Annotated in this window: 47 protein-coding genes (2 of these 47 running past the window's edge); 26 read left to right on the top strand and 21 right to left on the bottom strand. The window is 68.1% G+C overall.

Annotated elements, in window-relative coordinates:
- Positions 1 to 1,230, top strand: partial view of a THUMP domain-containing class I SAM-dependent RNA methyltransferase gene (locus ACSFBF_RS30370; protein WP_435473514.1) — the 3' portion only. Its footprint begins 18 nt before the window's first position; the window shows 1,230 of its 1,248 coding nt (coding positions 19–1,248); the start codon falls outside the window, past its left edge; it ends in the stop codon at positions 1,228 to 1,230.
- On the opposite strand, the gene ACSFBF_RS30365 is transcribed toward ACSFBF_RS30370, so the two are convergent.
- On the bottom strand, positions 1,216 to 1,686 hold the full coding sequence (locus ACSFBF_RS30365; protein WP_435473512.1) for a surface-adhesin E family protein: 471 nt from the start codon (positions 1,684 to 1,686) through the stop codon (positions 1,216 to 1,218). The genes ACSFBF_RS30370 and ACSFBF_RS30365 overlap by 15 nt on opposite strands.
- Positions 1,687 to 1,813: 127 nt before the next feature.
- On the opposite strand from ACSFBF_RS30365, the gene ACSFBF_RS30360 reads away from it, so the two are divergent.
- From ACSFBF_RS30360 to ACSFBF_RS30345, 4 genes are all read left to right on the top strand, one after another.
- A complete protein-coding gene (locus ACSFBF_RS30360) occupies positions 1,814 to 2,245 on the top strand; it encodes a putative toxin-antitoxin system toxin component, PIN family (RefSeq protein WP_435473510.1) in 432 nt (143 codons plus the stop codon).
- 237 nt (positions 2,246 to 2,482) lie between these two features.
- Entirely contained in the window at positions 2,483 to 2,905 is a 423-nt protein-coding gene (locus ACSFBF_RS30355; protein WP_435473508.1) for a T6SS effector amidase Tae4 family protein, read from the top strand.
- Positions 2,902 to 3,144 (top strand): hypothetical protein, encoded by a 243-nt coding sequence (locus ACSFBF_RS30350; RefSeq protein ID WP_435473506.1) that lies wholly within the window; start codon positions 2,902 to 2,904, stop codon positions 3,142 to 3,144. Before ACSFBF_RS30355 ends, ACSFBF_RS30350 begins: the two co-directional genes overlap by 4 nt.
- A 3-nt stretch (positions 3,145 to 3,147) precedes the next feature.
- The gene (locus tag ACSFBF_RS30345; protein ID WP_435473504.1) at positions 3,148 to 3,384 is read left to right on the top strand and encodes a hypothetical protein; all 237 of its coding nucleotides are present in this window, start codon (positions 3,148 to 3,150) and stop codon (positions 3,382 to 3,384) included.
- A gap of 18 nt (positions 3,385 to 3,402) precedes the next feature.
- Here the strand turns inward: ACSFBF_RS30345 and ACSFBF_RS30340 are convergent, their stop codons facing one another.
- Together ACSFBF_RS30340 and ACSFBF_RS30335 are read right to left on the bottom strand one after the other, a co-directional pair.
- A complete protein-coding gene (locus tag ACSFBF_RS30340; RefSeq protein ID WP_435473502.1) occupies positions 3,403 to 4,326 on the bottom strand; it encodes a BUD32 family EKC/KEOPS complex subunit in 924 nt (307 codons plus the stop codon).
- Entirely contained in the window at positions 4,323 to 6,020 is a 1,698-nt protein-coding gene (locus ACSFBF_RS30335) for an FMN-binding glutamate synthase family protein (RefSeq protein WP_435473500.1), read from the bottom strand. Before ACSFBF_RS30335 ends, ACSFBF_RS30340 begins: the two co-directional genes overlap by 4 nt.
- Before the next feature lie 55 nt (positions 6,021 to 6,075).
- Here ACSFBF_RS30335 and ACSFBF_RS30330 point away from each other — a divergent pair, with 55 nt between their 5' ends.
- Positions 6,076 to 6,870 (top strand): YecA/YgfB family protein, encoded by a 795-nt coding sequence (locus tag ACSFBF_RS30330; RefSeq protein ID WP_093054132.1) that lies wholly within the window; start codon positions 6,076 to 6,078, stop codon positions 6,868 to 6,870.
- A 46-nt stretch (positions 6,871 to 6,916) separates the two neighbouring features.
- Positions 6,917 to 8,104 carry an MFS transporter gene (locus tag ACSFBF_RS30325; protein ID WP_435473624.1) on the top strand — a complete coding sequence of 396 codons (1,188 nt, stop codon included), beginning with the start codon at positions 6,917 to 6,919 and terminating at the stop codon, positions 8,102 to 8,104.
- On the opposite strand, the gene ACSFBF_RS30320 is transcribed toward ACSFBF_RS30325, so the two are convergent.
- Genes ACSFBF_RS30320 through ACSFBF_RS30310 form a run of 3 tightly spaced genes read right to left on the bottom strand, consistent with a single transcriptional unit; the run spans position 8,094 to position 9,840 of the window.
- Entirely contained in the window at positions 8,094 to 8,414 is a 321-nt protein-coding gene (locus tag ACSFBF_RS30320; protein ID WP_435473498.1) for a GNAT family N-acetyltransferase, read from the bottom strand. The genes ACSFBF_RS30325 and ACSFBF_RS30320 overlap by 11 nt on opposite strands.
- Positions 8,411 to 8,908: a nuclear transport factor 2 family protein gene (locus ACSFBF_RS30315; protein ID WP_435473496.1), complete on the bottom strand. Its 498-nt coding sequence runs from the start codon at positions 8,906 to 8,908 to the stop codon at positions 8,411 to 8,413. The genes ACSFBF_RS30320 and ACSFBF_RS30315 overlap by 4 nt, the downstream gene beginning before the upstream one ends.
- A 35-nt stretch (positions 8,909 to 8,943) precedes the next feature.
- Positions 8,944 to 9,840, bottom strand: coding sequence for a LysR family transcriptional regulator (locus ACSFBF_RS30310; RefSeq protein ID WP_435473494.1), 897 nt, complete (start codon positions 9,838 to 9,840; stop codon positions 8,944 to 8,946).
- 78 nt (positions 9,841 to 9,918) lie between these two features.
- On the opposite strand from ACSFBF_RS30310, the gene ACSFBF_RS30305 reads away from it, so the two are divergent.
- Positions 9,919 to 11,103, top strand: a complete 1,185-nt coding sequence (locus ACSFBF_RS30305) for an Acg family FMN-binding oxidoreductase (protein ID WP_435473492.1) — start codon at positions 9,919 to 9,921, stop codon at positions 11,101 to 11,103.
- Between the two features lie 22 nt (positions 11,104 to 11,125).
- Here ACSFBF_RS30305 and ACSFBF_RS30300 read toward each other — a convergent pair whose 3' ends face one another.
- Positions 11,126 to 11,650 (bottom strand): CinA family protein, encoded by a 525-nt coding sequence (locus tag ACSFBF_RS30300; RefSeq protein WP_435473490.1) that lies wholly within the window; start codon positions 11,648 to 11,650, stop codon positions 11,126 to 11,128.
- 5 nt (positions 11,651 to 11,655) lie between these two features.
- Positions 11,656 to 12,183 (bottom strand): phosphatidylglycerophosphatase A family protein, encoded by a 528-nt coding sequence (locus tag ACSFBF_RS30295; protein WP_435473488.1) that lies wholly within the window; start codon positions 12,181 to 12,183, stop codon positions 11,656 to 11,658.
- 182 nt (positions 12,184 to 12,365) lie between these two features.
- Here ACSFBF_RS30295 and ACSFBF_RS30290 point away from each other — a divergent pair, with 182 nt between their 5' ends.
- Positions 12,366 to 13,814: an MFS transporter gene (locus tag ACSFBF_RS30290; protein ID WP_435473487.1), complete on the top strand. Its 1,449-nt coding sequence runs from the start codon at positions 12,366 to 12,368 to the stop codon at positions 13,812 to 13,814.
- A 19-nt stretch (positions 13,815 to 13,833) separates the two neighbouring features.
- On the opposite strand, the gene ACSFBF_RS30285 is transcribed toward ACSFBF_RS30290, so the two are convergent.
- Together ACSFBF_RS30285 and ACSFBF_RS30280 are read right to left on the bottom strand one after the other, a co-directional pair.
- Entirely contained in the window at positions 13,834 to 15,549 is a 1,716-nt protein-coding gene (locus ACSFBF_RS30285; protein ID WP_435473485.1) for an FAD-dependent oxidoreductase, read from the bottom strand.
- A 30-nt stretch (positions 15,550 to 15,579) separates the two neighbouring features.
- Positions 15,580 to 16,605, bottom strand: coding sequence for a Bug family tripartite tricarboxylate transporter substrate binding protein (locus ACSFBF_RS30280; protein ID WP_435473483.1), 1,026 nt, complete (start codon positions 16,603 to 16,605; stop codon positions 15,580 to 15,582).
- 97 nt (positions 16,606 to 16,702) lie between these two features.
- Between ACSFBF_RS30280 and ACSFBF_RS30275 the strand changes: the two genes are divergently transcribed.
- Both ACSFBF_RS30275 and ACSFBF_RS30270 read left to right on the top strand, forming a co-directional pair.
- A complete protein-coding gene (locus tag ACSFBF_RS30275; RefSeq protein WP_435473481.1) occupies positions 16,703 to 17,599 on the top strand; it encodes a LysR family transcriptional regulator in 897 nt (298 codons plus the stop codon).
- Between the two features lie 36 nt (positions 17,600 to 17,635).
- Complete coding sequence (locus tag ACSFBF_RS30270) at positions 17,636 to 18,346, top strand: DUF3053 domain-containing protein (protein WP_435473479.1); 711 nt, start codon at positions 17,636 to 17,638, stop codon at positions 18,344 to 18,346.
- A gap of 32 nt (positions 18,347 to 18,378) precedes the next feature.
- On the opposite strand, the gene thiL is transcribed toward ACSFBF_RS30270, so the two are convergent.
- Positions 18,379 to 19,335 carry a thiamine-phosphate kinase gene (gene thiL, locus ACSFBF_RS30265; protein ID WP_435473477.1) on the bottom strand — a complete coding sequence of 319 codons (957 nt, stop codon included), beginning with the start codon at positions 19,333 to 19,335 and terminating at the stop codon, positions 18,379 to 18,381.
- 99 nt (positions 19,336 to 19,434) lie between these two features.
- Here thiL and ACSFBF_RS30260 point away from each other — a divergent pair, with 99 nt between their 5' ends.
- The gene (locus tag ACSFBF_RS30260; RefSeq protein WP_258351542.1) at positions 19,435 to 19,878 is read left to right on the top strand and encodes a hypothetical protein; all 444 of its coding nucleotides are present in this window, start codon (positions 19,435 to 19,437) and stop codon (positions 19,876 to 19,878) included.
- 46 nt (positions 19,879 to 19,924) lie between these two features.
- Here ACSFBF_RS30260 and ACSFBF_RS30255 read toward each other — a convergent pair whose 3' ends face one another.
- Genes ACSFBF_RS30255 through ACSFBF_RS30235 form a run of 5 tightly spaced genes read right to left on the bottom strand, consistent with a single transcriptional unit; the run spans position 19,925 to position 26,250 of the window.
- Positions 19,925 to 21,139 carry a YbdK family carboxylate-amine ligase gene (locus ACSFBF_RS30255; protein WP_258351541.1) on the bottom strand — a complete coding sequence of 405 codons (1,215 nt, stop codon included), beginning with the start codon at positions 21,137 to 21,139 and terminating at the stop codon, positions 19,925 to 19,927.
- Entirely contained in the window at positions 21,136 to 22,407 is a 1,272-nt protein-coding gene (locus ACSFBF_RS30250; protein WP_435473474.1) for a cation:proton antiporter, read from the bottom strand. The genes ACSFBF_RS30255 and ACSFBF_RS30250 overlap by 4 nt, the downstream gene beginning before the upstream one ends.
- A complete protein-coding gene (locus ACSFBF_RS30245; RefSeq protein WP_435473472.1) occupies positions 22,404 to 24,389 on the bottom strand; it encodes a site-specific recombinase in 1,986 nt (661 codons plus the stop codon). The genes ACSFBF_RS30250 and ACSFBF_RS30245 overlap by 4 nt, the downstream gene beginning before the upstream one ends.
- A gap of 37 nt (positions 24,390 to 24,426) precedes the next feature.
- Entirely contained in the window at positions 24,427 to 24,822 is a 396-nt protein-coding gene (apaG, locus tag ACSFBF_RS30240) for a Co2+/Mg2+ efflux protein ApaG (protein ID WP_093054165.1), read from the bottom strand.
- A 48-nt stretch (positions 24,823 to 24,870) separates the two neighbouring features.
- Positions 24,871 to 26,250: an RDD family protein gene (locus ACSFBF_RS30235; protein ID WP_435473469.1), complete on the bottom strand. Its 1,380-nt coding sequence runs from the start codon at positions 26,248 to 26,250 to the stop codon at positions 24,871 to 24,873.
- Between the two features lie 109 nt (positions 26,251 to 26,359).
- Between ACSFBF_RS30235 and rpe the strand changes: the two genes are divergently transcribed.
- On the top strand, positions 26,360 to 27,055 hold the full coding sequence (gene rpe, locus ACSFBF_RS30230) for a ribulose-phosphate 3-epimerase (protein WP_435473467.1): 696 nt from the start codon (positions 26,360 to 26,362) through the stop codon (positions 27,053 to 27,055).
- Here rpe and ACSFBF_RS30225 read toward each other — a convergent pair.
- Positions 27,045 to 27,311, bottom strand: coding sequence for a hypothetical protein (locus ACSFBF_RS30225; protein ID WP_435473465.1), 267 nt, complete (start codon positions 27,309 to 27,311; stop codon positions 27,045 to 27,047). The two genes, rpe and ACSFBF_RS30225, sit on opposite strands and share 11 nt — an antisense overlap.
- 148 nt (positions 27,312 to 27,459) lie before the next feature.
- On the opposite strand from ACSFBF_RS30225, the gene ACSFBF_RS30220 reads away from it, so the two are divergent.
- The 6 genes from ACSFBF_RS30220 (at position 27,460) to ACSFBF_RS30195 (ending at position 35,941) form a co-directional block, all read left to right on the top strand.
- Positions 27,460 to 28,461 (top strand): succinylglutamate desuccinylase/aspartoacylase family protein, encoded by a 1,002-nt coding sequence (locus ACSFBF_RS30220; RefSeq protein WP_435473463.1) that lies wholly within the window; start codon positions 27,460 to 27,462, stop codon positions 28,459 to 28,461.
- 73 nt (positions 28,462 to 28,534) lie between these two features.
- On the top strand, positions 28,535 to 29,479 hold the full coding sequence (ku, locus tag ACSFBF_RS30215; protein WP_435473461.1) for a non-homologous end joining protein Ku: 945 nt from the start codon (positions 28,535 to 28,537) through the stop codon (positions 29,477 to 29,479).
- A gap of 15 nt (positions 29,480 to 29,494) precedes the next feature.
- Positions 29,495 to 31,951, top strand: coding sequence for a DNA ligase D (gene ligD / locus ACSFBF_RS30210; RefSeq protein WP_435473459.1), 2,457 nt, complete (start codon positions 29,495 to 29,497; stop codon positions 31,949 to 31,951).
- A gap of 84 nt (positions 31,952 to 32,035) precedes the next feature.
- Positions 32,036 to 33,388, top strand: coding sequence for a c-type cytochrome (locus ACSFBF_RS30205; RefSeq protein ID WP_435473457.1), 1,353 nt, complete (start codon positions 32,036 to 32,038; stop codon positions 33,386 to 33,388).
- Between the two features lie 28 nt (positions 33,389 to 33,416).
- Positions 33,417 to 34,157 carry a gluconate 2-dehydrogenase subunit 3 family protein gene (locus ACSFBF_RS30200; RefSeq protein WP_435473455.1) on the top strand — a complete coding sequence of 247 codons (741 nt, stop codon included), beginning with the start codon at positions 33,417 to 33,419 and terminating at the stop codon, positions 34,155 to 34,157.
- A 2-nt stretch (positions 34,158 to 34,159) separates the two neighbouring features.
- Positions 34,160 to 35,941, top strand: a complete 1,782-nt coding sequence (locus tag ACSFBF_RS30195; protein ID WP_435473453.1) for a GMC family oxidoreductase — start codon at positions 34,160 to 34,162, stop codon at positions 35,939 to 35,941.
- A 13-nt stretch (positions 35,942 to 35,954) separates the two neighbouring features.
- Here the strand turns inward: ACSFBF_RS30195 and ACSFBF_RS30190 are convergent, their stop codons facing one another.
- Positions 35,955 to 36,773, bottom strand: coding sequence for a transglutaminase-like domain-containing protein (locus ACSFBF_RS30190; protein WP_435473451.1), 819 nt, complete (start codon positions 36,771 to 36,773; stop codon positions 35,955 to 35,957).
- A 286-nt stretch (positions 36,774 to 37,059) separates the two neighbouring features.
- Here ACSFBF_RS30190 and ACSFBF_RS30185 point away from each other — a divergent pair, with 286 nt between their 5' ends.
- The 6 genes from ACSFBF_RS30185 to ACSFBF_RS30160 all read left to right on the top strand — a co-directional run bounded on the left by ACSFBF_RS30185 (position 37,060) and on the right by ACSFBF_RS30160 (position 52,138).
- On the top strand, positions 37,060 to 37,212 hold the full coding sequence (locus ACSFBF_RS30185) for a hypothetical protein (protein ID WP_435473449.1): 153 nt from the start codon (positions 37,060 to 37,062) through the stop codon (positions 37,210 to 37,212).
- Between the two features lie 35 nt (positions 37,213 to 37,247).
- Positions 37,248 to 39,434, top strand: coding sequence for a catalase HPII (gene katE, locus ACSFBF_RS30180; RefSeq protein WP_435473447.1), 2,187 nt, complete (start codon positions 37,248 to 37,250; stop codon positions 39,432 to 39,434).
- Positions 39,435 to 39,607: 173 nt separating this feature from the next.
- Positions 39,608 to 42,358, top strand: a complete 2,751-nt coding sequence (locus tag ACSFBF_RS30175) for an ExeM/NucH family extracellular endonuclease (protein ID WP_435473445.1) — start codon at positions 39,608 to 39,610, stop codon at positions 42,356 to 42,358.
- 163 nt (positions 42,359 to 42,521) lie between these two features.
- On the top strand, positions 42,522 to 44,666 hold the full coding sequence (locus ACSFBF_RS30170; protein ID WP_435473444.1) for a CHAT domain-containing protein: 2,145 nt from the start codon (positions 42,522 to 42,524) through the stop codon (positions 44,664 to 44,666).
- Positions 44,667 to 44,989: 323 nt separating this feature from the next.
- Positions 44,990 to 46,714, top strand: coding sequence for a ShlB/FhaC/HecB family hemolysin secretion/activation protein (locus ACSFBF_RS30165; protein WP_435473442.1), 1,725 nt, complete (start codon positions 44,990 to 44,992; stop codon positions 46,712 to 46,714).
- 18 nt (positions 46,715 to 46,732) lie between these two features.
- Positions 46,733 to 52,138 (top strand): two-partner secretion domain-containing protein, encoded by a 5,406-nt coding sequence (locus ACSFBF_RS30160; protein WP_435473440.1) that lies wholly within the window; start codon positions 46,733 to 46,735, stop codon positions 52,136 to 52,138.
- A 12-nt stretch (positions 52,139 to 52,150) separates the two neighbouring features.
- On the opposite strand, the gene ACSFBF_RS30155 is transcribed toward ACSFBF_RS30160, so the two are convergent.
- Entirely contained in the window at positions 52,151 to 52,786 is a 636-nt protein-coding gene (locus ACSFBF_RS30155; protein ID WP_435473438.1) for a cysteine hydrolase family protein, read from the bottom strand.
- Positions 52,787 to 52,888: 102 nt separating this feature from the next.
- On the opposite strand from ACSFBF_RS30155, the gene ACSFBF_RS30150 reads away from it, so the two are divergent.
- Positions 52,889 to 53,854 carry a GlxA family transcriptional regulator gene (locus tag ACSFBF_RS30150; protein WP_435473436.1) on the top strand — a complete coding sequence of 322 codons (966 nt, stop codon included), beginning with the start codon at positions 52,889 to 52,891 and terminating at the stop codon, positions 53,852 to 53,854.
- A 23-nt stretch (positions 53,855 to 53,877) separates the two neighbouring features.
- Here the strand turns inward: ACSFBF_RS30150 and ACSFBF_RS30145 are convergent, their stop codons facing one another.
- Both ACSFBF_RS30145 and ACSFBF_RS30140 read right to left on the bottom strand, forming a co-directional pair.
- Entirely contained in the window at positions 53,878 to 55,848 is a 1,971-nt protein-coding gene (locus tag ACSFBF_RS30145; protein WP_435473434.1) for a hybrid sensor histidine kinase/response regulator, read from the bottom strand.
- On the bottom strand, positions 55,845 to 56,226 hold the 3' portion of the coding sequence (locus tag ACSFBF_RS30140; RefSeq protein WP_435473432.1) for an ABC transporter substrate binding protein. Its footprint extends 689 nt past the window's final position; the window shows 382 of its 1,071 coding nt (coding positions 690–1,071); the start codon falls outside the window, past its right edge — the gene reads right to left on this strand; it ends in the stop codon at positions 55,845 to 55,847. The genes ACSFBF_RS30145 and ACSFBF_RS30140 overlap by 4 nt, the downstream gene beginning before the upstream one ends.

Raw genomic sequence — 56,226 nt, 5'->3', positions numbered from 1 at the left:
TTCCTGCCTTGCGCCGCCGGCGTCGAGGAATTCCTCGCCCAGGAGGTGCACGCCCTGACCGGCCGCGCCGGGCAAGACCTGCTCACGCTGCGCGGCGGCGTGCGCGTGCGCGCCGACTGGCGCGATGGCCTCAAGCTCAACCTGCACTGCCGGCTCGCGCAGCGCGTGCTGGTCGAACTGGCCCACGCGCCCTACCGCAACGAGAACGACCTGTACGCCATTGCCAACGGCGTGGCCTGGGAGATCTGGTTCACCCCGAAGCAGACCTTCAAGATCGAGACCACCGCCCAGCACAGCCCGCTGCAGAGCCTGAACTTCGCCACCCTGCGCATCAAGGACGCCATTGCCGACCGCTTCCGCGCCAAGGCCAACGGCGTGCGCCCGAGCATCGAGACCCAGTGGCCCGACTGCCGCGTGTTCGCCCACCTGACCACCGACACCTGCACGCTCTACATCGACACCTCGGGCGAACCGCTGTTCAAGCGCGGCTGGCGCCAGGACAAGGGCGACGCCCCGCTGAAGGAAACCCTGGCCGCCGCCATGCTGGCCGCCAGCGGCTGGTGGAACCCCGAAACCGGCGAAGTGTCGGCCCAGCCGCTGTACGACCCCTGCTGCGGCAGCGGCACCATCGCCATCGAGGCGGCGCAGATCGCACGCGGCATCGCGGCCGGATCGCTGCGGCGCTTCGGCTTCGAGAAGCTGCTGCCGTTCCAGGCGCACGTGTGGGCAGCCATCAGGCAGGAAGCCGAGACGGCCGTGCGCGAGGGCGGCGTGGCGATCTTCGGTTCGGACGTGTCGCACCGCATGGTCGACTTTGCCGAACGCAACGCCGAGCGCGCCGGTGTGGCGCAAGCCATCGAGTTCCGCGGCGGCGACGCGCTGCAGCGCATGCCGCCGGCCGAGGGCGGCGTGATCATGCTCAACCCGCCGTATGGCGAGCGCATCGAGGTGGGCGGCGTGGCCGGCACGGGGCGCTCCGGTGCGCGCGAATCGGCGCAGACCTCGGGGGGTGAAGCGGGTGGAGAGGGTGATGGCGGCGAATTCTTCCCGCAGCTCGCCACCCACTGGAAGAAGAACTACGCCGGCTGGACCGCCTGGGTGCTCACGCCCGATCTGAAGCTGCCCAAGCAGATGCGCCTGAAGGAATCGCGCCGCGTGCCGATGTGGAACGGCCCGATCGAATGCCGGCTGTTCCGCTTCGACATGGTCGCGGGCTCAGCGCGGAAGTAGCTCGCCTTCGGGCTTCGGCTGCTGCTGTTCCCTGGCTTCCTTGGGGCGGACGGCACAGGCCGCATTGATCGTTCGCGTGACGAGGTCGCGCGCGCCGGCCAGGGTCACGGTGCGCACGTCGTCCTCCTCGAAATGCCTCACCGCGACAGGCTCGCCGACGAAATCCGGATGGCCGAAGTAAGTGGCGCTCACGTAGCGCGCGCTGCGGGCTTCGCAGTCGACCTTGGCCCGGGCCTGGAAGGAGCGGAACTTGATGCCGTCGCGGCCCGTGCGGTCTTCCGGCAGGCTCATGCGGAGGCTCACCAGGCGGTTCGATCCGTCCACCTCGACGCTGGTCGGCTCGACCTGCACGTAGCTGCTGGTGGCGTCGCCGGGCGTGCCCGACAGCGTGAACCACTCAGCCCGGACACCCGCGGATGCAAGCAGGACAAGGCAGAGCAGCGGGAGACGTTTCATGAAAGAGGGCGGATGCTGTGATGGGGCAGGGCGCGCAAGCGCCGGGGGCATTGTCGTCGGCCGAACCGACTCGGGCCTGACGCCGGCCCCGCATGGTGCAACATCGGCGATATCCCCCGCACATTCCATGACGTTGACAGAACCCTCCGCCCCCGTCGTCATCGACACCAACATCGCGCTCGACCTGCTGGTCTTCGAAGATCCGGCCTGGGGCCCGCTGACTGCGCGGCTTGCCGCGGGCGAACTGCGCTGGCTGGCCACGGCCGCCATGCGCACCGAGCTCGAACGCGTTCTGGGCTACCCGCTGATCGCCCGGCGCATGGCGCAGCGGGAGCTGCAGGTGCCGATGGTGCTGGCAGATTTCGACGCGCGAGTGCAGATGGTGGAAGGCATTCCGCCGCGTGCGCCCTGCGTGTGCAGCGATCCCGATGACCAGGTGTTCATCGACCTGGCCGTGGCGCACCGGGCGTTGCTGCTTAGCAAGGATCGGGCTGTGTTGTCGATGAAGAAGCGGCTGGCGCTGAGGGGTGTGGCGGTGCAGGCGGTGTTCGGGGCCTAGCTGCATCAACGGTCTTGGTGCCAGGTATCAATTGACAACCTTTTAGTCATCGACCTTTTTCTGGGCAGCACTAGATTTCAGCAAGGCGAGGATGGTTGCGGCGAACGGGCATCGCGGCCCCTTGCTTTTCTAGCGGCCCCGATGCCACCCCTTCAGCCTTTGCTATGACTGGAAATCATGCAGCCATCTTTTGCGACCCTTTGGGCGAATCACCCGACGATCAAGGGAGACGACGCCTTGCTGGACAAGGACGTCTACACGGATCAATGCGCCATCAACGTTGGTGCAGCATTCATTCGATCCAGTCTGAGCCTCGACAGCTTCCCAGGCGTTTATTCCTGGCAGAAGGACAAGCCGAAGTACCCGATCAGGGCGCAGGAATTGGCAAACTGGCTGGATTCCGGCAAGTCCGGCCTGATGTTTCGCACCGAGAAATACACGGGAAAAGAGGGGTTCGAGAAAATCGCCAAACGCACCGGAATCGTGTTCATCCAGAACTACTGGGGTGAAGGACGACAAGGCGATCACATCGACCTCTGGAATGGCTCACGGCTGACGCCTCTGTCGTCCTGGTTCCGCATTCAACTGAACATGTCATGGGAAGGCTTCATGACCGATTACCGAAAAGGCTCCGCCATTTGGTTCTGGTACGTGCCATGAGATTTATCGCTCGCATCCTCTCCATCGTTGTCGGAGCGATTGCGCTCGGCTTTATTTTCTACAAGCTCATTGGGCCTGTGGGCCATTGGTATGAGCTCAATTTTGCAAAGAACGATGGTGACTTAGGCCAAGCGTACATGGTCGCACTCACCGTTCAACTCGTCGCATTGATAGCAGGCGGCTGGCTCGGCGACTGGGTATTTCGTAAATGGCGGCAGAAGCAGCTTGATCGTCAGTAGCTCATGTTGCGACTGCTCTGCATCTTGGCTGGAGTGCTGGCACTCAGTTTTCTGGTTACGAAGGGCGTGCTCGCGCCCATTGGGCAGTGGTACGAAATGAACAAAGCCCGGAACTTCGACGATTTGTCCGACGCCTTTGTGCTTGCTCTTGTTGCGCAGGCGATTTCTGCTGTCGTGGGCGGTTGGCTGGGCGATCGGGTATTTCGCAAATGGCGGCAGAAGCGTCTTGACCGCCAATAACCCCCGTAACGACGGCGGCTAGTTCTGCAGCAGCCCGCCGGAGGGCGCCAGATACCACCGCCCCAGCAGCCGCGCCACCGCTCGCACCCGCTGCGTATCCCGCCCCCACCGCCGGCTAGCCGGCAGCTTCTGCGCCCACTTCATGCGTCTTGCCGCGTTCGCGATGCGCTCGCGCACCTCTTCGTTCACGCCGGCCAGTGCCGCATGCCAGTGCTGCCCGGCAGCCTGCGGCGCTGCAGCTTCCAGCATCATGGCCGTTGAGTGCAGGTAGCTCAGCCAGTCGCGCGCCTGGCATTCCGCCAGTGTCATGACCTCGGCCGGGTCGTCCTCGAAATCGATGTAGCCGATCACGCCGTCGGGGCACTGCACGAGGTTGCGGTCGAAGGCCTGGCTCAGGTGCTGGCCGCGCACGTGCACTGCGGCAATGGCGATAAGGCCCTCGCGCCACACGGCGAGCAGTGCGGCGGGGCCTGCGGCGGCGGCCTGGTCGATCCGCTCCTGCAGCACGACCGTGGCGCGGCCGCTTTCGCCCAGGTCGGAGATCAGCAGGCCATCGGCCTGTTGTGCCAGCACCACCGGCACGCGCAGGCCGGCGGCGGCGAGCTGTTTCAGCCGCCGGGCCTCGGTCGCGATGGCCGCTTCGCCGCCCGGGTTGGGCACCGGCTTGATGATGTCCAGCCGCGCCATGCGCGCGACCGCCGCCATCACGCGGTAGCCCCACTTGCCATGCCGGGGGCCGGCCTTCTTGAGCCACACGCGCTCGCTGCCGAAGCGGTGGCTGACCACGTTTTTCTTCTGCTGGGGCAGGGTGGTGCGCAGGAACTCCGCGTAGTCGCTGGGCGCTGGCGGATTCGGGGAGAGCGCGTCTAAAGGCGCGGGCGCCGAAGCTGCGCCTTTGCGCGTTTGCAGGCGCGTATTGGCGCCTCGTCTCAATGGGTTCATGCGGCCAATGCAAAGCCCGCCACAAGCCCTTGTGGGCCCTGCGTCACGGGCTGAAAACTCTCTGCACTGGCCAGCGGCCAGTAGGTACGGAAAACGTTGTGCTGCTCGTCGAGCGGGCCGAGCAGGGCGCCCGGCTGTACCTGCATCACCAGGTTGCTCAACAGGCGCACTTCGGTGTCGGAAATGCGGCGCACGATGTGGTGCGCGGTGATCTGCTGCGGATGGTCGAGCCCTGCGGCCTGCACCAGCTCTTGCAGCGCATGCAGCGTGCTGCGGTGAAAGTTGCGCACGCGGTCGGCCTTGGTGGGCACCACCAGCGCCTGCTGGCGCAGCGGGTCTTGCGTGGTCACGCCCGTGGGGCAGTGGCCGGTGTGGCAGCTCTGCGCCTGGATGCAGCCCAGCGCCATCATGAAGCCGCGCGCGGCGTTGCACCAGTCGGCGCCCAGCGCCATCATGCGGGCCACGTCGAAGGCGGTGATCACCTTGGCGGCGCAGCCGATCTTGATGCGGTGGCGCAGGTTCACGCCCACCAGCGTGTTGTGCACCAGCAGCAGGCCTTCCTGCAGCGGCGCGCCCACGTGGTCGCTGAACTCGACCGGCGCCGCGCCCGTGCCGCCCTCGGCGCCGTCGACCACGATGAAGTCGGGCGTGATGCCGGTGGCCTGCATCGCCTTGACGATGCCAAACCATTCCCACGGATGGCCCAGGCAGAACTTGAAGCCGGTCGGCTTGCCGCCCGACAGCTCGCGCAGCCTCGCGACGAAATGCATCATCTCGGTCGGTGTGGAGAACGCGCTGTGCGATGAGGGCGAGATGCAGTCCACGCCCACCGGCACGCCGCGCGCCGCCGCGATCTCGGGCGTGACCTTGGGCGCTGGCAACACACCGCCGTGCCCGGGCTTGGCGCCCTGGCTCAGCTTGATCTCGATCATCTTGACCTGCGGGTCGCGTGCGTTGGCGGTGAAGCGTTCCTCGTTGAAGCTGCCGTCGTCGTTGCGGCAGCCGAAGTAGCCCGAGCCAATCTCCCAGATCAGGTCGCCGCCGTGCACCCGGTGGTGCTGCGAGATCGAGCCCTCGCCGGTGTCGTGCGCAAAGCCGCCCATCTTCGCGCCCTTGTTGAGCGCGAGGATGGCGTTGGCCGACAGCGCGCCGAAGCTCATGGCCGAGATGTTGAACACGCTGGCGCTGTAAGGCTGCGTGCAGACCTGCGCCGGGTTGGCGCCCACCGGCTGCGGCGTGCCGCCGATCACGATGCGGAAATCGTGGTTCTCGAGCTTCGTCGGCTGCATCGAATGGTTGATCCACTCGTAGCCCGCGATGGTCACGTTCAGCTGCGTGCCGAAGGGCCGGTTGTCGGGGTCGCCCTTGGCGCGCTGGTACACCAGCGAACGCTGGGCGCGCGAGAAGGGCGCGGCTTCGGAGTCGCTCTCGATGAAGTACTGCCGCATCTCCGGCCGGATGAACTCCAGCAGAAAGCGCAAATGGCCGATGACCGGGTAATTGCGCAGGATGGCGTGGCGGGCCTGCCGCAGGTCGTGCACGCCGGTACCTGTAAGTACCGCAAAAACGGCCACCCCGATCCAGGCCAGCCACAGGTGCGGCGACACCAGAACGAAGGCGAGGCAGGCCACCAGACCGACCACGCACAGGGCGAAGGCGCTATAGCGCGTCGGAAACGGAATAATCGTGGGCATAGAAATAGTCTCGACCGGAGCCTGCTGCATCATAGAGGGCTGCCCCGAACTTGCCATGACGACCATTCCCGACCCCATTTCGCCCCCAGAGGCCACCTCCGCAGCCCAGTCCCCCCTCGGCCCCGACGATTTCGACGCACTCGACCAGGCGCTCGACGCCATGCGCGAGCACGACGAGGAAATCCCCCAATGGGAGTTCTGCGAGGGCTTCATGGCCGCGCTGATCTGCACCCGCCGGCCCATCATGCCCTCCGAATACTGGCCCGTGCTGCTGGGCGACAGCTTCTCGTCCGCGCAGCACATGGAGTTCGTCTGGAACTGGAAGCGCCGCTGGGTCGAGATCGAGGAAGGCCTCGACGCCCCTGTCGAAACCCTCGACGACGAACGCAGCTGGCAGCCCGAGGTGCTCGACACCCGCGGCGCCATCGCCTCGCTGCCCGAGGAAGAGCGTGCCGAAGTGGCCGGCGAGGCTATTCCCTCCTTCGCGCAGGTCTGGGCGCTGGGCTTCATGTACGCGGTCGAGAACTGGCCCGAAGACTGGGCCACGCCGCGCGACAAAGATGCTGCGCGCATGCTCGACGACGCGCTCGACAACATCGTCGCCCTCACTGAGGACGACAACGCCAAGCCCACGCTGTCGATGTACAGCGACGACGCCCCGCCCAGCGTGAGCCAGCAGCGGCTCGACGACTTCGGCGCCGCCATCTGGGCCGTGTACGACCTGCGCCAGCTCTGGAAGAGCCTGGGCCCCAAGGCAGAGACCATCCGCAAGGAAGCCGCTCCCGGCCGCAACGATCCCTGCCCCTGCGGCAGCGGAAAAAAATACAAGAAGTGCCACGGTGCCACCTAGCACCGGCACTGGCAGCTCACCCCTGACGCCGCGTGCGGCCTGGGTGATGGTCCTGGCGCTGTGCGCCGGGGTCGCGCTGAGCCAGGCATTCCGCACGGTCGGCGCCATCATGGCGAGCCCGCTGCAGACCGACTTCCACCTTTCCGCCCAGGCCCTCGGGATTTTCTCGGGGGCTTTTCACTTTGCGTTCGGCGCCATGCAGCTGTTCATGGGCATCGGCATCGACCTGCACGGCGTGCGCCGCACGGTGCTGGTGGCTTTTCCTGTCGCCATCGCGGGCGCGCTGCTGTCGGCGGTGTCGTCCAGCTACCTTGTGCTGGTGGCGGGCCAGGCGTTGATCGGCGTCGGTTGCGCGCCAGCCTTCCTGGTGTGCACGGTGTTCATCGCGCGGCACTTTCCGGCGGCGCGTTTCGCCACCGTGTCGGGCATGGTGCTGGCCGTCGGCGGCCTCGGCATGCTGGCCACCGGCACGCCGCTGGCGTGGCTGGTGCAGGCCTATTCGTGGCGCGCGGGTTTCCTGGTGCTGGCCGTGGCGGCCGCGCTGGCGTGGCTTGCGATCTGGTACTGGGTGCACGAGCCCGCCTCGGCCGTGCCGCAGGTCAAAGAATCGATCCCCGAGGCGATCCGCCAGTTCGGCGCGCTGTTCGCCATGCCGCACACGCTGGGCATCATGGTGCTGGGGGCAGTCACGTACGCCGCCTTCATCTCGCTGCGCGGCCTGTGGCTCGGCCCGCTGATGATGGAGCGCCACGGCTACTCGCTGGTGCAGAGCGGCAACGTCGCGCTGGCGGTGTCGGTGATCTCGCTGTTCGGCGCTCCGCTCTTCGGCCGGCTCGACCGCGACGGCGCCGGGCGCCGCCGCTGGATCGTGATCTGCGCGCTCGGCTATGCGGGGCTCTTCGCGCTCATCGCGGTGCTGCACTCGGCCTGGCTCGACATCACCGGCATGGTGCTGATCGGCGTGCTCTCGGGCTTCATCGTCTGGCAGTACGCCGACGTGCGCGGCGCCTACCCCGCCACGCTCACCGGCCGCGCGATGGCCGTGTTCACGATGGCGATGTTCCTCGGCGTGGCGCTCATGCAGTGGGGCACGGGCGTGGCCGCTTCGGTGGCGTCGGCGCATGGCGGCGACCCGCTGACGGCCGTGCTGGCCACCATTGCCGTGCTGCTGGTGCTGGGCATCGCGGCCTTCGCGTGGTTGCCCGCGCCGAAGGCCGATTCCGTCAGATCTTGAAGGCGCGCTGGATGTCCGGCCGCACCAGGTCGGCGTACTCGCGATGCTTGCGGATGTAGCCCGCGATGAACTGGCACACCGGAATCACATGCAGCCCCTTGGCGCGCGCCTCGTCGAGCACATGCCTGGCGATGCCCGAGCCCACGCCCTTGCCCTCGTGTTCCGGCAGCACCTCGGTGTGCGTGAACATGATCGCGTCGGTCAGCAGGTTGTACTCGGCATAGGCTGCGAGCTTGCCGTCGAGCGCGGCCTCGTAGCGGTGCTGGGCTTCGTTGTTGGAGAAGGCGAGGGCGGTGTTGTTGTTGCTCATGGCTGGCGTGCAAGAAAAGTGGCGAGGTTGGCTGCGGCGGTGGCGCGCACCTTGTTGCGCAGCATGGGGGACCAGCCGAGCAGCAGGCCCGGCGTGCCGAGCGCCTGGCGCGACCAGGTCCAGAACGGGAAGCTGTCGCGGTGCGTCGCGATCAGCCCCTCGGGCGTGAAGGTGAAGCGCGCGTCGATGCTGTTGTCGACGAGGCGGCCGGTGGCGCTGAAGCGGTAGTGCGCGTCCCAGTGGGCGCTGCCGGTGCTGTTGTCGTCGGCCTTCACGTCGCGCCAGGTCAGGCGCCACACGTCGGCGCCCTTGGCTTGCGTGGCCGTGGCCAGCATGCGCCACATGCCGCCCACTTCGCGCCGCCCGCGCAGCGAAAAGGCCTCGTCGTCGAACACCGCGTCGCTTGCGTAGCAGGCCTCCATGGTGGCGGCGTCGAGCTTGGCGAAGGCGCTGTAGAAGCGCTCGATGGTCTGGGCGTTGGTGGCTGCGGTCATGAGGCCTTCGGGTTGGTTGGCGGGGGGCACGGGGGTCAGAGCACCTGGGGAATGGTGCGGGCGAGGAAATCATAGACCGAGCGGATGCGCCGGTCGGTGCGCACCTCGCGGTGCACCGCCAGCCACACGGGCAGCACCGGCAGCTTGATCGAAGGCAGCACGCGCACCACTTCGCCGTCGGTGTGGGCCAATGACTCGCTCACGAAGCCGATGCCCATGCCCTGGCGCAGCGCCTCCCAGTACACGCTGACGTCGTCGGTGCGAAAGCAGAAGTCCTCGCGCTTCAGGGGCGCGCCGAGCTGGGCGGAGCTGCGCAGGATGCTGTCGTCGCGGTCGTAGCCCAGCAGGTCGTGCCTGAGCAGGTCGGTAATCTGGCGCGGCGTGCCGCGGCGGCGCAGGTAGTCGCGCTGGGCGAAGGTGCCGAGCGCGAACCGGCCCACGCGCCGGGCGATCACCGAGCCGGTTTCGGGCGGGCTCATGCGCAGCGCGATGTCCGCCTCGCGCCGCAGCAGGTTGCTGACCTCGTTGGTGGCCACCAGCTCGACCTGTATCTCGGGCAGCTCGCGCCGCATCTGGGCCAGCAGCGCCGGCAGCAGGTGCCGCGCCATGGCCTGGCTCGCCGAGATGCGCACCGTGCCGGCCAGCGCGGTGTTGGCGCCCGACACGCTGCGCGACAGCGCGAGCGCGCCGCTTTCCATGGTGCGCGCCGCCTGCGCGAGCCGCGTGGCCATCTCGGTTGGGCGCAGGCCCCGGCCGGTGCGCTCGAACAGCACCACGCCCAACTGCGCTTCCAGCTCGGCGATGTGGCGGCCCAGTGTCGGCTGGCTCGTGCCCACGGCGCGCGCCGCTCCCAGCAGGCTGCCATGGTCGAGCGCGGCCAGAAACGCGCGCACCAGCCGCCAGTCGAAGCCCAGGTCCTTGTCGGGTCTCATCGGGTATTCAGTTCTGAATAGCAGTTATGAAAGCTTGACGCATTGTGAACTGCGGGCGCGCTTTCGATAATCCGCTCAATGGATGAGCGAAGAAACTTTGTCCGGCTGCTGGGAGGCGGCGTTGTCGTAGCGGCGGGTGCGGCCGCGCTGGCAGCCTGGTGGCTGAACTCCGACATGCCGGCGGCCGCACTGGAGATATGGAACGGCCCCGGCAACGAGCCCGACGTGCGCAAGCGCGCCGTCGCCTACGCCGTCACGGCGCCCACCGCGTACAACTGCCAGCCCTGGCTGGTCGACCTGCGCGAACCCGACGCCATCGTGGTCTATTGCGACCGCGAGCGCGTGCAGCCCGAGTCCGATCCCTTCGGCCGGCAGGTCGTCATTGGCCACGGCGCCTTCATCGAGCTGCTGGTGATGGCGCTCGCGCAGCAGGGCGTGCAGGCCAGCGTGCAGCTGTGGCCGCAGGGCGAGCTGATCGGCGAGCCGCGGCACTGGCCGCACATTCCGGTGGCCCGGCTGCGGTTGGCGGACGGCGGCGTGCCTGATCCTCTGTTCGCGCAGGTGCTGCGGCGGCGCACGCCCAAGCAGCGCTTCGACCTCACGCGGCCGGTGTCGGCCGACATGCTGCAGGGCTTGATCTCGATGGCGCCGGTGGGCGGCATGGTGAGCTCGGCCGGCACGGTCGAGATGGCGCGCGTGCTGCCCTTGCGCAGGCTCTGCGCGGCGGCCGCGCGCGTGGAACTCGCCACGCCCGGCACCGCCATGGAAAACCTGCAGCTGCTGCGCATCGGCCCGCAGGAGATCCTCGAACACCGCGACGGCTTCTCGGTCAACGATCCGGCGCTGCGCATCGCCGTTGCGCTGGGGCAGTTCAGCCGCAGCACGCCCGCGCCCGAAGACAGCCCTTCGTTCCGCCAGACCCTGCAGATGTTCGAGGACCAGGCCCAAACCGCGATGGGCTTCGTCTGGCTCAGTACGCGCGGCAACAGCCGCACCGAGCAGATCGCGGCGGGCCGCGCCCATGTGCGCCAGCAACTGCGCGCCACCGACCTGGGCCTGGGCATGCACCCGATGAGCCAGCCGCTCGAAGAGTTCGCGGAGATGGCGCCGTGCCGTGCGGTCGCGCACGACCTGTTGCTGGGCACCGCGAGGCCGGGCGACAGGCACGGCCCGACGGTGCAGATGATGTGCCGCCTCGGCTACCCGATGGCGCCGGTGCCCGCGGCGCCGCGCCGGCCGCTCGGCGACTTCATGACGGCCTGAAGAATCGGAGCCTGCTCGCTGCTCAGCGCGAGAGCAGCTCGACCAGCGTCTTCAGCGCGTGGTGCACCGTGGCCGCGCGCACCGTGGCGCGGTCGCCGTCGAAGCGGCGGCGCTCGGTGCGCACGTCGCCGTCGACCGACCAGCCGAACCACACCGTGCCCACCGGCTTGTCGGGCGTGCCGCCGGTCGGGCCCGCTACGCCGGTCACGGCCAGCGCCACGCGCGACGGCGGCGAATGCGCGATCGCGCCCGTGGCCATGGCGCGCGCCACCGGCTCGCTGACCGCGCCGTTCGCCGCGATCACCGTTGCATCCACGCCCAGCAGCTCGGTCTTGGCTTCGTTGGAGTACGTGATGAAGCCGCGCTCGAACCACACGCTCGACCCCGCCAGCTCGGTGCAGGCCGCGCCGATCAGCCCGCCCGTGCAGCTTTCTGCGGTGGCCAGCATCCAGCCCTTTTTCTGCAGCAGGCCGGCCAGGGCCACGACCAGTTCGGGTGTGTCCTGGTCCGCGAGCGCCGTTGCGGCCATCGGAGAAGAAGAATCCATCGGGTTCACCATGCGCGCCAGAGTGCAATGACCAGCAGCGTGCAGAACGCCGCCACCAGGTCGTCGAGGATGATGCCGAAGCCCGCGCGCCACCAGCGCACCTGCACCGCATCGCGCTGCTTGAACAGCGCGTCGGCCCAGGCCACCGGGCCGGGCTTGGCGGCATCGAAATAACGGAACAGCGCAAAGGCGATGACCTGCGCGAAGAGGCCGGCCGGCGTTACCAGCCACAGCACGATCCAGAAGGCGATCACCTCGTCCCACACCACGGCGCCGGGGTCGGCCACGTTCATGTTGCGCGCGGCCACGGTGCAGGCCCACCAGCCGATGGGCAGCGAGGCCGCGATGATCCAGCCGATGGTCGCGGGCGTGAACCAAAGCTGCATCACCGCGAAAGCCACCCAGGCCCACAGCGTGCCCACGGTGCCGGGCGCGAAGGGCGACAGGCCCGAGCCGAAGCCCAGCGCGATGAAGTGCGCGGGGTGCGACAGCAGAAAGCGCAGCGTGGCGCGGCGCATCGGGGGTTGGGGCATGGCGCCGGTGGTCGTGGTGGACAAGGAAGAAGGAGAGGAAGAAGCGGCTTGCATCGGGGCAGAAGTGTCGCGCATCTGCGCCGGCATCGGCTCGGCGCGGTTTATTTATCAAAGCAATAGTTTGTTTAATTGGTGCGGGCCGCCTAGTATCCGGGCTCCGTTCCAAGCTTCGTCTTCGCGCTATGTCCTCCTCTTCCGCCGCCCTGCGTTCCCCGCCCGCCACCGCCGCATGGAGCGAGTTGTTCAGCGGCCGCAACGGCTGGCGCGCGCTGGCACTGACGGGCGACGTCGCGCTGCATGCCGTCAACGTGCACATCGTGACCACCGTGCTGCCATCGGTGGTGCGCGAGATCGGCGGGCTCGACTGGTACGCCTGGAGCACCACGCTCTTCGTGGTTGGCTCCATCCTCGGTGCCACGCTGTCGGTGCGGCTGCTTGCGGTGCTCGGCCCGCGCGGTGCGTGCCTGGCGGCACTGGCGGTGTTCAGCGCCGGCTCGGTCGGCTGCGCGCTCGCGCCGGCCATGCCGTGGATGCTCGCGGGCCGCACGGTGCAGGGGCTGGGCGGCGGGCTGCTCGCGGCGCTGAGCTACGGGCTGATCCAGCTGGTGTTCGAGCAGCGCCTGTGGCCGCGCGCGGTGGCGCTGGTGTCGGGCATGTGGGGCGTCGCCACGCTGTGCGGGCCGGCCGTGGGCGGCCTGTTCGCGCAGGCCGGGCACTGGCGCTGGGCCTTCTGGTTCCTGCTGCCGGTGGCGGCGGCGCAGGCATTGCTGGTGCTCGTGCAATTGCGGCCCTCGATGGGCGTGAAGCATGCGCGGCCCGACGTTCCACCGCGCGTGCCGGGCATGCAGATTGGCCTGCTCGCGCTGTCGGTGCTGGTGATTGCGGCCAGCGGCCTGTGGTCTGACCTGCTCTGGCAGGCCGCTGGCGTGGCGCTGGGCCTGGCCATCGGCTTCGCGGCCACGCGCATCGACAGCCGCGCCGCCGTGCGCGTGCTGCCGAGCGGCGCCTATTCGATGAGCGCGCCGCTGGGCGCCATCTACGCGAGCGTGGCGCTGCTGTTGATCGGCAGCACCACCGAAATCTTCGTGCCGTACTTTTTGCAGCTGCTGCACGGCCACTCGCCGCTGGCGGCGGGCTACCTCACGGCCGCGATGGCGGGCGGCTGGAGCGCGGGCTCGCTGCTGTCCTCGGGCCGCAGCGGCACGGGGGCCGACCGCATGCTGCGCGCCGGCCCGGTGGTCTGCACGCTGGGGCTGGTGGCACTCGCATGGCTGCTGCCGTCGCCAGGGTTCTTCGGCGACGGCTTCGAGACCCTGCTGATCGCCGTCGCGCTGGCGGCCGTGGGGCTCGGCGTGGGCATCGGCTGGCCGCACCTCATCACGCGCGTGATGTCGCTCGCGCCCAAGGGCGAGGAAGGCCTGGCCTCGGCCTCGATCACCACCGTGCAGCTCTACGGCATGGCTGTTGGCGCGGCGGTGGCGGGACTGGTGGCGAATGCGGCGGGCCTCACCATGCCGGGCGGCGTCGAGGGCGCGCGCTCGGCGGCCGTGTGGTTGTTCGCGAGCTTCGCGTTCGCGCCGGCCTTGGCGGTGTGGCTCGCGTACCGCGCCGTCGCACGGCGCGGCTGGTGAGCGGGGCAGCCGCGAAGGCTCAGGCCACCACGCCTTCCCAGGCCAGTGCCCGCCGGCGCGCCCGCACCCGCAGGCCTTCGCCGCGCAACAGGCCCACCAGGTCGTACACCTCGGCCGGCAGGTGTGCGCCGCGCCAGGCCACGTGCTGGTCGGCGCGGCACAGCACGAGGCGGTGCGTGTAGGCCTTGGGCACGTCTTCGGTCTCGATGTCCAGCACCGTGAGCGGCATGCTGTAGGCAGCCGCGGCGCGTTCGAGCGGCCGCACGTCCACGCTGCGGTCGAAGCGCAGCATCGTGTAGCCGGGGCCGAAGGCGTCGTAGACCGAGCGGCCGTCCGAAAGCCAGAAGTGCGGCGCGCGGCAGCCGGGTACGGTGGACGGCGTGAACTCGCCCATCGAGTAGGGCGGCGCCATGTGCTCGCCGTCCGCGATGATGATCGGCGAGCCGCTGTAGAAGTAGCCGAAGTTGAGGCCGCCGCAGCAGAACTGCTGCACGTTCAGCTCGTAGGCCTCGCGTCCGATGTCGGCGCGCAGCGCATCGCCGGCGGGGCCGGGCTCCTCGATGTTCGGCGGCACGGCGCGGCGCGCGCGGATCATCTTCTGCGCATGGTCCATCGCGAAGTTGGACACCTGCTCGGTGATCGGCTGGCGCTCGGCCTCGTAGGCGTCGAGGATGGCCTCGTCGCCCCAGCCCTGCACCACCGCGCCCAGCAACCATGAGAGGTTGAGCGCATCGGCAATGCCCGCATTCATGCCGTAGCCCGCATAGGGCACCCACAGGTGCGCCGCGTCGCCAGCGAGGAACACGCGGCCCTCGCGGAAGCGGTTGGCCACGAGGCGGCGGCCGATCCAGTCTTCCTTGCTGATGATTTCGTATTTGAAGTCGGGGCCCACGCCGAGGATTTCGCGCAGCGACTTGTCGCGGTCGACCGAATCGAACTCGGGCTCTTCGGCATTCAGGTGGTTGTGTACCAGCCAGGTCTCGTGCCCGTCGATGGCGAACATCGTGCCGCAGCGGCGCGGGTTCATCGCGTAGTACGACCACGCCGGCTTGCCCGGAATCAGCGAGCGCAGCTGCGGCGCGCGGATGAAGGTCGACTGCACGCGCTGGATCACGGCCGTGCCTTCGAGCTTTGCGCCGATCTGCTTGCGCACGATGGAGGCGCCGCCATCGCAGCCCACCATGTAGCGGCACCGGATGCTGCGCGTCACGCCGCTGTCCATGTCGGTGGCGATGGCGGTCACGCCTTCATCGTCTTGCGTGAACCCCGCAAACTGCGTGCGGTTCAGCAGCGTCACGCCCGGCAGCACGGCCGTGTGCTTCAGCAGGATGGGCTCCAGGTAGATCTGGTTGATGCGATGCGGCGGCTCGGGCGTGGGCCACCACGCGTCGGGGCCCTCGGTCTCGGTGTAGCGGTCGCGCCGGCAGGGAATCGGAATGCGCGTGAGCTCGGTGCCCGTCACGCTGGTGCGGAACACCACGTCGTTCGGGTAGTCGGCCGGCAGCCCCGCATCGCGCAGCTTCTGCGCCACGCCCAGGCGGCGGAACTGCTCCATGGTGCGCGAGGCTACGTGGTTGCACTTCACGTTCGGCGGCTCCGCGAAACGGCGCGTCTCGCAGATGACGACCGAGACGCCGCGCGAGGCGAGGTCCATGGCCAGCGTGAGGCCCACGGGGCCGGCGCCGACGATCATCACGTCGGCTTGCAGTGCTGCTGAGGTGTGGTGGTCGGTCATGTTCGGAAGAGGACGAAAGGGAGCTTGTCGTCAGTCGAGCCGGATGTGGGCGGTCTGTATCACCTTCGCCCACTTCTTCGTCTCGGATTGGATGTAGGCCTCGAAGGCCTCGGTCGAGCTCGGCGCCGGCTCCGCGCCGAGGTTGCGCATCGCGGCCTTGATCTGCTCGTCGGCGAGTGCGGCGTTGATCTCGGCGTTGAGCCGCGCGACGATGGGCGCGGGCGTGCCCGCGGGCGCCACCACGCCGAACCAGCCCGTGGAGTCGTAGCCGGGCAGGCCGGCCTCGGACACCGTGGGCACTTCGGGCAGCATCGGCACGCGCTGTGCGCTGGTCACCGCGAAGGCGATCAGCTTGCCCGCGCGGATCTGCTGCAGCGAAGCCTGCAGGTCGACCAGCGCGAGCTGGATCTGTCCTGCCATGGTGTCGAGCGCCGCCGGGCCCGAGCCGCGGTAGGGCACTTCCACCAGCTTCACGTCGGCCATCTGCGCGAACAGCGCCGCCGACAGGTGCATGGCCGTGCCGTTGCCGCCATGGCCGATCGACAGCGTGCCCGGCTTCGCCTTCGCCAGTGCGATCAGCTCGCGCTGCGTGAGCGCCGGAAGGGAAGGGTGCCCCACGATCACGAAGGGCGTGGCCGCGACCATGCCCACGGGTTTGAAGTCCTTCACCGGGTCGAAGGGCATCTGCGCGTAGAGGCTCACGTTGGCGGTCAGCGCGCCGGCCGCGCCCAGCCCCAGCGTGTAGCCGTCGGCCGGTGTCTTGGCCACCAGCGCGAGCCCCACGTTGCCGCCGGCGCCGGGCCGGTTGTCGACCACCAAGGGCTGGCCCAGCTTCTCGTTGAGCCGGGGCACCATCAGGCGCACCACCGCATCGGCGCTGCCGCCCGGCGGGAAGGTCACGATCATGCGGATGGGCCTGTTCGGGAAATCGCCGACTGTGGGCGATGGCGCAGGGGCCTGCGCGAAAGCCGAGCCGCCGGTCAATGCCGCGCCAACCGCGCCCAGCATGAGCTGCCTGCGAAGCGCGCTCTTCCCGTCGGCAAGAGGTTCTGCCATCGAGGCTCCTTGAATGTGATCTGTCTTTTCAACGATTGAACGATGACAGCATTCATTCGTAAATCAAGAAATTTCTAATGAAATATCATCTTTGCTGATGAATACGAACTTCAGTCCTACGATCCGCCAGCTGCGTGCATTCCTCGCGGTCTACCAGCTGAAAAAGCTCAGCGCGGCGGCTCAGCGGCTGTTCGTTACGCAGTCGGCGGTGAGCATGCTGATCCGCCAGCTCGAGGACGGGCTGGACACGCGCCTGTTCGATCGCACCACGCGTTCGCTCAAGGCCACGGCGGCGGCCGAGCAGATGATGGTGACGGTCGAGCGCATCCTGCGCGACGTCGATTCGCTCTCGGCCGACTTTCGCGAACTGGCCACGCTCGAACGCGGTCGCGTCACGCTGGCCATCACGCCCACGCTCTCGGCCTTTCTTCTGCCCGATGCCATGCGCGCGTTCAACGAGCAGCACCCCGGCGTGCGCGTGCTGGTGAACGACTGTGCGCCCGACCAGTTCATCTCGCGCATCCTCGGCGAGCATGTGGACTTCGGCATCGGCACGCCAGAGCGGCCCGGCGCCGAGGTCGAGGTGCAGCGGCTCATGCGCGACCACCTCGCGCTGGTGTGCCGCGACGACCATCCGCTGGCCAAGGCGCGCGTGGTGCGCTGGACCGACCTGGCGCGCCATCCCGTCATCACCGTGCGCCCTGGCTACGGCGTGCGCCCGCTCATCGACGGCACCGCGGCCGATGCGGGCGTGGCGCTTGATGTGGTGAACGAAGTTTCGTTTCTCTCGACCGCCATCTGGATGACGGCCGCCGGCATGGGCGCGTCGATCATGCCTTCGGCCTTCGCACGCGCGGAGGCCAATCCGTCTCTGGTGATCAAGATACTGAGTTCGCCGCGCGTGGCGCGCGACATCTCCATCGTCACCAAGCGCGGCCACTCGCTGTCGGCCGCGGCGCGCGCCTTCATTGAGGCTCTGAAGCGCTCCCTATAATTTTTGAATCCACAACACACGGGAGGGCCAGTCCCCATGAGAACTTTCATTCAACGTCTCGGGGCCCTGTCGCTCCTGGTGGCCTTCAGCTTCGCGCTGGTGGCCTGTGGCAACAAGGAAGCCGAGCAGCGCAAGGCCTTCACCACCTTCCTGCAGACCCGCGTGCTCGACAAGCCCGGCCTGCGTGTGCCGGTACCCACCGCGGAAGAGAAAGCCTCGTTCGGCGACTACGCGCAGCACTACGCCGTGATCACCGACTTCAACGAAGGCATGAACAAGTCCGTGAGCCAGCCCATGACGCAGATCATGGCCAAGGGCGCGCTGCGCTCCATCGCCGACCTGCCGGCGCGCCGCGACGACCTCAAGGCCGCCAAGGATGGCCTGAGCGCCCTGCGCACCGCGCTCGACCAGCAGACCGCCAAGGCCGATGCCGCGCATGCGCAGCTCAAGCAGCCCGACGACCTGAAGCAGGTCTACGACAAAGCCTTCGACAAGACCGTGACCGCGCCGTCCACCACTTTCAAGGAAGTATTCCCCGCGCTCGACACGGTGTTCAACAGCGCGCTGGCCATCGGCGACTTCATGGAAAAGAACAAGTCGAAGATCCAGGTCGCGGGCTCTTCGGTCACCGTGACCGACCCGGCTGTGCAGGCCGAACTCGGCAAGATGCTGCAGCAGCTGAACGGCCAGTCGGCCGCCATCAACGCGGCGCAGCAGAAGATGCAGGCAATGGTGCGCGGCTCCTGACCGGAGCGGCGCAACAAGCCTTCAGACAAAGCTCAGACGAAGTGGTCGAACGAGCCGAAGCGCTGTGACACTGGCGCGCCGGTTGCATCGACGATGCGCAGGCCGGCATCGGCCTCGATGCGGCCGATGCGCGTGACGCGCGTGGCGCTGTTCAGGCCGGCTTGCGTGACCGCTTCGCGCGCCGAAGCGGGCGCGGTGAAGACCAGCTCGTAGTCGTCGCCGCCCGAGAGCGCGCAGGTGCGCAAGATCTCGGTGCGCAGGCCGGGCGCCTCGGTAGCGATCAGGGCCGTGGCCGCATCGGCATCGAGCGTGGCGCCCACGCCGCTCGAACCGAGGATGTGGCCCAGGTCGCCGATCAACCCATCGCTCACATCCACCGCCGAAGAGGCGATGCCGCGCAAGGCCTGCCCCAGCGCCACCCGCGGCGTGGGCTGCTCCATGCGCATGCGCGTCGATTCGAAGGCCTCGGCCGACAGCGCAACCGTGCCGCGGAACACTTCGAGCGCCAGCCGCGCATCGCCCAGCGTGCCGCTCACCCAGATGTCGTCGCCTGCGCGCGCGCCCGAGCGCAGCAACGCCGCGCCGGCAGGCACTTCGCCGAACACCGTGATGCAGATGTTGAGCGGGCCGCGCGTGGTGTCGCCGCCCACCAGCTCGCAGCCGTGCGCATCGGCCAGCGCGAACAGGCCGCGCGAGAAGCCTTCGAGCCAGGGCTCGTCGACACCCGGGAGTGCCAGCGCGAGCGTGAAGGCCAGCGGCTTCGCGCCGCAGGCCGCCAGATCGCTGAGGTTCACCGCCAGCGCCTTGTGGCCCAGTCGCGCCGGATCGACGGTGGAAAGAAAGTGCCGGCCCTCGACCAGCATGTCGGAAGACACGGCGAGCTGCATGCCCGCAGCGGGCGCAAGCAGCGCGCAGTCGTCGCCCACGCCCAGCGGGGAGCGCACGGCGGGGCGCTTGAAGTAGCGCGTGATCAGGTCGAATTCACCCATGGGCAGCGAGCATAAGGGGTGAGGCCGGGCAGGTGGCGTGCAATGCTACAAATGCGCCATGCCCGTAACAGGACTTCCTTGATGCGATCGATCGAGAACATGCTCGGCCTCTGGGCTTCAGGCCTTCGATCTTCGCAAGCCATTGTCGACTGGGCCAGCGCCGCTGTTGCCAGGCCAGGCGAGTCACGGCAAGAGCTTTTCGAGCTCGTGACCTATGGGCCCGAGCAATGCCTGAAGCGGGCCCAGCACGATTTTCCTCCGCGCCCGGCGTCGATGAGCTACCTCCAGCAGTTCTGCGTTCGCGCGATCGAAACCCAGCTCGACTCGACGGTGTCGACGCTGGCATTCGCAAGCTGGGCCTCGCGAGGCTGCATGGGCGAAGAGCTGTCCGAGCCCGCCGTGGCCTTCGGCTACCGGGTCGATCATCTGCTCATCGATTGCGAGGATGAAGAGGCCGCGCTCGCATTCGTGCGCAGTGAACTCCCGGCACTGTTGCCGCGATGCGCAGCCGTTGCCGCGCCATTTCTCGACGACGAGGCCTGATTCGGGCGCGAAGGAAAAGCCCGATCGTGTGCCGACCGGTCGCGGCTCAAGCCTGCCCGCGAAAGCGCAACGACGCCTGCCGCACCACCTCCGCCAGCAGTCGCTCCTTGCCCTGCTTCTCGCGCAGCCAGCGCGCATCGTTGCGGTTGGCTTCCACGCTGGTGCGCAGCTCGCCCAGCGCCTGCGTGGCATTGAGCGCCTCGCTGTGCCATTCGAGCTGGGTCATCGTCATCAGGATGTGGTCGCGCAGCGGCATGTGCTGGCCGGTGGCCGGGTCAACGTATACCGCGTCGAGCCCGAAGCGGCAGGCCTGGAAGCGGTTGTAGGTGTAGACGAGGTAGTCGTCTTCGGTCGGCTCGAAGGGCTGCTCCTGCAGGAACCAGGCGGCCAGCGACTGCACGTAGCCCGCGAGTGCGGCGGCGCGCTCGACGGTGAGCGGCGTGTCGAACACGCGGATCTCGATGGTGCCGAACTCGGGCTTGGGGCGGATGTCCCAGTAGAAGTCTTTCATGCTGCGCACGACGCCGGTGCGGGTCATGCGCTCGAAGTACGCCTCGAATTCCTTCCAGCTCAGCGTGAACGGCGCGCGGCCCGACAGCGGGAACGCGAACACCGAGTTCAGCCGCGCCGAGTCGAACTGCGTGTCCTGCCCCTGCACGAAGGGCGAAGACGCCGACAGCGCAATGAAGTGCGGGATGTAGCGCGACATGCGGTGCAGCATCAGCAGCGCCGCATCGGCATCGGGGCAGCCGATGTGCACGTGCTGGCCGAAGATGGTGAACTGCTTGCTCAGGTAGCCGTACAGCTCCGACAGTTCACGAAAGCGCGGTTTGTCATAGATGCGCCGCTCGTGCCACTGCTGGAACGCGTGCGTGCCGCCGCCCACCACCGCGATGTTGAGCTTGTCGGCATTGCGGATCAGCGCTTCGCGAATTGGCGACAGCTGCGTAATCACGTCCTGTGCCGAGTGACAGATGTCGGTCGAGATCTCGATCATGCTCGACGTCATCTCGGGCACCACGCTGCCGGGCAGCGGGGTCTGCGCCATCAGGCGCAGCATGTCCTCGGCGTACGGGGCCAGGTCGTAGTCGTGCGTGTTCACGAGCTGCAGTTCCAGCTCCACGCCGAGCGACAGCGCCTCCGACTTGTTGAAGGGTTCGAGCTTGACCGCGCGGCTCTCCGGGTCCGAAGGCAGCGGCGCCGAGCGCACGTCGTCGCTGTCCGGGTCGACGGGGCTGTTGTTGTTGACGGCGGTGCTCATCGCTGCGTGTCCTCCGTGATGCTGAAGGCCTGGGGCATCCAGGGCACCGAACTCTCGCCCACCGCATGGATGGCCACCGTGGCGAGCATCGCGCCCACCACCTCCATCAACAGAATCGAGGGCAGGGCCACCTGCGTGATCATCGTGCCCAGCAGCGGCGATGCTGTGGCGAAGTTGGAGGCAATGAGCAGCGCGATCGACGACAGCGGCGACATCGCGCAGCCGACCCAGAAGGCCTGCTTCCAGCTTGCGCCGCTGCCCGGGTTGGCAATGGCCACGCCGGCGATCTTGGCCAGCAGGCGCACGCCGATCACGGCCAGCACCACGCTGGCCACCGGCAAGGTCCAGTCGGCCTGCGCCGCCACGATCGACACCAGCACGAACATCAGCATGGTCAGCAGCGAGGCGGCCGTGCCCAGTTGCCGCTGCCAGGCCCAGGGCTTGGGATTGAGCGTCTTCAGCAGCACGCCGCCGATCAGGGCTGCCAGCGGCGCCGAGCCGCCGATGTGCGCGGTGAGCGCGGCGCCCGCCGCGATGATCGCCAGCAGCAGGATCGACGTGTTCTCGCTCGACGGGCTCATCACCCGCAGGGCCGAGCGCAGCGCCAGCGCCATGATCCCGCCGACCACGAACGACAGGCCCAGCACCACCGCCACCGGATACAGCTTCTGCAGCATGGTCTGCGGCGCGCGCTCGATCAGCCCAGCCTGCGCGTAGCCCAGTGCCAGTGCGTAGAAAGTGTTGAGCGTGGCCAGCGTCATCGCGCGCTCGGTCACGGGGCCGGCGGCGCGGGTGTCGATGATCACGCGGCTCAGAACTGCCGGCGAGGCGACGATGGCCATCAGCGCGATCGGGTTGGCCACCGGCTCGGGCAGGCCCAGCAGCGTGAGCACCCAGTACACGCTGAAGTAGGTCAGCGTGGCTTCCAGCAGGCTCTGCACCAGCACCATCGGGTTGTGGCGGAACCAGCGCAGCGGCAGGCGCCCGCCAGCCTCGAACAGCACCACGGCCACGCCGAGCTCGAGCAAAAAGAGGCTGATGCCGCGCAGCGGCCAGATCGCGCCTTCGAAGCCGGCGAAGCCCACCACCGCGCCCACCAGCGAATAGCCGATCACCTTGGGGAGCCCCAGGTAGCGTTGCACCAGGTGGCCGGAAGCCGCCGCCGCCGCCAGCAGCAGCGACCACAGAATAGTGGGCAGGCCCGCCGAGGGGCGCACCCATTCGGACCAGAAGCCCAGCAGATCGTTGAGGAAGCTCGTCAAATTCATCCAGGCAGGAAAAAGCTCACCGGCCGGCTGCGCCAGCGGGCCCAGATCGCGCTGCGGATGCGGGCGCGGTCACCGAGGCTCACGCTGTGCGCACGCAGCGCCAGGCGGAAAGCGAAGTAGAAACTCACGCTCACATTGAGCGCGCCAATGACCGGGATCGCCGCTACCGCCCACCACAGCGCGGGCTGCTGCAGCACCGCGAGGCCGGTGGATGCCGCGGCTGCGGCGATCTGTCCGGCCGAGAGTGTCACGTGCCGCACGTCCAGGCCAAGCCCGAAGAAACCCGCGAACGCGGGCAGCAGCCCGAGCATGAGTCCCAGCGAGATGTTGGAGGCGAAGCCTGAGATGTGTGTGCGCATGAAGTCGGCCCAGCGGCGGGCCCGTGCGGCGCCGAGAAAAGCGCCGATGCGGGGGTTGTAACGCATGGCGGAGTCCATGCGATGCAGGACAAAGGCGTTTTCTGTCCATCCGGCGACGATGCTGGCCGAAAACAGCAGGATGCCGGTGATTGCCGCATAAAGCGCGGTCGGCCCGGCCAGCGAGAGCGATTTCAGCGCGGCCGCGGCATGCGCGGCGTCGAGCAGCGGCCGCTCCAGCGCCAGCTGAGCCAGCAGCGCAATGCCCACCACCGCCGGCACCACCACCAGCACGTTGCCCAGCACCGCCGCCACTTGCGAGCGCACGAGGTTCGCGACCTCGTCGACGAAATCGCTCACCGCGCCGTCCGAATTGATGTCGCGCAGCCGCGCCGCCATGGCCGGCGCCGTCATCGCGGGCTGTTTGGTGGCCAGCGTCAGGTGCAGCAGCTGGATCGCGACGAAGCTGGCCGCATACATCAGCCCCGAGCCCAGCCCGCTCCAGAAGGCCGACAGGCCCAGCGCATAGATGCCGAACTTCAGCAGCACCGTGATGGCCGTGAGCGCGCCGCCGCCCGCAGCCTTCTTCACCATCTGCAGGTAGCTGGCGCGGTCGCGGGTGATGTAGTGCTCGCCGGTCTCGGCGCTGCGCTCGGTCACCTTGGCAGCCAGCATCGACGAGTTCGAGGCAATCAGCGCGCGGATGCTGTTGCGCTCGCCGCCCGCCAGCACCAGCCGCCCGACCAGCCGCGCCACGCTGGGCGCGGGGTTGGGTGCCATCAGGCAATCGAGCAGCTCGCGAATGCGCAGCACCCGTTCGCGCAACTGGCGCAGCCGGAACACCAGGCCGACCGAGATGCCGTTGTCTTCCAGGTGCGTGTAGACCGAGGCGGCGCCGGCCCGGCAGGCGTCGAGTCGGTCGCGGAAGGCGACGAAGGCGGCCTGCAGCGCCTCCTCGTCACGCGGTTCGCCGGGGCGGTCGAACATCTGCTCGCGCAGTTCGTCGAGGTCGGCCATCAGCGAATGGAAAGGGCGCCCCTGGCCCAGCACCTCGGTGCTCATGCGCAGGCGCAGCTCCGGCGAGAAACCGGCCGCCACCACCTGGCTGCTGCAGTAGGTAACGGCATCCATCACCGTGTGGCGCCAGCGCGGCGCGCCGTCGTCGTCCAGCGCCGCATCGGCCAGCAGCGCGCCGATGCGGGCCAGTTGCGTTTCGTCGAGCAGCGCGATCCAGCCGGCGTCGAACACGCCGGGCAGCACCATGCGGAACAGGTCCGACGCATCGGTGGTCTCGGGCGTGCCGGGCAGGATCTTGCGGCGCAGTCGCTCGCCCAGCTCGCTCGCGAAGGCGGTGCGTGGCGCAAAGCCGTAGTCGGCCAGCAGCGTGGTCAGGTCGACCGTCTGCGTGAACACGCGCCACCAGGCGCGCAGCCGCTCACGCAGCTCGGGCCGCGCCTCGATGGCGTCGAGCAGCAGCTGCACGCGGCCCATGGCGGCCTGGGGCGAGGCGCGGTCGCCGCGCAGCCAGTCAAAGATATTGATGAGCCAGATGTGGCGCTGCGCCACATCGGCTGTAGGGTCGAGGCCGGCAAGCAGCCCCTGCAAGTCGCGCGATGCGGCAGCCATGTCGGGGGGCGGAGGAAAAGAGAGAGGGGCGCTGTGCTCAGTGCAATACGCGGGAGACCGGGGCGCCGCCTACATCCGCTTCAAGCACGAACATCGGAATCGGCACGTCGAAGCGCTCGCCTTCTTCCGTCACCACGAAATAGCTGCCGTGCATCGTGCCGCTGGGCGCCTGCAGGCGGCAGCCGCTGGTGTAGCGGAAGGATTCGCCGGGCGCCAGCAGCGGCTGCTGGCCGATCACGCCGAGGCCCTTGACCTCCTGCGCATGGCCAGAGGCATCGTTGATGAGCCAGTGGCGGGCGATCAGCTGGGCAGCCACCGTCCCCGTGTTGGTGACGGTGACCGTGTACGAGAAGGTGTAGATGTTGTCCTTGGCCGACGACTGTTCGGCCAGGTAGCGCGGTTCGACTTGCACGCTGAAGGGGCTGTGTGACATGGGCGCGATGGTAACTGCAGGCCCTTTCCCCACCTCCGCCGGGCGATGTCAGATCGTGTTGCCCTTCGGCGTGCTTTCGGGCGCCGCGGCCGGAACGGTCTGGAACAGCAGGTCGCGCAGCGCCGTGGTGGCGGCCGTGTCCGGGTCCCGGTCCGAGGTGCCGACCAGCACGATGCGCCAGACCTGGGTGCCGCTCTTCAGCAGCGTGGCATCCACGTGCCGCGAGGCGTCCGCGGTCATCGCTCCCTTCATCTGCAGGCCCAGACGGCCCTTGACGTTGATGGGGCGCGCGCGTGCGTCCAGCTCCATCGAGGGGCGCACCGCCATCGCCCAGATCCGCTGGTACTCGTCCAGGCTCACCTGCTCCATGCCGCCTTCCACGGCGAAGACCGCGACCACGGTGTCCGAGACGAAGGTGTGAACCACGTCGCCGGTGGTGTTGGACTGCTCCCGGTATTGCCACCCGCGCGGGATGCTCGCGCGCAGCTTCGTGACGGGGTTCGTCCACTCGAAGCCGGCGTGGTAGCGCAGGCTTCTTTGCGCCTCGCGCTGGTTGATAAAGACAACGCCGGCCACGAGGCCCGCCAGTGCGGTCACGGCCAGGCCCGTGCGCAACACGCCCGTTCCCGCAGCGTGCACCAGGTAGCGCTTTGCGTCATAGGTGGCGGGGCGGCCCTCCTTCACCTCGAAGAACTGGCGGCCCATGGTGAACAGCGTGACGAAGGGAATGCCCAGGCCGAGGCCGGACAGATACATCCACGCCACGCGTCCCAGGTACTGGAGGAAGGTGGGCCGCCCGCCGTCGTGCAGCCTGACCCGGACGCCGAACAGCAGCTTGCCCAGCGTCGTGCCGAACAGGCCGAAGACGACGGCTTCGAAGACCAGCGCCACGGGCAGGATGATGATCCCGAGCGTCGGCGTGGACGACGGGTTTTCCATCCACAGGCCGAAGGCCGGCCAGATGCGGCCGACCACCGCGCCCATGAAGAAGCCGGCGGGCAGGCACATCGTCCAGATGTCGAAGAGACGGGCAAAGAAGCGGCGCCACGGGCCGGCTGCCGGCAGGCCGGGTGCACGCCTTTGCGGTGCGGGTGCCTCCAGGGGGCCGTCGGACAGCCACGGTTCCGGGTCGGAGCGCGCGGACTGCGGCGCTGGCATCGGGTGGTCCGGGGCCGGTTGTTGGTCGGGCAAGGGCGGCGCCTCGCGCACTGCGGCGGGCCCGAAGTCCTGCAGCAGCACGGGCTCCATGCGCATGCCGGGCAGCATCAGCTCCTCGACCTGGTGCAGGGGCTTCCAGGCCAGCCGCCCCGGACGCCAGACCAGCGTCTGCGCGTCGATGATGCCCGTGCGAATGCGTTCATGGATCTGCGCGCTCGACAGCGGACCCTGCCTGTCTTCGCCCTGTGCGTACCACCAGCCCTCGTCCATGGAAGCTCCCTCGTCTTGTAGTGCCGCCCTCTGCGAGCCACACAAATGTATCGGGAAGTACTCCTTGCTCCAAGGACAGGCGGGCGGGGCTGAAGCGACAATCGGGGGCATGAGCACCCCGTTTCGCATCGCGCCCTCCATCCTGTCCGCCGACTTCGCGCACCTCGGCAAAGAACTGACCGACGTGATTGCGGCCGGCGCCGACTGGATCCATTTCGACGTGATGGACAACCACTACGTGCCGAACCTGACCTTCGGCCCGATGATCTGCCACGCACTCAAGCCCTACGCCAAGACCGCCGACGGCACCCCGGTGCCCATCGACGTGCACCTGATGATCCAGCCAGTCGACGCCCTGGCCGCCTCTTTCGCGCAAGCGGGCGCCGACTACATCAGCTTCCACCCCGACGCCTCGCCCCACACGCACCGCAGCATCCAGGCCATCAAGGCGACCGGCTGCAAGGCCGGGCTGGTGTTCAACCCGGGGCTGGGCCTGGAGGCGCTCGACTGGGCCATCGACGACATCGACCTGATCCTCATCATGAGCGTGAACCCCGGCTTCGGTGGCCAGAGCTTCATCGACTCGGCTCTGCGCAAGATCGAACTCGCGCGCAAGCGCATCGAGCAGAGCGGGCGCGACATCCGCCTCGAGGTGGACGGCGGCATCAAGGCCGACAACATCGCGCGCGTGGCCTCGGCCGGCGCCGACACCTTCGTGGCGGGCAGCGCCATCTTCAACGCCAAGGACTACGGCGCCGTCATCACCGACATGCGCCGGCAGCTGGCCGGCGTCGTCAGCGCTTGATCTTCCCGCTCTTGTAGACGCGGTTGGCCTCCAGCCCGCGGTCGGTATCGACCAAACCGCGCTCCACGTCTTCATGGGCCTGGCGGCCCACCTCGGTCGGACGGCCGTCCGGCGTCTGCTGGCTGTCGGACGACTGGTCGTGCTCGTGCGGCAGGCGCGGCGCCGATTCGCCGCCTTGCTCCACCTTGGTGTTGCCGCCGCCGGCATCCTTTTGAGGATCGGCCGGCGCGGTCTTGCTCTTGCTGCTCTTGCTCATGCGGGGCTCCTTCAATAAAGAACGAGCCTGTGTCGCGACCGCCGCCGGGCCGGTAGGACATGCAAGGCAGCCCCTGTAGGCGGCGCGGTCTGCTATGAAATGAGTAGCGCCTTTGCGCGCAGGGAAGGGGCTCCGCAATAATCCCCGGATGTCCTCCGATCCTTTTGCCGGCATTGCCACCGACAGCCTGCGCATCCACGCCTTCGCCTCGCTGAACCCCGGTCCCCGGCTGCTCGTGATGGGCGGCGTGCATGGCGACGAAGTCTCCGGCACCCTGGGCATCGAGCGCATCCTGGGCGAGTTCGAGGCCGGCACGCTGCAATTGAAGCGCGGCGAGCTGACCCTGGTGCCCGTCGCCAACCCGCTCGCGCGGCGCCGCCTGCAGCGCGAGGGCGAGCGCAACCTCAATCGCCTGTTTCGCCCCACCGAGGCGCCGGCCGACTACGAAGCCCGCGTGACCAACGTGCTGGCCCCGCTGATCGCGCGCCACGAGGTGCTGCTCGACCTGCATTCCTTCCAGAGCGAGGGCGAGGCCTTCGCCATGATCGGCCCGCGCGACAACACCGGCACGCTGGAGCCCTTCGCCCGTTCGTATGAAGAGGGCCAGCTCGCGCTGCACATCGGCACGCCCATCGTGGTGGAGGGCTGGCTCGACATCTACGCCGCCGGCCTCGCGCAGCGCGCCGGCGGCACGCCGGCCGACGAGGCCGCGCTCGACTTCGGCCGCGGCACCAACGAATACATCCGCAGCCGCGGCGGCTACGGCGTCACGCTCGAATGCGGCCAGCACCTGGACCCGCAGGCGCCCGAGGTAGCGTGGCGCGCCATCCGCCGCACGCTCGCGCTGCTGGGCATGGCGGCGCTGCCCGAAGGGCTGTCGGGCGCGCCGGTGCAGCCGCCCAAGCTGCTGCGCCTTGCCAGCGTGACCGACCGCCTGCACGAGGAAGACAGCTTCGTGCGCGACTGGGCCACCTTCGACGAAGTGCAGCGCGGCGAGCCCATCGGCATGCGCCACGACGGCTCGCTGCTGAGCGCGCCCGAAGACGGCTTCATCGTGTTCCCCAACGCGATGGCGCTGCCGGGCGCCGAGTGGTTCTATTTCGCGCGCCCGAGCGAGCGGCAGCTCGGGCCGGTGGCCGGCGCGGCCTGACGACGCCTGACGCCACGCTCCTACATCGCCCGCACATGGGCGGCGCACATTCCAAGACTGAAGGAGTGTGCCCATGCCAGTCTCGAAAAAAGCCCCCGCGCCGCGCGTCCTGTGGAAGGGCGCCATCAGCTTCGGCCTCGTCCACATCCCGGTGGCGCTCTATTCGGCCACCACCGACCACGGCATCGACTTCGACTGGCTCGACAAGCGGACCATGGACCCGGTCGGCTACAAGCGCATCAACAAGAAGACCGGCAAGGAAATCGCGCGCGAGCAGATCGTGAAGGGCGTCGAGTATGAAGACGGCGAGTACGTGGTGATCAGCGACAAGGAGATCGCGGCCGCCTACCCCAAGACCACGCAGACCATCGAGATCGAGTCCTTCGTGCCGGCCAACGGCATTCCCTTCGTGTACCTGGAGCGGCCCTACTACGTGGCGCCGATCAACCGCGGCGCCAAGGTGTACGCGCTGCTGCGCGAAACCCTGCAGCGCAGCGAGCGCGTGGGCGTGGCGCGTGTCGTCATCCAGACCAAGCAGCACCTCGCCGTGCTGGTGCCCGTCGGCCCCGGCCTCGTGCTGAACCTGCTGCGCTGGGGCGCCGACATCCGCCCGTGGACCGACCTGCCCCTGCCCTCCGAAGACGCGAAGAAAGCCGGCCTGAGCGAGCGCGAGCTCAAGATGGCCAAGCAGCTGGTCGACGACATGAGCGCCGACTGGGACCCGAATGAATTCAAGGACGAGTTCAAGGACGAGATCCTGCGGCTGATCGACAAGAAGGTGAAGGCCGGCCAGACCGAGACCGTGACGCAGCCCGAGCCTGAAGAAGAGCAAGCCACCGAAGGTCGCGGCGCCAAGATCATCGACCTGACCGAGCTGCTGCAGCGCAGCCTGCGCGGCAAGGCGAAGGCTGCTGGCGAAGAAGAAGCTCCCCCACCCAAGGCCGCGGCGAAGAAGCGCAGGCCCGCCGCCAAGACAGCAGCGCGCAAGGCCCCGGTCCGCCATCGCCGCGCCGCCTGACGCGGGCCTTCCGCCATGGGCACCACCGCATCGACCGCGCGCAAGGCACTGGCGCGCTACCACGGCAAGCGCGATTTCACCCGCACGCCCGAGCCCAAGGTCGGCGGCAGGAATGGCAAGGGCGTGCTGTCCTTCGTCATCCAGAAGCACCACGCGAGCCATCTGCACTACGACTTCAGGCTTGAACTCGACGGCACGCTCAAGAGCTGGGCCGTGCCGAAGGGGCCGTGCCTCGATCCGACCGTGAAGCGCATGGCCGTGCACGTCGAAGACCATCCGATCTCGTACGCCGGCTTCGAGGGCACGATCCCGCCGAAGCAGTACGGCGCGGGCAGCGTGATCGTCTGGGACCGCGGCGACTGGCTGCCCGACGGCGATGCGCGCAAGGCGCTCGCGGCCGGCAAGCTCAAGTTCGAACTGCGCGGCGAGAAGCTGCACGGCCACTGGACGCTGGTGCGCATGCACGGCAAGGGCGACGAGAAGCACGAACCCTGGTTGCTCATCAAGGAGCGCGACGGCGATGCGCGTGCGCTCGACGACTACGACGTGCTTGAAGAACAACCGGCGAGCGTGATCACCGGGCGTGGCGTGGACGAGGTGGACCAGCCGCCGAAGAAGGCCGTAAAGAAGACCGCACTCCCCGCAACCTTCCAGCCCCAGCTCGCCACCCTCGCGGCCTCGCCACCGCCGTCCCCCAACGACTGGCTCTACGAGCTGAAGTTCGACGGCTACCGCCTGCTCGCGCGCATCGACAAGGGCAAGGTCCGCTGCTTCACCCGCAACGGCCACGACTGGACCGCGAAGCTGCCCGCACTCGCCAAGGCCCTCGCGAAGCTGCCTACCGACTCGGCCTGGCTCGACGGCGAGATCACCGTCGACGGCGAAAACGGCGCACCCGACTTCCAGGCGCTGCAGAACGCCTTCGATAGCGGCGCGACATCGTCCATCGTCTACTGGCTGTTCGACGCGCCTTTTCTCGACGGCGAAGATCTGCGCGACATGCCGGTCGAGCAGCGCCGCGAACGGCTCGCGCAGTTGCTCGGCAAGAAGCCGCCCGCGCCACTGCGCCTGAGCGAAGCCTTCAACGCCTCGCCGCGCGACCTGCTCGCGTCATCGGCGCGCATCGGCTTCGAGGGCATCGTCGGCAAGCGCAAGGGCTCGCTGTATGTGTCGCGCCGCTCGCCCGACTGGATCAAGCTCAAGAACCAGCAGCGCCAGGAATTCGTGATCGGCGGCTACACCACGCCGAAGGGCGCGCGCTCGGGCTTCGGCTCATTGCTGCTCGGCGTGCACGACGAGGCCACCGGGCGCCTTCGCTACTGCGGCAACGTCGGCACGGGCTTCGACGCCAATCGTCTCGCCGACATCAAGACGAAGCTCGACAGGCTGGCCACCGACGACTGCCCGTTCACCCCCACGCCGCGCGGCATCAAGGCGCAGTGGGTCAAGCCAACACTCGTGGCCGAAGTCTCGTTCGGCGAATGGACGCGCGAAGACCGCGTGCGCCAGGCCGTCTTTCAGGGCCTGCGCGCCGACAAGCCCGCGCGCGACATTCGCCGCGAGCGGCCGAAGGAAGAAAAGAGCAGCCCCATGTCCCAGAAGATCACCCACGCCGACCGCGTGATCGACAAGCACAGCGGCATCACCAAGGGCGAGCTCGCCGCCTACTACGACGGCGTGGCCAAGCTCATGCTGCCGCACCTGCGCGGCCGTCCGGTGTCGCTCGTGCGTGCGCCCGAGGGCGTGGGCGGCGAGCTGTTCTTCCAGAAGCACGTGCAGAACCGCGAGATTCCCGGCGTGCGCCTGCTCGATCCCGCGCTCGACCCGGGCCACGAGCCGCTGCTGCAGATCGACACGAAGCAGGGCCTGCTGGGCGCCGCGCAGATGAACGTCATCGAGCTGCACACCTGGAACGCCACTTCGCGCGCCATCGGCGAGCCCGACCGCATGACCTTCGACCTCGACCCCGGCGAAGGCGTGGCGTGGCCGCAGATACAGGAGGCCGCGATGCTGGTGCGCACGCTGCTCGACGAGCTGGGCCTGCCGTCATTCCTGAAGACCAGCGGCGGCAAGGGGCTGCACGTGGTCGCGCCCATTCGTCGCCAGTACGACTGGGATGCCGTCAAGGGCTTTTCGCAGGCCGTGGTGGCGCATCTCGCGCAGACCATTCCGGCGCGTTTCGTTGCCAAGAGCGGGCCGCGCAACCGTGTGGGCAAGGTCTTCGTCGACTACCTGCGCAACGGCTTCGGCGCGACCACCGTCAGCGCATGGTCGGCGCGCTCGCGCCCGGGGCTCGGTGTGTCGGTGCCGCTTGCGTGGGATGAGTTGCCGGAGCTCACGAGCGCTTCGCAGTGGACCGTAGCCAATGCAGCGCAGCGCTTCGACACCGGCAACAAGCCCTGGGCCGCGATGGAGCGCAGCCGCAAGGGCCTTGCTGCCGCGATGAAGTTGCTCGGCTACAAGCCGGAGTGATGCGCTGATCCGAAAGTATCAAGAGACATTCCTCTTCATCATTTGCTTGACGTCATTCAGCGGCGCAAGGAGACTGCAACGACGATGAAGAAACTCCTGTGGCCTTTGGCAGGCATCACCGTACTCGTCATCATCACAGTGCTGGCTCTTGCGCTGTGGCCCACGACCACGCGGAGCATCGCCGCCGCGTCCGACAGCAATTCGAAAGCCCTCATCGACAAGGGCCGCTACCTGGCTCAGGCCGGCGATTGCGTGGCCTGCCACACGGCACCGGGCGGAGCGCCATTTGCCGGCGGGCTGCCGCTGGCTTCGCCCATCGGTGCGATGTACAGCACCAACATCACGCCCGATCGCGACAGCGGCATTGGCAACTACACGCTCGCCGACTTCGATCGCGCGGTGCGCCACGGCATCCGGATCGACGGCGATTCGCTGTACCCCGCGATGCCTTACCCGTCGTATGCGCGCATGAGCGACGACGACCTCCGCGCGCTGTATGCCTTTTTCATGCACGGCGTGGCGCCGGCCCAAGCGCAACCGCATCCACGCGGCATTCCCTGGCCGCTGTCGATGCGCTGGCCGATGGCGCTGTGGCGCAAGGCATTTGCGCCGCAGCCAGATGCCGTGGCCTTCGACCCCGCTCGCTATGCCGACATGTCGGTGGCGCGGGGTGCGTATCTGGTGCAGGGCCTGGGGCATTGCGGCAGTTGCCATACGCCGCGCGCGCCGACGATGCAGGAGAAGGCACTGGACGAGTCCAACCCCGAGTACCTGGCCGGTGGGCCCCTCATCGACGGATGGGTGGCGGTGAACCTGCGCGGCAATCCGGCGGACGGACTGGGCGCTTGGTCCACTGCCGATATCGTCGCGACCTTGCGCAGCGCGCGCAACGCATCGCATGCAGTGGTCGGCGGTGCGATGAACGATGCCATCGTGCACAGCACGCAGCACTTGAGCGACGACGATCTGAAAGCGATTGCCGCATTCCTCAAGACGCTGCCGCCTTCGGCGCATTCGCCATCGTCGTTCAATGCCGACCCTGCAACCGCCAAGGCGCTGTGGCAGGGCGTCAACTCGACGCGCGGCGCCGAGCTGTACGTCGACAACTGCGCGGCCTGCCATCGCAGCGACGGGCTGGGCTATGCGCAGGTGTTTCCGCGCATCGCCGGCAACTCCACTGTGCTGGCAGGCGATCCGAGCTCGGTGATCCGCCTGATCCTCGAGGGCAGCAAATTGCCTGCCACGCGTGTCGCGCCATCGGAGCTCGGCATGCCCGGCTTCGGCTGGCGCCTGTCGGACGACGAAGTGGCGCAGCTCGCGAGCTTCACGCGCCAGAGCTGGGGCAACAAGGCTTCGGCCGTGCAGGCCGCACAAGTCGGCACGATCCGCAGCGCCATCGAGAAGGAGCGGGCTGCGCAGGCCGCTCCCGCGCGTTGATCGACCGCCTCATGAACCAGACAGGAGCATGCCCGTGACCGCACCGGACTCATCGCAACCACCGTCATCAAGGCGCCAGTTGTTCAAGGGCTTGGGTGCAGCGACCCTCGCCGTCGCGGTGCTTCCCGGATGCGACACCCGGCAGGCAACGGCCGCGCAAGGCGAAGCGGCCGTGAGCAACCCGGCGCCGAGCACCTATTCGCCGCGCTTCTTCACCGCCGGCGAATGGGCTTTCGTCAACGCTGCCAGCGCGCGATTGATTCCGAACGACGCATCGGGCCCAGGGGCGGTGGAAGCCGGCGTGCCCGAGTACATCGATCGCCAAATGGACACGCCCTGGGCCACCGGCAAGCTCTGGTACATGCAGGGGCCGTTCAACGCCGACGCGCCGGCCACGATGGGCTACCAATCTCAGCTCACTCCGCAGCAGATCTATCGCCTGGGAATCGATGCCGCCAACGGCTTTGTGCAGAAGGCGCAAGGCAAATCCTTCGTGCAACTCGCAGCCGATGCGCAAGACGCGGCGCTGCATGCAATCGAATCGGGCAAGGCCGTGTTCGACGCCGTGCCGGCCCAGCTGTTCTTCTCGATGCTGCTGCAGAACGTGCACGAAGGCTTCTTCGCCGATCCGGTGCACGGCGGCAACCGCGGTCTCGCGGGCTGGAAGCTGATCGGGTTTCCCGGTGCGCGCGCCGACTTCATGGATTGGGTCGAGCGCGACGTGAAGTACCCGCTGCCACCCGTGGCCTTGAGTGGGCAGAGAGGCTGAGCATGGCCGGCAACACGATGAAGAAAGCCGACGTGGTGATCGTCGGCTTCGGCTGGACCGGCGCGATCATGGCCAAGGAGCTGACCGAGGCCGGCCTGAACGTGGTCGCGCTCGAGCGTGGCCCGATGCAGGACACAGCCACAGACGGCATCTACCCGAAGGTGCTCGACGAGCTCACCTACAACATCCGCCGCAAGCTGTTCCAGGACATCTCGCGCGAGACCGTGACGATCCGCCACGGCGTGAACGACACGGCGCTGCCCTATCGGCAGCTGGGTGCCTTCCTGCCGGGCACCGGCGTCGGTGGTGCGGGGCTGCACTGGTCGGGCGTGCACTTCCGCGTCGACCCTGCGGAGTTGCGTCTGCGCAGCCACTACGAAGAGCGCTATGGCAAGAAGTTCATTCCCGATGGCATGACGATCCAGGACTTCGGCGTCAGCTACGAAGAACTGGAGCCGCATTTCGACTTCGCCGAAAAGGTGTTCGGCACCTCAGGCACCGCATGGACCGTGGCCGGCCAGAAAGTGGGCGAAGGCAAGGGCGGCAACCCCTTCGCGGCCGACCGCTCGCGCGCCTTTCCGCTGCCCGCGCAGAAGCGCACGGTGTCGGCACAACGCTTCGGCGATGCCGCGGCGAAGCTGGGCTATCACCCCTACGACCTGCCGTCGGCCAACGCGTCGGGTCCGTACACCAATCCCTACGGCTGCCAGATGGGGCCGTGCAACTTCTGCGGCTACTGCAGCGGCTATGTCTGCTACAACTATTCGAAGGCCTCGCCCAACGTCAACGTGCTGCCGGCGCTGCGCCAGGTGCCGAACTTCGAGCTGCGCACGCATGCGCACGTGCTGCGGGTGAACCTTGCTGCCGATCGCCGCACCGCTACCGGCGTTACCTATGTCGATGCGCAAGGGCACGAGGTGGAACAACCGGCGGACATCGTCGTCATCTGCGCGTTCCAGTTCCACAACGTGCGGCTGATGCTGCTGTCGGGCATCGGCACGCCCTACGACCCGGCGACCGGCAAGGGCACCGTCGGGCGCAACTTCGCGTACCAGAACATGGCGACGATCAAGGCCTTCTTCGACAAGGACGTGCACGCCAACCCCTTCATCGGCGCGGGCGGCAACGGCGTGGCCATCGACGACTTCAATGCCGACAACTTCGATCACGGCCCGTTCGGCTTCGTCGGCGGCTCGCCGATGTGGGTCAACCAGGCCGGCGTGAAGCCGATCAGCGGCATCTCGCTGCCCGAGGGCGCGCCCGGCTGGGGCAGTGCGTGGAAGCAGGCCGTTGCCGACAACTACACGCACACGATGTCGATGGATGCGCATGGCGCGCACATGAGCTACCGCGACAACTACCTGAGCCTGGACCCGACCTACAAGGACGCCTGGGGCCTGCCCTTGCTGCGCATGACCTTCGACTGGAAAGACAACGACATCCGCATGACCCGCTTCATGGCCGAGAAGATGCGCGGCATTGCCGAGGCGATGGGCCCGAAGGCCGTGCGCGTGTTCGTCAAGAACTTCGGCGAGCACTTCGACACGACCAGCTACCAGACCACCCACCTCAACGGCGGCGCGATCATGGGCACCGACCCGGGCACCAGCGCGGTCAACCGCTACTTGCAGAGCTGGGACGTGCACAACGTCTTCGTGCCCGGTGCCTCGGCCTTCCCGCAGGGGCTGGGCTACAACCCCACTGGCCTGGTGGCGGCGCTGACCTACTGGTCGGCCAAGGCGATCCGCGAGCGCTACATCGCCAGGCCCGCGTCGCTGGCCTGACCTGCAAGAGCTACTACTGCAGCACTTCCTCGGTAGTCACGTCGAAGCGCTGCAGCGTGTTCGCGCCGAACACCATCGTGATCGGCACGTCCGCCGCGTCGCGCCCGCGCGCGATCACCACTCGGCCGATGCGCGGCGTGTTGTGCCGCGCGTCGAAGGTGTGCCAGCGGTTGCCCAGGTACACCTCGAACCACGCGCTGAAATCCATCGGAAAGCGCACCGGCGGAATGCCGATGTCGCCGAGGTAGCCCGTGACGTAGCGTGCCGGTATGTTCATGCAGCGGCACAGCGTGATTGCAAGGTGCGCAAAGTCGCGGCACACGCCCGTGCGTTCGCGAAAACCCTCCAATGCGGTGCGCGTGGCCCGTGCATTCTGGTAGTCGAAGCGCAGATGCCGGTGCACGAAGTCGCAGATTGCCTGCACGCGCGACCAGCCCGGCGCCACGTTCGAGAAGTTGGCCCAGGCGAACTGCAGCAGTTCGCCGTCGACCTCGCAATAGCGGCTGGGCAGCACGAAGGGCAGCGTGTCCACCGGCAGGTCGGCCGCCGCATGCTCGCTGGCGCTGAAGTCCACCGGGTCGGGCCAGCCGGTGTCGAACACCACCGCGTGGTTGCGCAAACGCACGCTGCTCACCCCGGCAGGCACGTGCACGCGCGCGCAGCTGTTGCCGAAGCTGTCCTGGTAGTGGTCGGTGGCCAGCGGCGGGCTGAGGATGATGTGCTCGCTGCCTTGCAGGTCCTGGGCACGCGACGGGTGCACCTGCAGCATGTAGATCACCGCCGTGGGGGCGGTGACGCCGAGTTCGATGTCGAAGCCGATCCTGATCTGCATGGGGTTCTTTCTTCCCTGAGGGGATCCGGGCGGTGCGGCCGGTGCGCGAGGCAGTGCGATGAATGACAAGCACGATCAGTGCCGTCCCGTGGGCCCATGCTATGCGACGAATCTTTCAGGCTCCACGGCCAGTCCCCGCGAAGCAGCGTAGGCGGGTGCGATGCGCTGTCGGTGCGCTCCTACCTTGCACGCACTCTTTCTCCCACAGACGGGGGAGGGCGGCCACTACGGGTTGTGCGCGGTGCGAAACATAACCTTGCAATTCGCTTGCAGCCCGGAGGGATCCATGGAGTTCTTTTCTTTTTTCGACACGCTCGCCAGCACCTGGGGCGACGAAATCCTCGTGTGGGCCGTTGCCGCCGTGGCGGGCTGCATATGCCTCGTCGCCGTGGTCAACGTGCTCGACATGTTCCTCGACAGCAATAACGAAACAGGCTGAGTGCCCACCCCATGAAAGATTCCAGCAGATCCACGATGACGCCACAGAACAAGGCCGCCGCAGGCCGCCGCGCCAGCGCCACCAAGGCGGGCGACGGCAGCAACGCCAAGCAGCAGCAGCTGGAAGGCTTCACCGTCGAGCATCCGACGACCCTCACCACCAACCAGGGTCTGCAGATACCGGACAACCACAACTCGCTGAAAGCGGGTGTGCGCGGCCCCACGCTGCTGGAAGACTTCATCCTGCGCGAGAAGATCACGCACTTCGACCACGAGCGCATTCCCGAGCGCGCCGTGCACGCGCGCGGCTCGGCGGCGCACGGCTACTTCCAGGTCTACAAGTCGATGTCGCAGTTCACCTGCGCCGACTTTCTCCAGGACCCGGACCAGAAGACGCCCGTTTTCGTGCGCTTCTCGACCGTGGCCGGCTCGCGCGGCTCGGCCGATACGGTGCGCGACGTGCGCGGCTTCGCCGTCAAGTTCTATACCCGCGAGGGCAACTACGACCTCGTGGGCAACAACATTCCGGTGTTCTTCATCCAGGACGCGATGAAGTTCCCCGACCTCATCCACGCCGTAAAGCCCGAGCCGCACCACGAGATGCCGCAGGCCGCGAGCGCGCACGACACCTTCTGGGACTTCGCCTCGCTCATGCCCGAGAGCACCCACATGCTGATGTGGGCCATGAGCGACCGCGCCATTCCGCGCAGCCTGCGCATGATGGAAGGCTTCGGCGTTCATACCTTCCGCTTCGTCAACAGCCGCGGCGAGAGCCACTTCGTGAAGTTCCACTGGAAGCCCAAGCTCGGCATCCACGGCCTCGCATGGGACGAGGCGCAGAAGATCGCCGGCAAAGACGCCGACTTTCATCGCCGCGACCTGTGGGAAGCCATCGAGAACGGCGACTTCCCCGAATGGGAACTCGGCGTACAGATGATTCCGCAGGACAAGGAACACTCGCTCGGCTTCGACCTGCTCGACCCCACCAAGCTGATTCCCGAAGAGATGGTGCCCGTGCAGAAGATCGGCAGGCTGGTGCTCAACCGCAACCCCGACAACTTCTTTGCCGAGACCGAGCAGGTGGCCTTCCATCCGGGCCACGTGGTGCCCGGCATCGACTTCAGCAACGACCCGCTGCTGCAGGGCCGCCTGTTCTCGTACACCGACACGCAGATTTCGCGGCTGGGCGGCGCCAACTTCCACGAACTGCCCATCAACAAGGGCGTGTGCCCGTTCCACAACTTCCAGCGCGACGGCATGCACAGGCAGACCATCGCGCGAGGCCAGGTGGCCTACGAGCCCAACACGCTGGGCAGCGGCACCGAGTTTCGCGTGGACGGCGGCCAGCACGGCTTCCAGTCTTTCCCTGAAGAGATCGAACCGCCCAAGGTGCGCCGCCGCAGCCCGTCGTTCGACGACCACTTCACGCAGGCGCGCCTGTTCTTCAACAGCCAGAGCGCGGCCGAGAAGGAACACATCATCGCGGCCTTCCGCTTCGAGCTGTCGAAGCTCGAAGTGCCCGCCATCCGCCAGCGCATGGTCGACAACCTCGCGCACGTGGACGAGAAGCTCGCGCGCCGCGTGGCCGAGCCGCTGGGCATCAGCGAGCCCGATGCCAAGGCTGCAGCAGGCCGCGCGGGCTTTCGCGACCACCGCATCGAGCTGCCCATCGACGAATCGCCCGCGCTCAGCATGGCCGATACCGGCGACGGCTCGATCCGCACGCGCAAGGTCGCGATCCTCGTGGCCGACGGTGTGGACTCGGCTTCGCTGAAGCCGATCCGCGAAGCGCTCGAACAGGCAGGCGCGCAATGCAAGGTCGTCGGGCTGCGTCTGGGCACCGTGGCCAGCGCGTCGAAGCGGCAGATCGACATCGACATGACGTTCGCGAACACACCGTCGGTGATGTTCGATGCGGTGCTGGTGCCGGCTGGTAGCGAAAGCGCCGCTGCATTGGCGGGCATCGGCGATGCGGTGCACTTCATGCTCGAGGCCTACAAGCATTGCAAAGCGATCTGCACCGTGGGCGAGGGCGTGCAACTGCTCTCGACGCTGGGCATTGCCGCCGACTCCGACGCTCCAGCAGGCGTGATCGTGGCCGCCACGCCGGTCACCAACCTGGGCGATGCCACTGCCGCAACGCAGATCGCGCATGACTTCATTGCCGCCATTGCCAAGCACCGGCATTGGGATCGCGTGAACATCGACGCAGTACCGGCCTAGCAAGCTTTTGACGTACCTGTCTGCAGGCCGCAATGCGGCCTGCAGCGCGTGGCGCGCCGCGCCAACGCGGGCAATCACCCATGACGAGTCCGGGTTTCTCGGGGGCTACACACAAGCTCCATATAAACGCGCGCTGCTTGCTCGCTGTTTCCCTTTCACTCGAGAAACCCCACATGACTCATTCGGCACTGCGGCCAATCTGGCAGTTCAAAGCTCTGGCACTGACACTGGTCGTTGCGCTGACCGCCTGCGGCGGCGGTGGCGGCGGAACCTCCTTCCCGTTGATCCCCGGGCCTTCTACAGGCACCACGCCACCGCCCACATGTACCGCCGCCGTTCCGGCCAATGCGCCCGTCACGGCCATCTCATCCGTTCAAGGAACGGGCGACACGAGTCCTCTGGCAACGCAAGCCGTGACCGTGCGTGGCGTGGTCGTGGGTGACTTCCAGAACACCGGCACCACAATCGTGAAGCTGAATGGATTCTTCGTACAGCAACTCGTGCCCGATGCCGATCCGCTGACCTCGGAAGGCATCTTTGTCTATGCACCGGCCAACGCCACCCGTGTGTCCATTGGCGATTTCGTTCAGGTCTCCGGTGTGGTGACCGAGTTTGGCCAGACCGCGGGCGCCAATGCAAAGCCCGACAGCATCACGCAGATTGCCGGCACGACAGCGGACCCTCTGGCCATCAGCGTCTGCGCTTCCGGCGTTGCAATCAGCCCCACACAGATCACGCTGCCGGTGGTCGACGAATCAGCGCTGGAGCGCTACGAAGGCATGCTGGTCGAAATTGCGCAGCCCCTGGCCGTGACGGAACTGTTCGAGCTGGGCCGCTATGGCCAGATGGTGCTGGCACTGAACGGACGGCAGTTCAACGCCACCAACGGCAATGCGGCGGCGACCCATGCGCAGAACCTGCTTTCGCGCATCGTGCTGGACGACGGCTCTTCGCGCCAGAACCCGAACCCCATTCCCTACCTGAGCGCAGCAGGCACCGACGGCACCCGACGCATCGGCGATACGACGCAGAAAGTCACCGGCATCCTGAGCCACAACTTCGCGGCCTATCGCATCCAGCCAACGGTGGCGCCCGTGTTCGCGCAGGCCAATCCACGCCAGCCGACGGCGCCGGTGGTCGGCGGCGCGCTCAAGGTGGCCAGCCTCAACGTGCTCAACTACTTCACCACGTTCCAGAACGGAGAAAACTCCGCGGGCCAGACCGGTCAGCGCTGTTTGCTCGGCACCGGTGCCTCGACGGACTGCCGCGGCGCGAACAACCTGAACGAGTTCAAGCGGCAGCAGGCCAAGATCGTGGCTGCCATCGCGGGGCTCGACGCCGACGTGGTGGGTCTGATGGAAATCCAGAACTCCGACGTGGCGACGAACGACCTGCTGGCGGCCCTCAACGCCAAGGTCGGCCCGAACACCTATGCCGCCGTCAACAGCGGCGTGTTCGGCACGGATGCCATCAAGGTGGACATCCTGTACAAGCCCGCGAAGGTCCAGCGCGTCGGCAACGCAGTTCGTCCGACGGGCACGGACCTGACCGACTACACCGCCGCAAGCGGACGACCGCCGCTGGCCCAGCGATTCAGCGCGATGGGCAACAACGGTGGCTTCTGGTTCGTGGTCAACCACTTCAAGAGCAAGGGCAGCTGCCCCACCACCGGCGACGTCGACCAGGGTCAGGGCTGCTTCAACCTGGCACGCACCCAGCAGGCGACGGCGCTGAACAGCTTTGTCGCCAAGCTCAAGCTCATGGACGAGGACGAGACCGACGTGCTGATGATGGGCGACTTCAACAGCTACCTGCTGGAAGACCCGACCAAGGTGCTCGAAGCCGCCGGCAACGAGAGCCTGCTCAAGCGCATGCCCGCCGACAACCGGTACACCTACGTCTTCGGCGGCGAAACCGGCGCGCTCGACCATGCCTATGCATCGTCTTCGCTGGGCTCGCAGGTCAGCGGCGTGAGCGTGTGGCACATCAACGCCGACGAGCCCACCGCGCTGGACTACAACACCGACTTCACGACCGACGACCGCTATGCGCCCACGCCCTTCCGCGCGTCGGACCATGACCCGGTGCTTGTCGGCCTGACCCTGGCAGCCGATGCCGCAGTGACGCAACCCATCGTCAGTGCGTCGATGCCGACGGTCGTAAAGGTCGGGGAAACCTACAGCGTGAACATCTTCGAAGCCACACCCGGTGGCGCGACGACGCTGACTTCCATCGCTGTCGATTGGGGCGACGGCAGCGCCGCCACGACAGCGCCTGGCACCGGCACGGTGACGCATACCTACGCGGCCGCGGGCACCTACAACGTGGTGGTCACGCTGACCAACTCAGCCGGCCAGACCGCAACGCAATCGGGCAGCGTGAACGTCAGCGCGGTGGTCGTGGTAGTACCGCCCGGGCCGCCGGATCTGTTCTTCAGCGAATACGTGGAAGGCACGGCGAGCAACAAGGCGATCGAGATCTACAACCCGACCGCATCGGCAGTGGACCTGAGCCTGTATACCGTCAGGCTGTATTCCAATGGCACGGCTACGCCGCCAGCCAGTTCCCAGGCGCTTTCCGGCTCCTTGCCCGCCGGTGGCGTCCTGGTGCTGGCGAACGCCAGTGCGACGGCTGCCTTCAAGCCCGCAGGCACACTCACCAGCGGCGTAGTCAACTTCAATGGCGACGATGCCCTGACACTGGAAAAGTCGGGCGTGGTCATCGATCGCTTCGGTCAAGTCGGCTTTGACCCTGGAACCGAATGGACTGCCGGTGGAGTCGGCACACTGAACCGGACCCTGCGTCGCAAGCCCGACATCAAGGCGGGGGATCGCAACCCAGGCCTTGCTTTCGATCCGTCGGTGCAATGGATCGGTTTGCCAGAGGACACCTCCGCCGGCCTGGGCGCGCACACGGTAAATTGATCCGGCGCAAGCACCCTCTTAGTCCTTTAGCGCTAGACCTTCTTGCGAATAGGCGCGGCAAAAAGCCGCTCCTAGACTTCCCCCCCGAGGCCTGAACGGCGCGCACTCCCGCGGCGTCGAGCATCCGCAGCAGCGGGTGCATGGGCCGCACGCAGGGGGTTCAATGGCGTGGTTTTCAAGATGGGGATGGGAGCGCCCTGCACGTCATCGTGCGAGCATCGCGGGGGCGCTCGGTCTGGCTGGCATTCTTCTCCTGGGCTACGGCTCTTTGGCATCGGCGCAGCAGGCGACGAGCGCCGAAGCCGCGGCCAGCAAGATGGAGCAGGCCCGACTGGCCGACACCGACACCTTGCTGGCATTGACCAGCGAAGGCGCTGTTCTCTATGGGCAGGACGCCGTCAAGCTCTCGGGCTATCAGTACTGCAGCCAGGCCGTCGCGCTGGCCGAGGCCGGCGAGTTCCGCCAGAGCGTGCGCGCCGCGAGCAAGGCACTGCACCTGGCCAACGCCACCAACGACCCGAACCTGATGGCCATGGCCAATCGCGACCTGGCCATCGTCTACAGCTACTCAGGCCAGCTCGAAAAAGCCGAAGAGTTCGCACGCGAAGCGCTCAGGCACCAGGCGCGCGACCCCAAGCTGGTGGTCGGCCCCGTGCAGAAGGTGCTCGGCGACGTGCGCACGCGCCGCGGCGATTTCGCCGGCGCGGTGCTCAGCTATGACGAGGCGCTGGCCAACAGCTCGCCGCGCTACGCGCCGCTGGTGCAGGCCTCGCTGGTCAATGCGCTGATCGAATCGGGCGACCCCGCACGGGCACGCGAAGTGCTCGGCACCATGGCGCCGCCGAAAGACGCACCGCTCACCGCGCAACTCGACCGCACGCGCGCCCGCCTGCTGCTGGCCGAGAACAAGCCGGCCGAGGCACGCGACATGTACCGCGCCCTCACCGCGCGGCAGGTCGGCGCCGACACGGAGTACTACCGCCTCTGGGCATGGGACGGCGTGGCGCGCAGCGAACTCGCGTTGGGCCAGAAGCAGGCCGCGGCCGAGGCCGTGGGCCGCGCGCTGGGCGACGTCGACAAGGTGCGTGCCAAGTTCCGCAGCGAAGAATTCAAGATGGGCCTGTTCTCGGACCTGCAGACGGTGTTCGAGCGCGGCGTGGCCGTTTATAGCGACGCGGGCGATGCGCGGGCCGCCTTCGAGGTGAGCGAGCACAGCCGCTCGCGCGCGCTGCTCGACGCGGTGCGCGGCCGCGCGAAGATCAGCGAGCAGGCTGCCAACACCGTCGACCTTGCAACGCTGCAGCGCACGCTGGCGGCCGACGAGCGCGTGGTGCAGTTCCACTCGCTGCCCGACCGGCTCGTAGTGTGGGTCGTGAGCTCCAGCAACATCACCGAGAAGACGGTGGCGGTGAAGCGCGACGAACTCAACGAGCTGGTCGAGACTTTCCGTAATTCGATCGTGCGCGGCCGTCGTACCGCCATCACCAATGCAGACAAGCTGGGCGCCGCGCTGCTCGGGCCGCTCGGTCTGGCACCGGGGCAGAGGCTGATCGTGGTGCCGCACGGGCCCTTGCACTACCTGCCGTTCCAGGCGCTGCGGCTCGATGGCCGCTACGTCATCGAGACGCATCCGGTGGCGGTGGCGCCGTCGATCAGCATCGCAGTGCAGCTCGCGCAGCGCACGCCGCGCGTGAACGCATCGCTCACCGCCTTCGGCAATCCGCGCATCGAGGACAAGTACGACCTGCCCGGCGCCGAGACCGAAGTGAAGCAGCTCGCGCAGCTGTTCCCGCGCAACACCGTGTACATGGGCGCGGCCGCCACCAAGACGCAGTTCCGCGACGTGGCCGCGCGCTCACCGCTGATGCATGTGGCGGCGCATGCCGAGGCGGACGCGGTCGATCCGCTGTACTCGCGCATCCTGCTGGCCAACGAGGGCGGCAAGCAGAATTTTCTGGAAGCTCACGAGATCCTCGGGCTGCCGATGGACGGCACCGCGCTGGTAACGCTGTCGGCCTGCGAATCGGGGCTGGGGCGCATCGCGCAGGGCGACGAGGTGCTGGGCTTTACGCGCTCGTTTCTCTCGGCCGGCAGCTCCAGCCTGATCGCCTCGCTGTGGCCGGTGTCGGACGACGCAACCGCTGTGCTCATGAGCACGCTCTACGGTGAGCTGGCCAAAGGGCGCGACATCCAGAAGGCCATGCAGGCCGGGCAACTCGCTGTATTGAAGGACCCAAAGATGTCCCATCCCTTCTTCTGGGCGCCGTTCAATTTGATCGGCAACTGGCGTCTCACGGTGGGGAGTTGAGATGAAACTTTGCTTGTCGATTCGCTGCGTTGTTTCTGGGCGCGATCACGCCGACGGTGTGCTCTGCTCCGCGAATGTCCCCCGGCCTGCGGCCTCCTCCTTTATTTCGCTGCGCAGAGCACACCATCGACGTGATCGATGGACGCAGCGGTTGATCGGCTGGCAAGACAGCCGCGCTCAATGTGTGAATGGCATCGGGTGCTCCCCGCAGCGAAATAAAGGAGGAGCCGAAGGCGGGGGACATTCGCGGAGGGGAGTACCCGGTGTCATTCGCACGCGCCATGAACAAGAACACGCAACACAACGCGTGACGGAGCACTGACATGCGAGCCAGTCAACGCCCCACGCCAATTGCCTTCGCAGTCACAGCCTTGGTCAGCGCAACTCTGCTGATCGCAGCCCAGCGCACACACGCGGCCGAAACAGAGTCCGACGCCAACACGCTGCTGCCCACGCAAGACCCATGCGGCACCTGCGATCGCCCGCTGGCCCAGGCAACAGGTGCCGTCGCACCGCAGAGCCTGCCCGCACCGCCACGCCCGACAGGCGCGACAGGCGCGACATTCAAGCTCAACGACCTGCGGCTCAACGGCGTGAAAGCGCTGACAAACGAAGAGCTGCAAACCATCACCGGCCCCTACATCGGCCGTGACGTCACGCTCACCGACCTCGAAGAGCTGGCGAAAGCCATCACCGCGCGCTACAAGGAACGAGGCTACTTCCTCGCACAGGCCGTGGTGCCCGTGCAGACCGTGCGCGACGGCATCGTGGAGATCAGCGTCATCGAAGGCCGCCTCGGCAAGGTCGACGTGGTGGTCGCGCCCGATGCGCCCATTGCCGAATCTCGCGTGCGCGGTTTTCTCGCGCCGCTGCAGCCCGGTGAGGCCGTGAGCGCGCCGGCATATGAACGCGCGATGCTGCTGCTGTCGGACCAGCCCGGCGTCAAGGTGTCCTCGGGCCTGCAGGAAGGCTCGCAGGCCGGCACAACGGATCTGTCTGTCGAAGTGGCCGCCGCGCCGCGCTGGGCCTTCACGGCCGAGGCCGACAACCACGGCACCAAGGAGTCAGGCCGCTACCGCGTGGGCGGCACGGCACGCTGGCTCAGCCCTTTCGGCATCGGCGACAACCTCGACATGCGCGTGATGGTGTCCGACAGCAATGCGCTGCAATACGGCCGCATCGCGTACGAGGCGCCCATCGGCACCAGCGGGCTGCGCGCGGGCGTTGGCCTGTCGCGCGTGAGCTATGAGCTCGGCGGCCAGTTTGTCGACCTCGATGCGCGCGGCCGCGCCAACGTGCTCGACTTTTCGCTGAACTATCCGCTGATCCGCCAGCGCCAGCAGAACCTGTTCCTGCGCCTAGGCGTCGATGTGAAAGACCTTACCGACGAACTGCGCGCGGCCGACTTCAGCTCGAAGAAACGCGTCAACGGCCTGAGCCTTGGCTGGACCTGGGAGCGCCGCGACGAACTGCTGGGCGGTGGCTACTGGGCCAGTTCGGGCACGCTGTACCACGGCAACCTCTCGATCCGCGATCCGGAAAGCCGCGACTTCGACCGCAGCATTACCGGCCACAACACCGAAGGCGGCTTCACCAAGCTGAGCTTCCAGCTCTCGCGCCTGCAAGCCATCGTGCCGCGCCACTCGCTGTACCTGTCGCTGGGCGGCCAGTGGGCCAGCAAGAACCTCGACGCCTCCGAAAAACTCGCGCTCGGCGGCGCACGCGCGGTGCGCGCCTACCCCTCGGGCGAACTGCTGGTGGACCAGGGCGTGATCGGCACGGTCGAATGGCGTTGGTCGCTCAACGAAGAGCTCACGCCCTTCCTCTTCTACGACGCCGCGCACGGAAAGATCGTGCGCAACCCGACGCCCTACGACGGCATCAACAGCCACAGCCTGCGCGGCTACGGCGTGGGCCTGAGCTGGTCGCGGCCGGGCAATTTCTCGATCAACGCAACGCTGGCCTGGCGCGCCGGCACCCCGCCCGCGCAGACGGATGGCGGTGGGCGCAATCCGCGCCTGTATGTGCAGCTCATCAAGGCGTTCTGACCATCTGAAGGTTTCCCCATGACATCACGCGGCCCTTCTTTCATTTCGCACCGCTTGCCGCGCCTGCGCCCGCTGGCCCTGTCGCTGGCCTGCATCGGCTTCGGGCCCGCGCTGGCGGTGACGCTGCCCACGGGCTTTGTGCCTGTCGCGGGCGGTGTGTGCCTCGCGCTGGGTGGCGTCTGCGCGCCAGGCATGACGCAGGCGCCGAACGGCGCGACCACGTTGAACGTCCTGCAGAACACGAACCGCGCCATCGCCCAGTGGAACAGCTTCAGCGTGCCTTTGGGCTCCGCTGTCATCGTGCAGCAGCCGGGCTCGAGCAGCGTGCTGCTCAATCGGGTCACGGGCGGCGAGCTCTCCACCATCGCCGGCCAGCTCACAGCCAATGGGCGGCTCATCCTGATCAACCCCAGCGGCGTGATGTTCAGCCAGGGTGCGACAGTGAACGTGGGCGGCCTGATCGCCTCCACGCTGGCACTGTCGACCCCCGACCAGAGTTTCATGGACGGCGCCACCAAGCTCACGTTCGAGCGCCCCGACGCCAGCACCGCTTCGGTGAGCAACGCCGTCAACATCACTGCCACCGGCGGCGGCCCGGTGGTGCTGATGGGGGCCAAGGTCAGCAACACCGGCACCATCACCGCCGACGGCGGCACGGTCGCGCTGGCCTCGGGCCGCAAGATCACGCTCGACCTCGTGGGCGACGGGCTCACCAACATCGTCATCGCGCCCGACGCGATGGCCACCAGCGCGTCCGTCGAGAACAGCGGCACGCTGCAGGCCAATGGCGGGCGCGTGGCGCTGATGGGCAGCTCCGCCACGCTGGGTGAACTGGTGGTCAACCAGACCGGCACCGTGCGCGCGCGAACCATGGGCACGCGCAACGGCGAAATCTTTCTGGGCGGCGGGCCGGACAACCGGGTCGAGATGACCGGCGGCACTCTCGACGCCACGGGCGCCGCAGCCGGCGAGCGCGGCGGCACCATTCGCATCGTGGCGGGACAGGTGCAGCTGCAGGGCGGCGATGCCGAGCATCCGCAGGCAGTGGTCGATGCCAGCGGACAGGCCGGCGGCGGCACGGTCTCGGTACGCGGCTATGACGTGGCGCTGGCATCGACCTCGGCGCTGCGCGCCAATGCCACCGGCGAAGGCGCGGGCGGCAACATCGACGTGGGTACGGCCGCGGGCCAGACCCTGCCGGACGGCAGCGTTGCACCGGCGCGCGAATCGCGCGCACAGGTGTACGGCGAACTGAGCGCGCGCGGCGCCGGCAGCGGCAAGGGCGGCAACATCGCGACCGTGGCCGACGGCCTGCGGGTCGGCGGTGCGCGCGTCGATGCCGGAGGCGGCACGGCCGGTGGCGCCAACGGCAGCTGGCGCATCGAGACGCCCACGGGCAATCTCGACGTCGCCAATGCGACCGACGTTCCTGCATACGACGCGGGCTATCCCGCCTTCAGTTCCGGTGCGAGCGTCGACGCGGGCAGCGTCGGCAACGCGCTGGGCCGCGGCACCGACGTGACGCTGGCCAGTGGCGCGATCGGCGCCGGCACAGGCGTGAACTTCGGCCAGAACGTGCAGGTGGTGAAGCAGGAGGGTGGCACCGCCACGCTGCGGGTGGATTCCGCGGGCAGCATCACCATGAACAGCGGCGCCGCCATCTCGTCGAAGCAGGGCGCGCTGAACGTGGACTTCAACGCCGATTCGACGGGCGCCATCGCGGCGCGTGCGGCGGACGCCAGCAAGATTTCCGTCACCGGATCGCAGGACAACGAAACCGACTACGCGGGCGCCATCCGGCTCTCGGAAGCCACCATCGACGCCAACGGCGGCAACATCCGCTTCTTTGGCCAGGGCGATGCGCTCAATGGCCGTGCGGTGGGTGGCTCGGTCCCGAACGGCAGCGGTGGCAGCGAGTGGACCGAGGGCATCTACCTGACCGAAAGCACGCTCTCCACCAATGCCGGCGGCAACATCAGCCTGCGGGGGCAGGGCCGGTCCTGGGTCCGAACCAACGAAGGTGGCGATCCCAATTTCGTCTCCAGCGAAGGCGTTTCGCTCTGGTACAGCACGGTGAAGGCCGACGGCACCGGCACGGTGAGCCTCGACGGCGTCGGCGGTGTCGGCGCCACCGGGCTCAACGTGGCCTTCGGGACCTCCATCGCCTCGTCCGGCGGCGACGTGGTGCTCACGGGGCGCGGCACCGACTGGACCTCCGACATGCCGGTCGGCAACATCTTCAACCAGGCCGGCGTCTACATCGGTGGCTATTCCGTCGACGCCGGCGGCGACGTGCGGATCACGGGCACCGGCGGCAGCCTCGAGGCGATGCGGCAGAGCGTGGAGTTCGCCAACCAGGGGCGTTCGGCGGGCGGATCGGACGGCGTCGTTGTCTCCGACACCGTCATCACGGCCGGCAACGGCCGGCGCATCGACATCACCGGCCGCGCGGGCGGCGAAGGCTTCAGCGCCGCGCTCGACAGCGGCGGCGGCATCGTGCTGACACCCGACGGCAACCCGGTGTATGGCGTGGACATCGGCGCCCAGGGGCAGTCCAACGCGCTGCGTGCAGCGGGCGGCACCATCGCCATCGACGGCCAGGGCACCGATGTCGCGCTGCGCCTGAACTTCTCCTCCGATTTCGCCTTGGCGGCGCTCGATGCCGGCGCCGAGCCACCCACCGACGCCCTGGTCTCGGTCGCCAGCAGCACCGGCAAGGGCGGCAGCATCTCGATCAAAGGCCGCAACGTGCTGGTCGACGGGTTGGATTTTTCCGAAGGCGATCCGCTGATCGCACGTCTCGACGCCAGCGGCGCGACGGGCGGCGGCAGCATCGACATCGCGGCCACGAACGCGATCGCGCTCAGCGCCACCACCAGCCTGCAGGCCGATGCCGGCGCGGGCGTCGGCAACGGCGGCACGGTGAACGTGATCGCGGGCGACACGCTGCGCGCCTTCGGCAGCCTGTCGGCGCGCGGCGGCAGTGCCGGCGGCAACGGCGGCAGCATCGAGACCTCGGCGCAGCACTTCGACCTGACCGGCCTGCGCGTGGACGCATCGGCGCCCGTGGGCAGCTCGGGCTCCTGGGTGATCGATCCGTTCAACGTCAACATCGCGCATGGCACCGCCTCGGGCAGCCTCACGGGCAACCCCTTCGATCCGCTGGCCAACTCGACCATTCAGGACGGCGACATCAACAACGCGCTCGACGGTGGCACAAGCGTGACGATCACGACCGGCACGGGCGGCAACGCCTTCGACGGCAACATCACTTTCGCGGCCGATGCCGCCATCGTGCGCAGCAAGGGCGCCGCACCGCTCACGTTCGAACTCGACGCGGCGCACAACATCAACGCCTTCAACAACAACTCGATCCAGTCCAACTCCGGTGCGCTCAACGTGGTGTTCAACGCGGGCGTGGGTGGCCAGAACGGATCGATCTTTTTGAGCGGCATGACGATCGCCACCAACGGCGGCAACGTCACGATGACGGCCGACACCCGCCCGACGGGCAATACGGCCATCCAGATGACGAACACCACGATCGACACGCGCACCACGGCGCTGGGCGATGCGGGCCCCGGCGGCACGGTGCAGATCACAGGCCAGCGCGGCACGCCCACCTTCTCGGGTTTCACCGCGACGGTGCAGCTCAGCGGCGTCGGCATCCAGAGCAGCACCGGCGACGTGTCGATCTCGGGCACCGCTCCAGGCGGCACCGGCGTGCGCATCGGCGCGGGTACCGGGCCCAGCCAGATCCTCACCACAAGCGGCGACATCTCGATCTACGGCACCGGCAGCGGCGTGACGGACCCCAGCACCGGGGCGCTGGCCGTGCAGGCCGTCGACCTGAGCAACGTCACGGTGCGCAGCATCGACGGCAACATCGGCGTGCGCGGGCTCGTGACGCCCGGCGCCGCGAGCGCAACATCGGGCGGCGTGCTGATCGCCAACAACGCGCTGGTCACCACGCTGGGCGCGGGCAACATCGACGTCGCGGGCGAGTCGCAGGCCAATGGCACGGGCGTCACCCTCGGCACCGGCGGCCGCATCGACGGCAACAACAACGTGGTGCTGCGCGCGAGCAACGACGGTTCGACCGACGCGCTGGTGCTGACCGGCACGGTGCGCGCGGGCAATGTACTGAACCTGCGCCCCGGCGGCGTGGACGCGGCCGGCAACGCCGTCGACCGCACGGCCAACCCCATCACGCTGGGCGGCACGGCGGCCACGGGCTTTGCGGTCTCGGCCGACGAGTTCACGCGGCTCGATGCGCCCACCATCGTCGCCGGCAGCAATGCCCATGCGGCAGACATCAACGTCGTCGGGCCGCTGAGCGTGGCCAACGCGCTGACGCTGCAGAACGGCGGTGGCGGCAACATCCAGCTCGGCGGCGCACTTACGGCGTCGAAGGTCGGGTTGATTTCGGGCGGCAACATCACGCAGACAGCAGCCGCGCCGATCACAGCCGGCACGCTGCTGGCGCGCTCCACTGGCGGCAGCGTGCTGCTCGACCAGGCGGCGAACAACGTCAGTGCCGACACCGTGGGCGGCGGCGCGGCCGGCGCCTTCCGGTATGTCGATGTCGACACGGTGAAGCTGGGCTCGGTGAGCGTCACCGGCTACGACGCTGCGGGGAATGCGCCGCAGGTCGTGTCTGCCACTTCGATGGCGGCCGACACCGTGTTCGTGCGCACGCTGAGCGGTGACCTGCTGCTGGGCGCCAACGTGAGCAGCACCAACGGAGCCGACCTCGTGGCGGCCTCGCGCTTCCAGAACACCGGCGGCTACACGATCGGCGGCGCGCCGTGGCGCGTGTGGGCCGACACCTGGGTGGGCGAAACGCGCGGCGGCCTGGCGGGCTCGGGGCTGTACCCCAACCTGTACCACTGCGCCTACTCGGGCCTGTGCGCGGTGAGCATTCCCGCAGGCGCCAACCACTTCATCTATGCGCAGCAGCCGGTGGCAACGGTGGTCATCGCCAACGCGAGCCGGCCTTTCGGCTATCCGAACCCGCTGTTCAGCTACGGCATCGGCGGGCTCATTCTGGGCGACACGGGTGCGGGCTTCGCCGGCTTCCTGTTCTCGCCGGCGCTGCAGGCCAGCCCGCAGGGCGCGTACCCGATCAACGGAGCCTTCACCTCGGCCGAGGGCTATGCGGTCAACGTGGTGCCGGGCACCCTGTTCGTCGGCGGGCTGCCCAACCTGCCGCGCCCCGACGTGCTGCGCGACCTGCCCGCCACCTGGGTGTACGACCGCAACATCGGCCCGCCGCCGATCTGCTTTGCCACCGGGCCGCTGGAAGGCGACCGCGCCACGCAGGGCAGCGACGTGCTGGCGCGCGAATGGTCGCGCGTGCGCTCGCGGCCCAACCTGTCGAGTTGCGTCGACACCGAGAAGCGCAACGGCTGCGCGGATTTCTGACGCGCGCCCGGTTCAGGCGACGCCGCGTGCTCGGCGGTTGGACATCACGACGTTGTCCTTCGGGATGACCTGACCTTCGCGCATCGCAGAGATCCACGCATCGGTCGAGGTCACGGCAGCGAAGTTGCTGTGGAAGACCACGCTGAAGACGCGATGGATCTCTTCCGCCGTGACCTTGCCCGCCGCGTTCTCGTACGGCAGCGCACCACTCGCGTCGGCCAGAAACTCCACGTTCAGCCCGCGGTGCATGGCCTCGAACACGGTGGAGGCATCGCAGTTCTGCGTCATGTAGCCGGCCACGCTCAGCGTGTCGATCTCGTGGCGCGCGAGCCAGTCGGCGAAGTCGGTGCCGGTGAACACGCTCGGAAAGCTCTTGGTGATGAGGTGGTCGTGCGGGCGCTTCGCGATCTCGGGGTGCAGCTGGCCGTTGTGCGTGTCGGCCTGGAACACCGGCGCGCCCTTGGGGGCATGGTGGCGCACCACAACCACGGGCGTGCCGGCGGCGCGGGCAGCGTCCATGGCCTTTGTTACGTTCGGCAGCGTGTCTTCGATGGGCGGGAACTCGATCGGCAGGCCGCCGCCTTCGAAGTATTCGTTCTGCACGTCGATCACGACGAGGGCGCGGCGTGGGGTTGTGGTGTTGCTCATGAAATACTCCTTCTCTCTCTGGTTGTTCGGATGGCCTGATTCTTCGCCTTTGCACCGCTTTCCGACAGTGGCCCGAAAGCCATTCATCAATAAGATCGGGCCATGCGCAATCCGGCCATCGAAACCATCGCCGTCGTCGCCTTCGACGGCATCAGCCCCTTCCACCTGTCCGTGCCCTGCATGGTCTTCGGCGAAGACCGCACGGAGGCCGGCGCGCCGCGCTTTCGCATGCGGGTGTGCGCGCCGGAGCCCGGAGCGCTACAGACCAACGCGGGTTTCACGCTCGTGGTGCCGCACGGGCTCGAGGCGATCCGCCGGGCGCAGATCGTGGTGGTGCCTTCGTGGCGCGACGACGGCGGCGCGGCGCCGCCCGAGCTGATCCGCGCGCTGCAGGCCGCGCACCGGCGCGGCGCCACCGTGGTCGGCCTGTGCCTGGGCGCCTTCGTGCTGGCCGAGGCGGGGCTGCTCGACGGCCGCCCCGCCACCACGCACTGGAAGCTGGCGCCGGCCTTCGCGAAGCAGTATCCGAAGGTGCAGCTGCAGCCCGAGGTGCTGTACGTGGACGACGGCAGCGTGCTCACTTCCGCCGGCACGGCCGCGGGCATCGATTGCTGCCTGCACCTGCTGCGCGTGCGCTACGGCGCCGAGACGGCCAACCGCGCCGCGCGGCGCATGGTGGTCGCGCCGCACCGGCAGGGCGGGCAGGCGCAATACATCGAGCAGCCCGTGCCCACAACAGCCGAGCGCGACCGCCTCGCGCCGCTGCTGGAGTGGCTGGGCGGGCACCTCGACACGCCGCACGAACTCGACGACCTTGCGCGGCGCGCGCTCATGAGCCGGCGCAACTTCACGCGGCGCTTTCGCGAATCCACCGGCACCACCGTCGGCCAATGGGTGCAAAACCAGCGCCTTGCGTTGGCGCAGCGGCTGCTGGAGACCACCGACCATCCGGTCGAGCGCGTGGCGACCGGCGCCGGCTTCGGCTCGGCGGTGTCGCTGCGCAAGCATTTCATGTCGGCGTTCAAGGTGTCGCCGACGGCGTATCGCCGGCAGTTCTCGCGGGCGTAGACACAGAAAGAAAGCGCCGGGGGTCAGGCGATGTGCACGTGCCGCCGCGTGGTCAGCAGCGCCCGCAGCTTCGCCGGCGCAACCGGCTTCGTCAGCAGCATCACCCCGCCATGGCGCAGCCGCTGCAGCACCTCGGGCCCGGTGGCGCCCGACACCAGCACCGCCAGTGCATCGGGCTGCAGGCGCTTGGCGGCGTCGATCACGTCCACGCCGTCGCCTTCGCCCGCCAGTTGCAGATCGCACAGCACGGCGTCGTAGTGGATGTCGCCGGTGCCAAGCCGTGCGATGGCTTCGGAGCCGCTGGTCACGCATTCGACCTGGCAGCCCCATTGCTCCAGCAGCGCGCGGCTGCCGTCGAGGATGGCGGGGTCGTCGTCCACCACCAGGCAGCGCAGGCCGGCCAGCGGCGCGGGGGCGAGCGGCGGCGGCTCGGGCGGCGTCACGTCGGCCAGGCGCGCGGCGGGCAACGTGAAGCTGAAAGTGCTGCCTGCCTGCAGCGCCGAGCGCACGGTAATGCGGGTGCCCAGCAGCGCGGCAATGCGCGCGCAAATGGCCAGCCCCAGCCCGAAGCCGCGGCGCCGGTCGCGCTCGGTGTTGGCCACCTGGTAGAACTCTTCGAAGATGCGCCCCTGGTGGATCGGCGCGATGCCCACGCCGTTGTCGCGCACCTCGATGCGCACGCCGGCCGGGCTGCGCCGCGCGGCCACCAGCACCGTGCCGCCCTCGGGCGCATGGCGCAGCGCGTTGGTCACGAGGTTGCCGACGATGCGCCGCAGCATCGCCGCATCGGTGCGCACGGCCAGGCCGCGGTCGCTCCAGCGCAGCCGCACGCGGGCCTCGACGGCGGTGGCGGCGTGCTGCGCATCGAGCTGGTCGAACAGCGCGGCGAGTGGCACCTTGGCGATCGCCGGCGTCAGCACCTGCGCGTCGAGCCGCGAAATTTCGAGCAGGTCGTCGAGCAGCACGCCCATGAACTCGGTGCTCTCCTGCAGCCGCAGCACGGCCGGGCGCTGCGTGGGCGATGCGCCCGGCAGCAGGCCGTCGATGAACAGGCCCATGGCATGCAATGGCTGGCGCAGGTCGTGGCTCGCGGCTGCCAGAAAACGTGCGCGCGACAGCGCTGCCTGCTCGGCCTCGGCCATGCGCTGCAATGCGACGGCGGTGGCCTCGCGCACGCGCTCTTCGCTGACCTGTCGGTTGCGTTGCAAACGCTCGGCCAGCCGGTCGATGTCGTGCGCGAGCACCGCGAGCTCGTGCGTGCCGCGCGTGCCGCCCTCGACCACGTCGCAGCGCACCTCGAAATGCCCCGACTCCAGCGCCGCCACCGTGCGCGACACGCGCCGCAGCGGACGCGCCACCGTGCGCGCCATGTGCCGCACCGAGGCCCATGCCGCCACCAGTGCGACGAGCGCGATGCCGATGCCCGCGAAGAGCGATCGGCTGCGCTCGCGCGTGTAGGCGGTGGTGTCGCGGAAGGTCTGCACGAGGCCGATGGGCGTCTCGCCCGCCGCGGTGGAGCCGGCGGGTGCGAAGGCGCTGGCGCGCGAGGCCTCGCGCAGCGTGACCGGCGAGGTGAACATGCGCAGCTGCGCCAGCGACGGTGTCTTGGGCCCGGCCGTGACGTACACGCCCGCGCTGTTGCTGATCTCCACGCGCGTCACCTGTCCGCCGCGCAGCGCCGCATTGGCCACGTTCTGAAGCGCCGGCAGGTCGCCGGCATAGAGGCTCAGGTCGGACATGGCCGCCACCTGCCGCGCGACGGCCTGGCCTTCGGCGTCGAAGGCGGCTTCGAGGGTCTGCAGCCGGTTGTGCGTGAACCAGCCCGTGAGCGCCAGCGCCACCGCCGCGCACGGCACCACGCCGAGGCGGAACAGATCGCGCTGCAGGTTGCCGCGCACGACCAGCGTGTGGGGCGACTGGGGCGGCGGCGTGGGCGTGGGCGCACCGGCCCCGTTTGTTCCCGGCGGGCCTTGAGAGTGCGGTGCGGTGCTCATCGCGGGGCTGCGAGCCGGTCGGTCAGTTCCCGTTCCTCCAGCATGCGCAGGCCGAGTCCGCGTGCCACGGTGGCGTTGACGCGCACGGTGGCGGGCGTTGCCGCTTCCACCAGCGGCGCATTGTTGTTGCTGCTGCCCGTGCCCGCGCTCGCCACTTTCTGGCCGAGCAGTCGGGCCTGCTGCGCGAGTTGCGACGGTGTCGAGACCGCCGCGGCCAGGCCGCCCGAGCGCACCAGTCCTTCGCTTGCGCCGAACACCGGCAGGCCCGCGCTCGCGCCAGCGCGCAGCACCGAGAGCGTGGCCGCCTGGCTGTCGCCGATCAGGTCGGGCAGCACCATCAGCGCATCGCTCAGCGGCACCACCTGGCGCAGGGCGTTG

This window comes from Variovorax nivicola (genome assembly GCF_051216475.1).
Classification (GTDB): Bacteria; Pseudomonadota; Gammaproteobacteria; order Burkholderiales; family Burkholderiaceae_C; genus Variovorax.
This window is presented reverse-complemented; position numbering and strand designations above follow the sequence as displayed.

Excerpts from the sequence above, each read along its gene's own strand:
- ACSFBF_RS30365 (WP_435473512.1), bottom strand. The coding sequence starts at position 1,686 with ATGAAACGTCTCCCGCTGCTCTGCCTTGTCCTGCTTGCATCCGCGGGT.
- ACSFBF_RS30360 (WP_435473510.1), top strand. The coding sequence starts at position 1,814 with ATGACGTTGACAGAACCCTCCGCCCCCGTCGTCATCGACACCAACATC.
- ACSFBF_RS30350 (WP_435473506.1), top strand. The coding sequence starts at position 2,902 with ATGAGATTTATCGCTCGCATCCTCTCCATCGTTGTCGGAGCGATTGCG.
- ACSFBF_RS30345 (WP_435473504.1), top strand. The coding sequence starts at position 3,148 with ATGTTGCGACTGCTCTGCATCTTGGCTGGAGTGCTGGCACTCAGTTTT.
- ACSFBF_RS30340 (WP_435473502.1), bottom strand. The coding sequence starts at position 4,326 with ATGAACCCATTGAGACGAGGCGCCAATACGCGCCTGCAAACGCGCAAA.
- ACSFBF_RS30335 (WP_435473500.1), bottom strand. The coding sequence starts at position 6,020 with ATGCCCACGATTATTCCGTTTCCGACGCGCTATAGCGCCTTCGCCCTG.
- ACSFBF_RS30330 (WP_093054132.1), top strand. The coding sequence starts at position 6,076 with ATGACGACCATTCCCGACCCCATTTCGCCCCCAGAGGCCACCTCCGCA.
- ACSFBF_RS30325 (WP_435473624.1), top strand. The coding sequence starts at position 6,917 with ATGGTCCTGGCGCTGTGCGCCGGGGTCGCGCTGAGCCAGGCATTCCGC.
- ACSFBF_RS30320 (WP_435473498.1), bottom strand. The coding sequence starts at position 8,414 with ATGAGCAACAACAACACCGCCCTCGCCTTCTCCAACAACGAAGCCCAG.
- ACSFBF_RS30315 (WP_435473496.1), bottom strand. The coding sequence starts at position 8,908 with ATGACCGCAGCCACCAACGCCCAGACCATCGAGCGCTTCTACAGCGCC.
- ACSFBF_RS30310 (WP_435473494.1), bottom strand. The coding sequence starts at position 9,840 with ATGAGACCCGACAAGGACCTGGGCTTCGACTGGCGGCTGGTGCGCGCG.
- ACSFBF_RS30305 (WP_435473492.1), top strand. The coding sequence starts at position 9,919 with ATGGATGAGCGAAGAAACTTTGTCCGGCTGCTGGGAGGCGGCGTTGTC.
- ACSFBF_RS30300 (WP_435473490.1), bottom strand. The coding sequence starts at position 11,650 with ATGGATTCTTCTTCTCCGATGGCCGCAACGGCGCTCGCGGACCAGGAC.
- ACSFBF_RS30295 (WP_435473488.1), bottom strand. The coding sequence starts at position 12,183 with ATGCCCCAACCCCCGATGCGCCGCGCCACGCTGCGCTTTCTGCTGTCG.
- ACSFBF_RS30290 (WP_435473487.1), top strand. The coding sequence starts at position 12,366 with ATGTCCTCCTCTTCCGCCGCCCTGCGTTCCCCGCCCGCCACCGCCGCA.
- ACSFBF_RS30285 (WP_435473485.1), bottom strand. The coding sequence starts at position 15,549 with ATGACCGACCACCACACCTCAGCAGCACTGCAAGCCGACGTGATGATC.
- ACSFBF_RS30280 (WP_435473483.1), bottom strand. The coding sequence starts at position 16,605 with ATGGCAGAACCTCTTGCCGACGGGAAGAGCGCGCTTCGCAGGCAGCTC.
- ACSFBF_RS30275 (WP_435473481.1), top strand. The coding sequence starts at position 16,703 with ATGAATACGAACTTCAGTCCTACGATCCGCCAGCTGCGTGCATTCCTC.
- ACSFBF_RS30270 (WP_435473479.1), top strand. The coding sequence starts at position 17,636 with ATGAGAACTTTCATTCAACGTCTCGGGGCCCTGTCGCTCCTGGTGGCC.
- thiL (WP_435473477.1), bottom strand. The coding sequence starts at position 19,335 with ATGGGTGAATTCGACCTGATCACGCGCTACTTCAAGCGCCCCGCCGTG.
- ACSFBF_RS30260 (WP_258351542.1), top strand. The coding sequence starts at position 19,435 with ATGCTCGGCCTCTGGGCTTCAGGCCTTCGATCTTCGCAAGCCATTGTC.
- ACSFBF_RS30255 (WP_258351541.1), bottom strand. The coding sequence starts at position 21,139 with ATGAGCACCGCCGTCAACAACAACAGCCCCGTCGACCCGGACAGCGAC.
- ACSFBF_RS30250 (WP_435473474.1), bottom strand. The coding sequence starts at position 22,407 with ATGAATTTGACGAGCTTCCTCAACGATCTGCTGGGCTTCTGGTCCGAA.
- ACSFBF_RS30245 (WP_435473472.1), bottom strand. The coding sequence starts at position 24,389 with ATGGCTGCCGCATCGCGCGACTTGCAGGGGCTGCTTGCCGGCCTCGAC.
- apaG (WP_093054165.1), bottom strand. The coding sequence starts at position 24,822 with ATGTCACACAGCCCCTTCAGCGTGCAAGTCGAACCGCGCTACCTGGCC.
- ACSFBF_RS30235 (WP_435473469.1), bottom strand. The coding sequence starts at position 26,250 with ATGGACGAGGGCTGGTGGTACGCACAGGGCGAAGACAGGCAGGGTCCG.
- rpe (WP_435473467.1), top strand. The coding sequence starts at position 26,360 with ATGAGCACCCCGTTTCGCATCGCGCCCTCCATCCTGTCCGCCGACTTC.
- ACSFBF_RS30225 (WP_435473465.1), bottom strand. The coding sequence starts at position 27,311 with ATGAGCAAGAGCAGCAAGAGCAAGACCGCGCCGGCCGATCCTCAAAAG.
- ACSFBF_RS30220 (WP_435473463.1), top strand. The coding sequence starts at position 27,460 with ATGTCCTCCGATCCTTTTGCCGGCATTGCCACCGACAGCCTGCGCATC.
- ku (WP_435473461.1), top strand. The coding sequence starts at position 28,535 with ATGCCAGTCTCGAAAAAAGCCCCCGCGCCGCGCGTCCTGTGGAAGGGC.
- ligD (WP_435473459.1), top strand. The coding sequence starts at position 29,495 with ATGGGCACCACCGCATCGACCGCGCGCAAGGCACTGGCGCGCTACCAC.
- ACSFBF_RS30205 (WP_435473457.1), top strand. The coding sequence starts at position 32,036 with ATGAAGAAACTCCTGTGGCCTTTGGCAGGCATCACCGTACTCGTCATC.
- ACSFBF_RS30200 (WP_435473455.1), top strand. The coding sequence starts at position 33,417 with ATGCCCGTGACCGCACCGGACTCATCGCAACCACCGTCATCAAGGCGC.
- ACSFBF_RS30195 (WP_435473453.1), top strand. The coding sequence starts at position 34,160 with ATGGCCGGCAACACGATGAAGAAAGCCGACGTGGTGATCGTCGGCTTC.
- ACSFBF_RS30190 (WP_435473451.1), bottom strand. The coding sequence starts at position 36,773 with ATGCAGATCAGGATCGGCTTCGACATCGAACTCGGCGTCACCGCCCCC.
- ACSFBF_RS30185 (WP_435473449.1), top strand. The coding sequence starts at position 37,060 with ATGGAGTTCTTTTCTTTTTTCGACACGCTCGCCAGCACCTGGGGCGAC.
- katE (WP_435473447.1), top strand. The coding sequence starts at position 37,248 with ATGACGCCACAGAACAAGGCCGCCGCAGGCCGCCGCGCCAGCGCCACC.
- ACSFBF_RS30175 (WP_435473445.1), top strand. The coding sequence starts at position 39,608 with ATGACTCATTCGGCACTGCGGCCAATCTGGCAGTTCAAAGCTCTGGCA.
- ACSFBF_RS30170 (WP_435473444.1), top strand. The coding sequence starts at position 42,522 with ATGGCGTGGTTTTCAAGATGGGGATGGGAGCGCCCTGCACGTCATCGT.
- ACSFBF_RS30165 (WP_435473442.1), top strand. The coding sequence starts at position 44,990 with ATGCGAGCCAGTCAACGCCCCACGCCAATTGCCTTCGCAGTCACAGCC.
- ACSFBF_RS30160 (WP_435473440.1), top strand. The coding sequence starts at position 46,733 with ATGACATCACGCGGCCCTTCTTTCATTTCGCACCGCTTGCCGCGCCTG.
- ACSFBF_RS30155 (WP_435473438.1), bottom strand. The coding sequence starts at position 52,786 with ATGAGCAACACCACAACCCCACGCCGCGCCCTCGTCGTGATCGACGTG.
- ACSFBF_RS30150 (WP_435473436.1), top strand. The coding sequence starts at position 52,889 with ATGCGCAATCCGGCCATCGAAACCATCGCCGTCGTCGCCTTCGACGGC.
- ACSFBF_RS30145 (WP_435473434.1), bottom strand. The coding sequence starts at position 55,848 with ATGAGCACCGCACCGCACTCTCAAGGCCCGCCGGGAACAAACGGGGCC.